General features: G+C 57.7%; 53 protein-coding genes and 5 pseudogenes (1 of these 58 only partly in view). 33 read left to right on the top strand and 25 right to left on the bottom strand.

Annotated features, from left to right (window positions below):
- Positions 1-1,038, bottom strand: the 5' portion of a protein-coding gene (locus tag ACUTJJ_RS02200; protein ID WP_445541144.1) for an NAD/NADP octopine/nopaline dehydrogenase family protein. Its footprint begins 45 nt before the window's first position; the window shows 1,038 of its 1,083 coding nt (coding positions 1-1,038); the start codon lies at positions 1,036-1,038; its stop codon lies beyond the left edge, outside the window.
- 387 nt (positions 1,039-1,425) lie between these two features.
- On the opposite strand from ACUTJJ_RS02200, the gene ACUTJJ_RS02195 reads away from it, so the two are divergent.
- The 10 genes from ACUTJJ_RS02195 to ACUTJJ_RS02150 all read left to right on the top strand — a co-directional run bounded on the left by ACUTJJ_RS02195 (position 1,426) and on the right by ACUTJJ_RS02150 (position 11,065).
- A complete protein-coding gene (locus ACUTJJ_RS02195) occupies positions 1,426-2,406 on the top strand; it encodes a LysR family transcriptional regulator (protein WP_445541143.1) in 981 nt (326 codons plus the stop codon).
- A gap of 50 nt (positions 2,407-2,456) precedes the next feature.
- Positions 2,457-3,557 (top strand): extracellular solute-binding protein, encoded by a 1,101-nt coding sequence (locus ACUTJJ_RS02190; protein WP_063947602.1) that lies wholly within the window; start codon positions 2,457-2,459, stop codon positions 3,555-3,557.
- Between the two features lie 79 nt (positions 3,558-3,636).
- Entirely contained in the window at positions 3,637-4,620 is a 984-nt protein-coding gene (locus tag ACUTJJ_RS02185; protein WP_445541142.1) for an ABC transporter permease, read from the top strand.
- Between the two features lie 9 nt (positions 4,621-4,629).
- Complete coding sequence (locus ACUTJJ_RS02180) at positions 4,630-5,421, top strand: ABC transporter permease (RefSeq protein WP_063947601.1); 792 nt, start codon at positions 4,630-4,632, stop codon at positions 5,419-5,421.
- Positions 5,422-5,424: 3 nt separating this feature from the next.
- Positions 5,425-6,495: an ABC transporter ATP-binding protein gene (locus tag ACUTJJ_RS02175; protein WP_296067447.1), complete on the top strand. Its 1,071-nt coding sequence runs from the start codon at positions 5,425-5,427 to the stop codon at positions 6,493-6,495.
- 53 nt (positions 6,496-6,548) lie between these two features.
- A complete protein-coding gene (locus ACUTJJ_RS02170; RefSeq protein ID WP_445541141.1) occupies positions 6,549-8,030 on the top strand; it encodes an NAD(P)-binding domain-containing protein in 1,482 nt (493 codons plus the stop codon).
- 10 nt (positions 8,031-8,040) lie between these two features.
- A complete protein-coding gene (locus ACUTJJ_RS02165; protein WP_209090763.1) occupies positions 8,041-8,634 on the top strand; it encodes a 2-hydroxychromene-2-carboxylate isomerase in 594 nt (197 codons plus the stop codon).
- A gap of 6 nt (positions 8,635-8,640) precedes the next feature.
- Entirely contained in the window at positions 8,641-9,147 is a 507-nt protein-coding gene (locus ACUTJJ_RS02160) for a CMD domain-containing protein (protein WP_296067456.1), read from the top strand.
- Position 9,148: 1 nt separating this feature from the next.
- Positions 9,149-9,727: a peroxidase-related enzyme gene (locus ACUTJJ_RS02155; RefSeq protein ID WP_063947596.1), complete on the top strand. Its 579-nt coding sequence runs from the start codon at positions 9,149-9,151 to the stop codon at positions 9,725-9,727.
- Positions 9,728-11,065 carry an MATE family efflux transporter gene (locus ACUTJJ_RS02150; RefSeq protein ID WP_445541140.1) on the top strand — a complete coding sequence of 446 codons (1,338 nt, stop codon included), beginning with the start codon at positions 9,728-9,730 and terminating at the stop codon, positions 11,063-11,065.
- A gap of 204 nt (positions 11,066-11,269) precedes the next feature.
- On the opposite strand, the gene ACUTJJ_RS02145 is transcribed toward ACUTJJ_RS02150, so the two are convergent.
- From ACUTJJ_RS02145 to ACUTJJ_RS02135, 3 genes are read right to left on the bottom strand one after another with little or no spacing between them, the layout of a single operon-like run.
- Complete coding sequence (locus ACUTJJ_RS02145; RefSeq protein ID WP_445541139.1) at positions 11,270-12,031, bottom strand: ABC transporter ATP-binding protein; 762 nt, start codon at positions 12,029-12,031, stop codon at positions 11,270-11,272.
- A complete protein-coding gene (locus ACUTJJ_RS02140) occupies positions 12,028-13,029 on the bottom strand; it encodes a FecCD family ABC transporter permease (RefSeq protein ID WP_063947593.1) in 1,002 nt (333 codons plus the stop codon). The genes ACUTJJ_RS02145 and ACUTJJ_RS02140 overlap by 4 nt, the downstream gene beginning before the upstream one ends.
- Positions 13,030-13,082: 53 nt before the next feature.
- On the bottom strand, positions 13,083-14,093 hold the full coding sequence (locus tag ACUTJJ_RS02135) for an ABC transporter substrate-binding protein (RefSeq protein WP_210180304.1): 1,011 nt from the start codon (positions 14,091-14,093) through the stop codon (positions 13,083-13,085).
- A 928-nt stretch (positions 14,094-15,021) separates the two neighbouring features.
- Here ACUTJJ_RS02135 and ACUTJJ_RS02130 point away from each other — a divergent pair.
- Together ACUTJJ_RS02130 and ACUTJJ_RS02125 are read left to right on the top strand one after the other, a co-directional pair.
- A complete protein-coding gene (locus ACUTJJ_RS02130; RefSeq protein ID WP_445541138.1) occupies positions 15,022-15,801 on the top strand; it encodes an AraC family transcriptional regulator in 780 nt (259 codons plus the stop codon).
- Positions 15,802-16,130: 329 nt separating this feature from the next.
- Positions 16,131-17,648, top strand: a complete 1,518-nt coding sequence (locus ACUTJJ_RS02125; RefSeq protein WP_445541137.1) for a ShlB/FhaC/HecB family hemolysin secretion/activation protein — start codon at positions 16,131-16,133, stop codon at positions 17,646-17,648.
- 83 nt (positions 17,649-17,731) lie between these two features.
- Here the strand turns inward: ACUTJJ_RS02125 and ACUTJJ_RS02120 are convergent.
- Positions 17,732-17,862, bottom strand: a pseudogene (locus ACUTJJ_RS02120) (IS6 family transposase); the annotation flags it as partial.
- A 422-nt stretch (positions 17,863-18,284) separates the two neighbouring features.
- Between ACUTJJ_RS02120 and ACUTJJ_RS02115 the strand changes: the two are divergent.
- Together ACUTJJ_RS02115 and ACUTJJ_RS02110 are read left to right on the top strand one after the other, a co-directional pair.
- On the top strand, positions 18,285-18,533 hold the full coding sequence (locus ACUTJJ_RS02115; protein ID WP_063947588.1) for a type II toxin-antitoxin system VapB family antitoxin: 249 nt from the start codon (positions 18,285-18,287) through the stop codon (positions 18,531-18,533).
- A complete protein-coding gene (locus ACUTJJ_RS02110) occupies positions 18,530-18,943 on the top strand; it encodes a type II toxin-antitoxin system VapC family toxin (RefSeq protein WP_445541136.1) in 414 nt (137 codons plus the stop codon). Before ACUTJJ_RS02115 ends, ACUTJJ_RS02110 begins: the two co-directional genes overlap by 4 nt.
- 15 nt (positions 18,944-18,958) lie before the next feature.
- On the opposite strand, the pseudogene ACUTJJ_RS02105 reads toward ACUTJJ_RS02110, so the two are convergent.
- Positions 18,959-19,916, bottom strand: a pseudogene (locus ACUTJJ_RS02105) (tyrosine-type recombinase/integrase).
- Positions 19,917-20,113: 197 nt separating this feature from the next.
- On the opposite strand from ACUTJJ_RS02105, the gene ACUTJJ_RS02100 reads away from it, so the two are divergent.
- The 3 genes from ACUTJJ_RS02100 to ACUTJJ_RS02090 all read left to right on the top strand — a co-directional run bounded on the left by ACUTJJ_RS02100 (position 20,114) and on the right by ACUTJJ_RS02090 (position 22,850).
- Entirely contained in the window at positions 20,114-21,244 is a 1,131-nt protein-coding gene (locus tag ACUTJJ_RS02100; RefSeq protein ID WP_445541135.1) for an RHE_PE00001 family protein, read from the top strand.
- A gap of 34 nt (positions 21,245-21,278) precedes the next feature.
- Positions 21,279-22,220: a DUF4238 domain-containing protein gene (locus ACUTJJ_RS02095; protein WP_445541134.1), complete on the top strand. Its 942-nt coding sequence runs from the start codon at positions 21,279-21,281 to the stop codon at positions 22,218-22,220.
- A 69-nt stretch (positions 22,221-22,289) separates the two neighbouring features.
- Positions 22,290-22,850: a hypothetical protein gene (locus tag ACUTJJ_RS02090; RefSeq protein ID WP_445541133.1), complete on the top strand. Its 561-nt coding sequence runs from the start codon at positions 22,290-22,292 to the stop codon at positions 22,848-22,850.
- A gap of 36 nt (positions 22,851-22,886) precedes the next feature.
- Here ACUTJJ_RS02090 and ACUTJJ_RS02085 read toward each other — a convergent pair whose 3' ends face one another.
- Together ACUTJJ_RS02085 and ACUTJJ_RS02080 are read right to left on the bottom strand one after the other, a co-directional pair.
- The gene (locus ACUTJJ_RS02085; RefSeq protein ID WP_445541132.1) at positions 22,887-24,611 is read right to left on the bottom strand and encodes a hypothetical protein; all 1,725 of its coding nucleotides are present in this window, start codon (positions 24,609-24,611) and stop codon (positions 22,887-22,889) included.
- Positions 24,612-25,079: 468 nt separating this feature from the next.
- Positions 25,080-26,126: a hypothetical protein gene (locus tag ACUTJJ_RS02080; protein ID WP_445541131.1), complete on the bottom strand. Its 1,047-nt coding sequence runs from the start codon at positions 26,124-26,126 to the stop codon at positions 25,080-25,082.
- A 183-nt stretch (positions 26,127-26,309) separates the two neighbouring features.
- On the opposite strand from ACUTJJ_RS02080, the gene ACUTJJ_RS02075 reads away from it, so the two are divergent.
- A complete protein-coding gene (locus ACUTJJ_RS02075; protein ID WP_445541130.1) occupies positions 26,310-27,521 on the top strand; it encodes a HEPN/Toprim-associated domain-containing protein in 1,212 nt (403 codons plus the stop codon).
- A 264-nt stretch (positions 27,522-27,785) separates the two neighbouring features.
- On the opposite strand, the gene ACUTJJ_RS02070 is transcribed toward ACUTJJ_RS02075, so the two are convergent.
- Positions 27,786-29,579 carry a UvrD-helicase domain-containing protein gene (locus ACUTJJ_RS02070; RefSeq protein ID WP_445541129.1) on the bottom strand — a complete coding sequence of 598 codons (1,794 nt, stop codon included), beginning with the start codon at positions 29,577-29,579 and terminating at the stop codon, positions 27,786-27,788.
- Positions 29,566-31,377 carry an ATP-dependent nuclease gene (locus ACUTJJ_RS02065; protein WP_445541128.1) on the bottom strand — a complete coding sequence of 604 codons (1,812 nt, stop codon included), beginning with the start codon at positions 31,375-31,377 and terminating at the stop codon, positions 29,566-29,568. The genes ACUTJJ_RS02070 and ACUTJJ_RS02065 overlap by 14 nt, the downstream gene beginning before the upstream one ends.
- 305 nt (positions 31,378-31,682) lie before the next feature.
- Here ACUTJJ_RS02065 and ACUTJJ_RS02060 point away from each other — a divergent pair, with 305 nt between their 5' ends.
- Positions 31,683-32,645, top strand: coding sequence for a hypothetical protein (locus tag ACUTJJ_RS02060; RefSeq protein ID WP_445541127.1), 963 nt, complete (start codon positions 31,683-31,685; stop codon positions 32,643-32,645).
- Between the two features lie 160 nt (positions 32,646-32,805).
- Here the strand turns inward: ACUTJJ_RS02060 and ACUTJJ_RS02055 are convergent, their stop codons facing one another.
- Positions 32,806-34,305 (bottom strand): hypothetical protein, encoded by a 1,500-nt coding sequence (locus tag ACUTJJ_RS02055; protein ID WP_445541126.1) that lies wholly within the window; start codon positions 34,303-34,305, stop codon positions 32,806-32,808.
- A gap of 440 nt (positions 34,306-34,745) precedes the next feature.
- Between ACUTJJ_RS02055 and ACUTJJ_RS02050 the strand changes: the two are divergent.
- Positions 34,746-35,282, top strand: a pseudogene (locus tag ACUTJJ_RS02050) (hypothetical protein); the annotation flags it as partial.
- A 180-nt stretch (positions 35,283-35,462) separates the two neighbouring features.
- On the opposite strand, the gene ACUTJJ_RS02045 reads toward ACUTJJ_RS02050, so the two are convergent.
- From ACUTJJ_RS02045 to ACUTJJ_RS02030, 4 genes are read right to left on the bottom strand one after another with little or no spacing between them, the layout of a single operon-like run.
- Complete coding sequence (locus ACUTJJ_RS02045; protein ID WP_445541125.1) at positions 35,463-36,452, bottom strand: saccharopine dehydrogenase NADP-binding domain-containing protein; 990 nt, start codon at positions 36,450-36,452, stop codon at positions 35,463-35,465.
- Positions 36,453-36,489: 37 nt separating this feature from the next.
- A complete protein-coding gene (locus ACUTJJ_RS02040) occupies positions 36,490-36,837 on the bottom strand; it encodes a YybH family protein (protein ID WP_445541124.1) in 348 nt (115 codons plus the stop codon).
- Positions 36,838-36,839: 2 nt separating this feature from the next.
- A complete protein-coding gene (locus ACUTJJ_RS02035) occupies positions 36,840-37,241 on the bottom strand; it encodes a VOC family protein (protein WP_445541123.1) in 402 nt (133 codons plus the stop codon).
- 12 nt (positions 37,242-37,253) lie between these two features.
- A complete protein-coding gene (locus ACUTJJ_RS02030) occupies positions 37,254-37,997 on the bottom strand; it encodes an SDR family NAD(P)-dependent oxidoreductase (RefSeq protein WP_445541122.1) in 744 nt (247 codons plus the stop codon).
- 138 nt (positions 37,998-38,135) lie between these two features.
- On the opposite strand from ACUTJJ_RS02030, the gene ACUTJJ_RS02025 reads away from it, so the two are divergent.
- Positions 38,136-39,017: an AraC family transcriptional regulator N-terminal domain-containing protein gene (locus ACUTJJ_RS02025; RefSeq protein ID WP_445541121.1), complete on the top strand. Its 882-nt coding sequence runs from the start codon at positions 38,136-38,138 to the stop codon at positions 39,015-39,017.
- Between the two features lie 14 nt (positions 39,018-39,031).
- On the opposite strand, the gene ACUTJJ_RS02020 is transcribed toward ACUTJJ_RS02025, so the two are convergent.
- On the bottom strand, positions 39,032-39,625 hold the full coding sequence (locus ACUTJJ_RS02020; protein WP_445541120.1) for a TetR/AcrR family transcriptional regulator: 594 nt from the start codon (positions 39,623-39,625) through the stop codon (positions 39,032-39,034).
- Positions 39,626-39,786: 161 nt separating this feature from the next.
- On the opposite strand from ACUTJJ_RS02020, the gene ACUTJJ_RS02015 reads away from it, so the two are divergent.
- From ACUTJJ_RS02015 to ACUTJJ_RS02000, 4 genes are read left to right on the top strand one after another with little or no spacing between them, the layout of a single operon-like run.
- Positions 39,787-40,257, top strand: a complete 471-nt coding sequence (locus tag ACUTJJ_RS02015) for a nuclear transport factor 2 family protein (protein WP_445541119.1) — start codon at positions 39,787-39,789, stop codon at positions 40,255-40,257.
- Positions 40,254-41,003: an SDR family oxidoreductase gene (locus ACUTJJ_RS02010; RefSeq protein WP_445541118.1), complete on the top strand. Its 750-nt coding sequence runs from the start codon at positions 40,254-40,256 to the stop codon at positions 41,001-41,003. Before ACUTJJ_RS02015 ends, ACUTJJ_RS02010 begins: the two co-directional genes overlap by 4 nt.
- A complete protein-coding gene (locus tag ACUTJJ_RS02005; RefSeq protein WP_445541117.1) occupies positions 40,997-41,770 on the top strand; it encodes an SDR family NAD(P)-dependent oxidoreductase in 774 nt (257 codons plus the stop codon). Before ACUTJJ_RS02010 ends, ACUTJJ_RS02005 begins: the two co-directional genes overlap by 7 nt.
- A 22-nt stretch (positions 41,771-41,792) precedes the next feature.
- Positions 41,793-42,179 (top strand): VOC family protein, encoded by a 387-nt coding sequence (locus ACUTJJ_RS02000; protein WP_445541182.1) that lies wholly within the window; start codon positions 41,793-41,795, stop codon positions 42,177-42,179.
- A 207-nt stretch (positions 42,180-42,386) separates the two neighbouring features.
- Here the strand turns inward: ACUTJJ_RS02000 and ACUTJJ_RS01995 are convergent, their stop codons facing one another.
- From ACUTJJ_RS01995 to ACUTJJ_RS01965, 7 genes are all read right to left on the bottom strand, one after another.
- Complete coding sequence (locus tag ACUTJJ_RS01995) at positions 42,387-43,493, bottom strand: nucleotidyl transferase AbiEii/AbiGii toxin family protein (RefSeq protein ID WP_445541181.1); 1,107 nt, start codon at positions 43,491-43,493, stop codon at positions 42,387-42,389.
- Complete coding sequence (locus ACUTJJ_RS01990; RefSeq protein WP_445541116.1) at positions 43,474-44,214, bottom strand: DUF6088 family protein; 741 nt, start codon at positions 44,212-44,214, stop codon at positions 43,474-43,476. Before ACUTJJ_RS01990 ends, ACUTJJ_RS01995 begins: the two co-directional genes overlap by 20 nt.
- Before the next feature lie 166 nt (positions 44,215-44,380).
- Positions 44,381-44,647: a hypothetical protein gene (locus tag ACUTJJ_RS01985; protein ID WP_445541115.1), complete on the bottom strand. Its 267-nt coding sequence runs from the start codon at positions 44,645-44,647 to the stop codon at positions 44,381-44,383.
- Positions 44,644-44,898 carry a hypothetical protein gene (locus tag ACUTJJ_RS01980; protein ID WP_445541114.1) on the bottom strand — a complete coding sequence of 85 codons (255 nt, stop codon included), beginning with the start codon at positions 44,896-44,898 and terminating at the stop codon, positions 44,644-44,646. Before ACUTJJ_RS01980 ends, ACUTJJ_RS01985 begins: the two co-directional genes overlap by 4 nt.
- Positions 44,899-44,913: 15 nt before the next feature.
- Positions 44,914-45,150 carry a hypothetical protein gene (locus tag ACUTJJ_RS01975; RefSeq protein WP_445541113.1) on the bottom strand — a complete coding sequence of 79 codons (237 nt, stop codon included), beginning with the start codon at positions 45,148-45,150 and terminating at the stop codon, positions 44,914-44,916.
- A gap of 81 nt (positions 45,151-45,231) precedes the next feature.
- Entirely contained in the window at positions 45,232-46,008 is a 777-nt protein-coding gene (xth, locus tag ACUTJJ_RS01970; protein WP_445541112.1) for an exodeoxyribonuclease III, read from the bottom strand.
- Positions 46,009-46,019: 11 nt separating this feature from the next.
- Positions 46,020-46,196, bottom strand: coding sequence for a hypothetical protein (locus ACUTJJ_RS01965; protein WP_445541111.1), 177 nt, complete (start codon positions 46,194-46,196; stop codon positions 46,020-46,022).
- Between the two features lie 199 nt (positions 46,197-46,395).
- On the opposite strand from ACUTJJ_RS01965, the gene ku (ACUTJJ_RS01960) reads away from it, so the two are divergent.
- The 6 genes from ku (ACUTJJ_RS01960) (at position 46,396) to ACUTJJ_RS01935 (ending at position 50,457) form a co-directional block, all read left to right on the top strand.
- Complete coding sequence (gene ku / locus ACUTJJ_RS01960; protein ID WP_445541110.1) at positions 46,396-47,295, top strand: non-homologous end joining protein Ku; 900 nt, start codon at positions 46,396-46,398, stop codon at positions 47,293-47,295.
- Positions 47,296-47,307: 12 nt separating this feature from the next.
- Positions 47,308-48,120, top strand: coding sequence for a non-homologous end joining protein Ku (gene ku, locus ACUTJJ_RS01955; protein WP_445541109.1), 813 nt, complete (start codon positions 47,308-47,310; stop codon positions 48,118-48,120).
- Positions 48,117-49,148, top strand: a complete 1,032-nt coding sequence (gene ligD / locus ACUTJJ_RS01950) for a non-homologous end-joining DNA ligase (RefSeq protein WP_445541108.1) — start codon at positions 48,117-48,119, stop codon at positions 49,146-49,148. Before ku (ACUTJJ_RS01955) ends, ligD (ACUTJJ_RS01950) begins: the two co-directional genes overlap by 4 nt.
- Before the next feature lie 173 nt (positions 49,149-49,321).
- Complete coding sequence (locus tag ACUTJJ_RS01945) at positions 49,322-49,798, top strand: Hsp20 family protein (protein ID WP_445541107.1); 477 nt, start codon at positions 49,322-49,324, stop codon at positions 49,796-49,798.
- Between the two features lie 73 nt (positions 49,799-49,871).
- A complete protein-coding gene (locus ACUTJJ_RS01940) occupies positions 49,872-50,171 on the top strand; it encodes a DUF982 domain-containing protein (RefSeq protein ID WP_445541106.1) in 300 nt (99 codons plus the stop codon).
- A gap of 10 nt (positions 50,172-50,181) precedes the next feature.
- Positions 50,182-50,457, top strand: a complete 276-nt coding sequence (locus tag ACUTJJ_RS01935; RefSeq protein ID WP_445541105.1) for a hypothetical protein — start codon at positions 50,182-50,184, stop codon at positions 50,455-50,457.
- An 11-nt stretch (positions 50,458-50,468) separates the two neighbouring features.
- Here ACUTJJ_RS01935 and ligD (ACUTJJ_RS01930) read toward each other — a convergent pair.
- A pseudogene (gene ligD / locus ACUTJJ_RS01930) lies at positions 50,469-53,113 on the bottom strand (DNA ligase D).
- Between the two features lie 272 nt (positions 53,114-53,385).
- On the opposite strand from ligD (ACUTJJ_RS01930), the pseudogene ACUTJJ_RS01925 reads away from it, so the two are divergent.
- Positions 53,386-54,252: pseudogene (locus ACUTJJ_RS01925) on the top strand (hypothetical protein).
- Positions 54,253-54,287: 35 nt separating this feature from the next.
- Complete coding sequence (locus ACUTJJ_RS01920; RefSeq protein WP_445541104.1) at positions 54,288-54,596, top strand: hypothetical protein; 309 nt, start codon at positions 54,288-54,290, stop codon at positions 54,594-54,596.
- 131 nt (positions 54,597-54,727) lie between these two features.
- On the opposite strand, the gene ACUTJJ_RS01915 is transcribed toward ACUTJJ_RS01920, so the two are convergent.
- Positions 54,728-55,360, bottom strand: coding sequence for a tetratricopeptide repeat protein (locus tag ACUTJJ_RS01915; protein ID WP_445541103.1), 633 nt, complete (start codon positions 55,358-55,360; stop codon positions 54,728-54,730).
- Positions 55,361-55,842: the final 482 nt, after the last annotated feature.

Genomic DNA, 55,842 nt, shown 5'->3' with positions numbered 1-55,842 from the left:
AGGAGCGAGATGATCAAGCGAAAGCTCCGGCAGCAGATCATTGTCGGCTTCCAGATTGCGCGCGACCGACGCGGTGAAGATGCGAATACCGGCTTCATGAAGGATGGCAGGACGGTTGACGATGCGGCCAAGAAGAACAGTCGGCAAAAGACCGAAGGGTACGTCCTCGTAGATATAGCGGCTGTCGATGGAGGAAGGTCCCATCCCGCCTCGTCCCTCGCGATGCATCTGTTGGTTCATTTCCGACACAGAGGCAAGGGGTACATGGAAGGAGAGAGAAAAGTGCTCTCGGACTGTCTTCACCCCGAGGCCAAAGCTCTCGGCGATTGACAATCGCTCGGCGTCGAGCGCTTCGATCAACTGCCCGACCGCCGGGGTCACATGTTCACCCTGTCCCCAGCTCTCTGCCTTTTCCATGCGTGTCAGATTGAGGAGTGCGATCCCGAGATGGTTTTGAGGATTGAGGTTTGAGAGCGCGATGGCGAGCAAACCGTCACGTTCGACGAAACGATCGCCGAAGAGTTCAGTGCACAGCCTTTGGCCCTGTGCTGCTGCCGACTTGGGCAAGGTGGCAAAGTCCACCTTCTGGCGAACGGTGTTCACGACGACGCTGCGTTCATCCGGCTGACGGCGCGCCGTCAGGAGCGTCGTTCCCCAGGCGATGATCGGCAGATGGAGCCGGCGCTCGGCGAGCCGCTTCGACAGATAAAGCGCTCCAAAGGAGCTATGGGAACTGATGATGACGGGCAGGTTCGACCGCAGGTGCGGCAGCGCTGCATCGATAGCCGCGCGATGACCGTTGGCTGGCATGGCAATGATAACCACATCCGCATCGGCAATGGCGCCCTCACAGCTTGCCGCAACCTCCACGGGGCCGACGAAATCAAAAGCTCCCTTGGCGTTGAGCTTTTCACCTTGCGCCAATGGATTGGCACTGCGACCGGAGGGTGACCATAGGAACGGGCGATGCCCCGCGGCGGCGAGAAATGCCGCCATGCCATAAGCAATCGATCCCGCACCAAGAATGGCTATCCGCATGTCATCTATCCTTTCGGTTGTAGGAGTTGGGATGGACCCGCCCTCTGGTCACTGATTTGCACGCCCATCAAAACCCCGGTTTTGAACTTTGTGGACCGACTGTTACGCAAATGCATCATCTTGTCCTGCCTGCTACAGCCATATTCACGCGTGCTTTGCCTGGTTAATTAGCATAACCTTGCCTAACCCCTCAGCACATATCACTGCGTCGAGCAAAAGCGTCTGCTACATTGGCAAAAGCTAAGGCATGTAGCCAAATTTTCTGCACAGCGCGGCGTCAGCAGCCGTTTTTTTTATCTTCTCCGGCTCATACGAAAAATTCTCTTTTGTCACTAGCAGATATCATGCGTTTAATGCACATTAAATTTGTCATAATGCAAAGGATGCATGATAGCCATGGAGATACGCGAACTGGAGGCGTTTCTGGCGGTAATGTCCGCAGGCAGCATTACCGGTGCTGCGCGCCTCCTTGATCGTTCCCAATCTCAGGTTACGCGCCTCATCCAAGATCTCGAAACGTCGCTTGGATTTGCGCTGTTCGATCGCAATGGCCCGCGTATCATGCCGAGTGACAAGGGAGTGGCCTTCCACGCCGAAGCCGAGCGCTTCATCAGCGGCATCGAGCATTTGCGCAACCGGGCCCAGCGGATCAGTCTCAAGGAGCCTGAGCCGGTCGAGATCGCCGCCACGCCTGCTTTTGCCACGGGAATGGTACCGCTCGCTCTTGCGGAGTTGCCCGAAGCACTTCTGCCTCACACTGTTTTTCTACGAAGCATGCCAGCCGAGGCTGCGGTCCAGGCGGTGCTCGGCCGTACCGCTGATTTCTGCGTGACGTCGCTTCCGGCCGAACAACCGGGCCTGGAGGCACATGGCTACTTCCAGGGGCGATGTGCCGCAGTTCTGTCCGTTAACGATCCGCTTGCCGCCAAGGATGTCGTTTCCATCACGGACCTCGCTGACCAGACGGTCATCACGCTCGCAAACCCATTCCGCCTGCGCCGCCGCGTGGACAAGGCCCTGCAGGATGCAAATGTCCGTGCGGGGCGGATCATCGCCACGAGCGCGGCGATGAGTGCGGTGCAGGTCGCGTCGACCGGCATGGGAATTGCGATTGTTGAACCGGCTACCGCTTACGGTCCCTTGACCGCGGGCGTGACTGTGCGACCGCTCGACGTCGACATTCCGTTTCTCTGGGGAATTTTCTCGGCGACAGCGCGCCCGCTGTCGGCAACCGCCCAGGAGTTGATACAGCTTATCATCCGCGTCGCCTCAGCCCGCATGCCGGATTTCATCGCCCACGATCCGCGCGCCTCGGGGCGTGTGGCTGACGTCACCTATGGGGAAAGCGTCGAAGGGGACGCTCCCTGATCAGAATTTTCTGCCCCGTCGACCCGATCAAAAAAACAAAGGAGAGTGCCATGAAAGAGTTTAAAGCGACCCGCCGTTCTACCCTCAAACTGCTCGCTGCCGGCTCCGGTATCCTGGCGGCCCCCAGCCTGATGCGCTCCGCCCACGCGCAGGGAAAGGTCGTCAATATCACGACCTATGACAAGTTCGTTCCGCAGTCTTTCATCGACCAGTTTCAGAAGGATACGGGAATCGAGATCCGCATCCGTCTGACGGACGATCAGGGCAAGCAATATAACATTCTGACGGCCGAAGGCGCCACGCCGTCGACCGATATCGTGACGGTAACCGGCCACCGGCTCTCCCAGTTCATCGGTTCCAACCTCCTTTCGCCGCTTGATACCAGCAGACTGAAGAATTGGGACAAGTTGGCGGCCGCCTACAAGGGCGCACCGCAGCTCACCATCAACGGCTCCACCTACGGCGTTCCGCTTCTGGCGGGCTTTGAAGGTCTGGCTCGTAACACGGAATACACCAAGCCTTCCGACAGCTGGGGCATGATGTTCGACGACGAATACAAGGGGCTGACATCTTACATCATCTCGGACTTCCTTTCGCTGACCATGCTCTATCAAGGCAATGACGGCGATTACGTCACCTACGAGGGCAAGGAAGCCATCGCCCAGGAAGCCACCAACAAGGCGCGTGACTTCCTGATCAGCCAAAAGGACAAGGTCCGCAAATACTATGATGCGGGCTCCGAGGTTCAGCAGATGTTCCTGAACGAGGACATCTACGTGGCGCAAGCCTGGTCCGGACCGACAGCCAAGCTGATCATGGACGGTCACCCCATCGAGCTGTCCGTTCCGAAGGAGGGCACCTACGGGTTCCTCTATTCCTTCAACGTGGTGAAGAACGGTCCGAATGCGGACGCTGCCTATGCTTTCCTGGACGCCATTCTCGCCTCGCCGGAAATCGGGGCTGCCATGGTTCGGCAGTCGGGCTTCGCCTCGGCCTTTGATGGCGTCGACAAGCTGCTCAACGATCGCGAACGGGCCGCCATGGCGCTTCCACAGGACCAGATGGAGCGCATCAAGTTCTTCAGCTCGGTCAACCGTGCCATGAAGAACGCGATGATCGACAAGGCAGCCGCCGAAATCAAGGCTGCCTGAATTATCGATGCGATGCGAACCCGACCAACGCCGGGTTCGCAACCCCCAATAAAAAGCTTGTCCAGAGCTGGGAACGATCATGGTGAACACGACAATGACTGAATTGCGAGAGGAAGGCGCGCCAGCCCCGGCGCATTATTCCGGATGGATTGGCAAGGTGACAGGATCAACCCTCTACCGAACCACCATAGGTCGGCTGGCAGACAGTCGCCCCGCGCGACTCGCACTCCTTGCCGGGATACCCGTGATATGGCTTCTCGTCCTGCATGTCGGGCCGATCCTGCAAATGGCCAATATCAGCTTCACGGACAACTATCCGCCCCAACCGAACGAGGCCACGCGCTATACGCTCGCCAACTATGTCCTGTTCTTCTCGGATTCGATTTATATGCTGCCCTTCATACGCAGCCTCGTATTTGCGGCCGTCGTTACCGTTTCGACCCTGGTGATCGTTTATCCGGTTGCCTATTACGTGGCAAAGGTGCTCCAGCCGAAACAGCGTACGCGCGCGCTGCTGCTCCTGCTCATCCCGTTCTGGGCCGGAGAACTGATCCGTACCTTCTCCGTCATCATGCTGCTGGCCAATCGCGGAGCCGTCAACGTTCTGTTGCGCGAGATTGGCCTCATCGATCGGCCCATCCCGATGCTCTACACGTCCTTCTCGCTGAGCTTTGGCGTCATCTACCTCCTCGCGCTCTACATGCTGCTCCCACTCTACTCAGCCATAGAAAAGATCCCGGTGCAGCTCGTGCACGCCGCTGCTGATCTCGGTGCAAGCCCTTTCCAACGTTTCCGGCGCGTTATCCTGCCGCTGTCGAAGGACGGTATCGTATCCGGATGCAGCCTGGTCTACCTCACGGCCGTCGGCGTCTTCGCCGCTCCGCTTCTGCTCGGCGGGCCGAACGCCGTCATCTTCCCGGAGGTAATCGCGACGCTTTTCCACTCTTCCAACGACAAATGGCCTGAAGGCGCTGCCTTCGCCATGCTGATGCTCGCCGTGTCGCTGACAACGGTAGGTCTCTTCATGCGCTTCGTTGGCGGTCGCTCTGTCCGGCTGATGTAGGAGATGACGATGCGGTCCCCCTTAAACGACCTTCCGAAGACGGCCCTTGGCGCCTGTTACGCCATTTTCGTTATCTACCTGCTTTTGCCGCTGGCCCTGATGATGGCCATGAGCTTTAAGGACGCAAACTTCATCGCCTTCCCGATCAGCAACTGGACCCTGGACTGGTATGGCAAGGTACTTCAGGACAAGCAGTTCATCGAAGCCTCGCTTTATTCGGTCGGAATAGCGTTTGCCACCACGATCGGAGCGACTGTCATCGGTGTGTGGATTGCCCTGCTGATTTCAACCGAAGGCATCCGCGGCAAGGCCATTCTCTTTGCGCTCGCCTGCCTGCCTGCCGTCGTTCCCGGCCTGATCAACGCCATCTCGATGCGGATATTCATCCGGATGGTTGATATCCCCACGGGCACCTTCGCGATTATCCTCTCCCATACCGTCCACGCGGTACCGTTTGTGGTAATCATGGTGCTGACGCGCCTGCGTTCCATGCCTGCCAATCTCGTTGATGCTGCACGAGATCTCGGTGCAGACGCGTTTATCGCCTTCATGCGCGTCACGGTCCCCTACATCCTGCCGGCCCTGATTGGCGGCATGATCTTCTGCGTTCTGACCAGTATCGACGATTTCGTGCGCACCTTCTTCCTGGGCGGATACAAGCCGACGCTACCGATGCTCATTTTCGCCAAGGTCCAGGGCGGCATGTCGCCAGAGATCAATGCGATGGCGACCATCGTCCTCATCGTCACCGCCGCCATCGGCCTTTATGCCGAGCACTTCACCCGCCGTTCGAGGAGCTGAGTTATGCAGCCGGTTGTTCATTTTAAAAACGTCAACAAGTCTTACGGCGCTTCCCTTGCTGTCGACGATCTGGACCTGGCGGTCGCGCCGGGCCAGTTCGTTACCCTGCTTGGCCCCTCCGGTTGCGGCAAATCCACGACACTGAGAATGCTGGGCGGGTTCGAAACGCCGTCCTCCGGCGAGATCTACCTCGACGGACAGCCGATCTCGCATCTGCCGCCCAATAGGCGCAACGTCAATATCGTCTTTCAGGACTATGCGCTGTTTCCGCACCTGTCAGTCCAGCGCAATATTGCTTTCGGACTTGAATTGAAGGGGCTGGATTCGGCGTCCATCCACCGGCGTGTCATGGAACTCCTCGGTCTCGTCAAGCTGCAGGATTTTGCCGGGCGTATGCCTGAGCAACTGTCGGGCGGTCAGCGCCAGCGCGTGGCCCTTATGCGAGCGCTGGCACCGGACCCGAATGTCTTGTTGCTCGACGAGCCGCTATCGGCACTCGACGCCAAGCTGCGTCATGAGATGCAGATCGAGTTGAAGTCGATCCAGCAGACAACCGGCAAAACCTTCATCTTCGTCACCCATGACCAGGAGGAGGCGCTGACCATGTCCGACGTCGTGGTGGTGATGAACAAGGGGCGGATCGAGCAGATGGGAGCGCCTGATGATCTCTATGCACGCCCCCGTAGCCGCTTCGTCGCCGACTTCATCGGGCAGAGCAATTTTCTCGAAGGCCGATTGGTGTCTGCCGAGGGCGGTGTTGCAACAATTGAATGGCAGGGCAGTCTGATCCGGGCCGATCTTAACGGCCACCACCACGCCATTGGTAGCCACGTCACGATTGCGCTGCGTCCGGAAGCTCTGTTCTGTCTGCCCGAGCAGCCCAGTGATCGTCTTGCCCTCAAGGGCCAGATCGAGCGGCGTGTGTTCAAGGGCGCGCACACGACGTTGACTGTTCGTCTGGATAACGGCGCCCTCCTGTCGGCCCAGCTCGATCCGGTGGCGCTCTCGCATCTCGAAGACGAGACGGTCTGGGTGGGTTGGCGCGATCGCGATGCCGTGGTGCTGGCCGATTAATCCTCATGCCCGTCGGTGCCGATGGGCAACACTATATTTCAGGAGACCACCTGATGACTTTCGAACAGCAAGACCAGACCGGGCAGCAGAGACTAGCTGCGCTCAACGCGCGGGTGAGACAGGATCTGTCCTACCTCAACTATCCCGCAGCAAACTGGTCGAAACCTGTCTCTACCTCAGAGGGCCAGCGCGCCAGTGACGTCGTGATCATCGGCGGCGGCATGTGCGGCCTCGTTGCCTGGCATGCCCTGACACGGGCGGGGATTGCCAATATCCGGATCGTGGACCGGGCCGCAAAAGGCGAGGAGGGGCCCTGGGTGACATATGCACGCATGGAAACCCTGCGCTCGCCCAAGAACTTGCTCGGGCCAGCGCTCGGTATGGCGTCGCTCACCTTCCGGGCGTGGTACACGGCCCGCTTTGGCGAAGAGGCCTGGGAAGAACTCTTCCGCATTCCGCGACCGATGTGGATGGAATATCTGAGCTGGTACCGGCAGGTGATGGAAATCCCGGTTGAAAACAATATCCACGTCACCCGCGTCGTCCCACGGCCCGATGGGCTTCTGGAACTGGAGATCGAGGGTGGAAAGGCTGACCCGATCGTCACCCGGAAACTGGTGATGGCAACGGGGCGCGATGGCCTTGGAGAACCGACGATCCCGGATTTTGTGAAGGGCATGCAGCGCCACGTCAGCTGGGCGCATTCCGCCGACATGATTGATTTTCAGCGTCTGAAAGGGAAACGCGTCGTTGTCATCGGCGTAGGGGCGTCCGCGGTGGACAATGCCGCCGAAGCGCTCGAGCAGGGGGCCGGTGAGGTGCGTCTCCTTGCCAGACGCAAGACAATGCCGACCATCAACAAGTTGATGGGCATCGGATCGTACGGGGTCACCGCCGGCTTCGCGAAAATTGACCCTGAGTGGCGCTGGCGTCTCATGGATTATTCCGTCAAGCAGCAGACCCCCGCGCCCCACAATTCAACGCTGAGGGTAAGCCGGCATCCCAACGCCTATTTCCATTTCGACTGCGGTATCCAATCGATGAAGGAAGAGGGCGGCGAGGTCGTCATCACGACAATCAACGGCCGCGTCTTCCGGACCGACTTCGTGATTTTGGGAACGGGATTCTCAATCGACCCCGTCAGTCGTCCCGAACTCGACATGTTCAACGGGCAGATCGCCTGCTGGGAGGACCGCTATACACCGCCAGCAGGTGAGGAAAACCCGGGTCTTGGCAGGTTTCCCTGGCTGCAAGACGACTTCTCCTTCACCGAGAAAGAGCCGGGTGCCGCCCCTTGGTTGCGGCACATCCATTGTTTCAATTACGGTTCATCGGTCAGTCTGGGCAAAGTCAGCGGCGATATTCCGGCCATCAGCGAAGGTGCGCTCTGGCTCGCGCGGGGTATCGCCGCTTCGCTGTTCATTGCCGACATCGATCATCACTGGGAAGCGCTGAAGGCTTACGAAAAGCCCGAACTTGATGGGTCCGAATGGACCGATGCGGATGCCGACCCCACCATGCAGAAAACAGCCTGAGGTTAAGGCGATGAGCAAAAGAACCGTTTATTATTACCACGCGCTCAGTTCGCCCTGGGCCTATCTGGGCTGGCCGCAGTTCAAGGCGCTGATCGAAAAGTACGATCTTGATGTCGTCACCCGCCCCACCCGCATCGTCACCGAAAACGGTGGCGTTCCACTTCGTTCCAGACCGCAGCCGCGGCAGGACTACCACGCCGTCGAACTGGACCGCTGGCGCAAGCGTCTGGGTATGCCGCTGGTGCTGAAGCCCAGATATTATCCGACTAACAACGAGTTTTCCGCGCGTATGGTGATTGCGGCTGACAGACAGGGCCTGCCTGCACTGGAACTCAGTCACGCGCTTCTGCGCGCCCTATGGGCGGAAGAAAAGGACGTCACTGATCCGGACGTTCGTATCGAGGTTGCAAACAGTCTTGGTCTTGACGGCCGCTCACTTCAAGCGCTCGAAGACATGCCGGAAATCATGGCTGCCTGGCATGACAGCCACGCCGAAGCACAGTCTCGTGGGGTCTTTGGGACCCCCACCTGGGTTTATCGTGACACGCTCTATTGGGGGCAGGACCGCCTGACCTTTCTGGATGACGCTCTTTCCGAGGATTGAAAAACAATGACAGCAGCACCTTCAGAAGACGTGATCGATCGCGTCCTCGGCCTTGATGAAAGCTCCGATCTGGTGAAACTCCGCGAGCGACGTTCGAAGCTCAAACACCTGACGCAGACCAGCTATCTTGCAGCTTTGCGGCCGGCAGAGCCGCGCAACTTTTCCTACGCCTTGCGGGCGGCACTTGCCGCGCGTATGTCCGCTTTATGGAAGGCGAAAGAACTCCATGCGCACTACATTGAGCGGCTTGCCGAGGAGGAGGGAGGCTCCGACCACGCATCAGTCGCCGATCCGTCATCGGTCCTTCAGCAAGCGGATTCCCGTTTGCAAGCGATCCTGAACCACGTTGATCTCGTGACCCTTACGCCGAAGAATGCGACCCGGGAAAATATAGAGAAACTCTACGCCGTCGGTCTCGACGACCGCGATATTGTCACGCTCGCCGGCCTTATTGCCTATGTGAATTATCAGGTGCTGGTCGTCGCCGGCCTCAAGATGATGAGGGACAATTGATATGTCACAGCCTGTCCATGAATTCACCCTCGATGCGCTTGACTGGCATCCCTACGTCAAGCCTGTCGATCTCGCGACGGCGACGCCCGAGCAATTGTCGGCCCTGAAAGTGACCCCTTCCAATACGAAGGTATCCGCCTATGTTCTGGTGCTCGCCAATGAGGCGGAGGCGCTAAACGAGCGCACCCCGCTCTTCAACGATATCATGTATAGTGAAGGCGGATTATCACGCGGTGGGCGCGAGATCGGCGCGCTGGCGGCGTCCTTCGTCAATCACTGCATCTACTGCGCCGCGGTTCACGCCAACCGTTATATTCAGCTTGAGAAACGGCCAGAGGTCGTTGACGAGATATACGAGAACGGGCTGGATGCGGACCTTCCTGATTTCGAGCAGGCGCTGTTCAATTTCGGTGTCGATCTGACCGCACATCCAGACAATGTAGGGGTCTATCAATTTTATCACTTGCGGGAAATGGGCCTGGATGATCTTGAAATTCTCGACCTTATCCATTCCATCGCCATCTTCGGCTGGGCGAACCGGCTGATGCATACGCTGGGTGAACCACATCGGAAAGAATAAGTGAAGGCAACGGCAATTACGGGGACCGAGGCAGCCGTCCGCCCGTTCAGCGTCGCGCATCGCGATGTCCTCAAGATCGCGATACCGATGATGATCGCCTATCTGTCGACACCGCTAGTCGGTCTGGTGGCGACGGGTGTCATCGCGCATATGCGAAATGAGGCGCTGGTGGGGGGGGTGGCCCTGGCCTCCGTGATCTTCGACGTCATCTTCGTGACCTTCAATTTCCTGCGTGGTGCCACAACCGGCTTTACGGCACAGGCAATGGGCGCCGGCGACCGGGTGGCTGAACAGCGCATGTTGCTGAGTGGCCTTATCATCGCACTGGTAGCCGGTCTCTTGCTGCTGCTGCTCCAGGGTCCGATCGGCGTGCTCGGCATGAGCGTTATGGGCGCAGATGGGATTGTCGCCGAAGCCGCCACGACCTACTTCCACTGGCGGATCTGGTCGGCCCCCTTCGTTCTTTTCAATTTTGTCGCCTTCGGTTGGCTCATTGGCCGCGGTGAGGCCATGTGGAGCATGATCCTCCAGACACTGCTGAATGGCCTGAATGCCGCCCTCAGCATGCACTGGGTCATAGGGCTCGGTTGGGGAGTGGAAGGTGTCGCGATCGCTACACTGGTTGCAGAAGCCGTGACCGCTGTGGCCGGCGCAGTTTTGATCCTCGCCAAGACCGATCGCTCGGCCTGGCGGCTCCCGGACATACCGGCGATCAGACGATCTTTCGCGGTCAATGGCGATATGATGATCCGCTCTTTCGCGTTGCTGATCGGCCTGTCTTTTTTTACACGCCAGAGCGGCTTTCTCGGGATCGACGTCCTTGCTGCCAACACTATTCTGTTGCGGTTCTATTTCTTCGGCGTCGCCTTCCTCGATGGTGTCGCTACAGCGGCAGAACAACTTGCCGGCCGCGCCGTCGGCGCACGTTATCGACCCGCCTTCGATCGCACGATCAAACTGACGACACTTTGGGGTGTCATTTTCGCAGCGCTTGTTTCCTTGGCATTCCTGGCTGGCGGGGATTGGGTCATCACGCTGACTGCGCCTACCGATTCCGTCGCGAGGCTGGCCGACAGCTATCTGATCTACGTTGTGGTTCTGCCTGTCGTCGGCATCATCGCCTTTCAGATGGACGGCGTCTATATCGGTTCCACATGGTCCCGCCAGATGCGCAACCTCATGGTGGCATCCCTGATCATCTATTTCGCCGCCTGGGCGGTCCTTCAGCCGCTTTATGGCAACGATGGCCTATGGATTTCCCTGCTGTTGTTCCAGGGCGCTCGAAGCATCGCCTTTCGTTTCATGCTTCCGAAGCTAGCGGCGGCGACGTTCCGGTAAAGATGTGGCGGAAGGCTTTCAATTGGCAATCAGCCTTTAGCCAATGATCACAATAGAGGTATCGCCCACGACATCTGAGGATATTGCTCAGGGTGATCTGCGCAGGCGCGACGGCCCGGGATCATAAAGCAATCCTGTCTCGTCATCGTGATAGAGTGTTACGATTCCTACGATGGAACCTTCCCGTCACATCGAAGGCGACGATCACCGTACAAAATGAATGTGTGGCTTTCCATGGTAGGGGGAGGGAGAGACGTGGGCGTCTACGGAGAAGACGTCTCGAAGCATCTCGCGGGTCAGCACATCTTCGGGGGTGCCCGCAGCGACGACTTTTCCAGCCTGCATGACGAGCAACCGGTCGCAAAACATTGCCGCATGGTTCAGGTCGTGCAGCGCAATGATGCTGGTGACGGCGAGCTCGGAGACGAGGCGCAGAAGGCTGATCTGGTGATGAACGTCGAGATGGTTGGTGGGTTCATCAAGGATGAGTTCTGTCGGCGCCTGGGCAAGCGCTCGGGCAAGGTGGGTGCGCTGTTTCTCGCCGCCGGACAGGCTCTGCCAGGTGTCGTTCCGTTTGCCGGTCAGTTCCGTGCGATCGAGCGCACGGTTGACTGCCGCCTCGTCGTCGCTGGTCCAGCCGGAAAACATTGATCGATGCGGGAAGCGGCCAAGCTTGACGACATCCACGACCTTGAGATTGGCGTTGGTGGTGGCGTGCTGCTCTATGAACGCCACACGTTGCGCGATCGATTTTCTCCGGATCCTGCCGAGATCCTGTCCGTCAAGTGTGATCTGTCCCGAGAAAGGGCGATTGAGCCCGGCAAGGAGGCGAAGCAGGGATGTCTTGCCCGAGCCGTTTGGCCCGAGCAGTCCTAGCATTTCGCTAGGCCTGGCAATGAGCGACACGTCGTCGACGATCGTCTTGGAACCGACCTTCCAGACCAGATTGTTGGCCTTGATGCTCATGATGCTCGCTGCAGCTTGTAGAGAATGACCGAGAAGAAGGGGACGCCCACCAGGGCTGTGACCACACCGATAGGCAGAACCTGCTGCGGGACCAGGGTGCGCGAAGCAATGTCCGCCAGAACCATGAAAACTGCGCCTGTAACCGCACAGGCCGGCAGGAGCCTTGCGTGAAGGGGGCCTACAACGAAGCGGGCAGCATGCGGAACGACAAGACCGACAAAGCCGATCGTGCCAACCATGCTGACGATCGTGGCCGTCATGATCGCGGTCAGCGCAAAAAGAATGACCCGGGTGCGCCCAACATCGATACCAAGGGACGAAGCGGCCTCATCACCAAAGGCGAAGGCATCAAGAACGCGGGAGTAAAAGATGCACACAACCAGACCCAAGCCGACCACGACCGAAACAAGGGCAAATTCCGGCCAGCGGACACCGCCGAAACTGCCCAGAAGCCAGAACATGACGTCGCGTGCCTGCTGGGCATTTCCAGAGGTGGTCACAATATAGGAGGTTGCCGCGTTGAAAAGTTGCGACGTGGCGACACCCGCGAGGATCGTTCGGTCTGCTCCGCCGCGCGCGCCGTTCGACAGCAGCGCGACAAACACAAATGCCGCAAAAGCGCCAGCGAAAGCCCCGGCTGAAAGCGAGAAGGCACCGGCGCCAATGCCGAGGATGACGACTGCGACGGCGCCGGTCGATGCGCCGGCGGAAATGCCAAGCACGTATGGCTCGGCCAGCGGGTTGCGCAACAGCGCCTGCATGATGGCGCCACACAGCGCCAACCCCGCGCCGCAGAAGACCGCGACCAAAGCCCGGCTCAGCCGATACTCCCAGATCACGGTCTCATGAATCCGGTTGAGCTCGACCGTCGTCCAGCCCAGCTTGTTGGTGATGGCCGAATATGTCGTCGACAGGGGGATTGGCATGTCGCCAATTCCCACGCTGATGCCGACCGCAAGCGCGATGGCAGCAAGCGAACCAAGAGCGATCCCCACCATGGCGGGGAGCCGTTTCGCGTGGTTGCCTGACGATGTGAGGCCGGTGGGCGTTGTCACTTCAGACCAAGCGTCTTAAGTTGCTGAGCGATCTGCTCGGCGCCATAGATCGTGCGCACCGTCGGGTTCATGGCCTGACCATCCATGACGACGATCGCATTGTTCTTCACCGCCTGCATCTGGCTCGTGCCCGGATCGCTCTTCAGGAATTTGATCTTGGCCTCGGACTTATCAAGGTCCCATCGGTTGCGATCAACCTGTGCGACAACTATGACGTCCGGATTGCTGGCGATGATGCTCTCCCATCCAAGAGCAGGCGACTCGGCCTCGGACGTAATGGCGTTCGTTCCACCGAGCACATCGGCGATAAAGCCGGATGCACTGTTCTTGCCGCCAAGATAAGCATCGGCGGACGGAGAGGGGCTGGAGAACCAGAAGACGTAGGACAGCTTCTTCCCGTCCTTTGGTGCATCGGCACGCAGCGCAGCCTCGCGCTTCTTCAGGTCGGCGATCAGCGCGTTCCCGCGGTCGGCCACGTTGAATATCTGTGCGAGTTCGTTGATTTCCTGATACAGGCCGTCCATGGTCCAGAGTTTCGACCTGTCGCCGTAACCGAATTTGTCCTTGGCGGCGCCATCCGCAACGCAGGTGCTTGGCGAAATGTAGCTCGGCACGCCGATCTTGTCGAAATCTTCCCGCTTGGCGACCTTGCTCGAGGGGCCGAGCAGGCTCGGCAGCGCGGCCGCCACGAAATCCGGATTTTGTGACAGAATGGCCTCGAACGTTGGGAACTCGACGGTCAGAACCTTGACCTTCGCATTGGCTTCAGCAAGTTGCGGAAGAACCTTGTTCGGCCAAAAAGCTGTGCCGACCATTTTGTCCTCGAGACCGAGAAGCAGCATGATCTCCGCGCTGTTCTGCCCGAGCCCGACGGCGCGCTCCGGGGCCTTTTCGAACGTAACCTTCGCGCCGCAATTTTCAATCGTCAGTGGATAGGTTGTAGACGCAGCTAAAGTAGGCGCAGCCAGCATGCCAAAAATTGCGCAAATACCAGCACGTGTAAGCATCCTGTTCATCGTCTCGCTCATCCTTCCGCGGCCTCGACCAAGTTTCGGCATTCTGTAATCGTCGGCAATGATAAAAACAAGATTATAATCCTCATCTTTTTCGTTTCAGAAAAGCCAAATATTCTTGGCGATAGCCGCGCGAGCGATAACGATCATTCGGCGGTGAACCGACTTTCTCGTTGTCCATGGCGGGCGCATCGCAAGCAGAAGCGGCGGGCGGTTTGCTGGTTGCGCTGAATTCACCGTCAATGCCGCCGCCAGCACGGACCTAGGCTCAGGACTCGTTTTCTGCGTGGAAACCAACTGTTCTTTCGCCCTCGATCTCGGCGAATGGTTGGAGAAACACTGGATCGTCCGAGTTCACCGGACTCGCGGCCATGCGCAAACGCAGGATCAAGCGCTGGCATCAGATGCTGCAGAATCGCACTGTCGCAAGATTATGTCGTTCAGGATGACCTAGAAGCACAGATCGCTTGCGGTCTCCAAGTGAGCCTCGACAATCCCACCCCGGCCGACATCCATTTCGGACGCGGCCACGGCATCCTGTTCGGACGCGAAAGGATTAAGCCCGACACTATCAAACAGCGCCGCTTGAACCGTCAAACCAAAGCAGCTTAAATCAAACCTGCAAACAGCCGAATACTCCACTTTTTCCACCCCAAAAAATTTTTAATCATTCGACGACGGATAATAGCCTTATGTCTTTGCTTTCATCTCATTTTGACTCCCGACTTTTTCCGGCACCCATTGCGCTCAGCTTGTGGCACGATCAGATTTCCGTGATTTTCGACTCGCGCCCGCGCAATCGGTCGAAGAAGGTTATTTCGCATCCGTAGATGCTTACCTCGTCGGCGAGGTCGCCGTTGGCTTCATGAGAAGCCGGGCACAGCTCTTTGATCGATCTCGCCGAAAAATTGCACGCGACGGCATGGATGGCTATATCCTGCAGTTTTACACCAACGGGACGAGTGAAGATCGCCAGGGCCGGCATGCCGCCCGTCCTGGCGATCTTTACGTTCTTGACATGGCTCAGCCGATTGCCACAAGCGTCACGGATCATTCCCATCTCAGTCTCATCGTTGCACGCCGCATGCTGGCTCCCTTGCTAAAGGCACCTGACGAATGCCATGAACGCGTAGTGCCGGCTGGGTTGCCGATCGTGGCGCTGTTGCGCGACACGATGGCGAGCTATTTCCAGAATCTGGTAGACATGCCTGTGGAGACCGCAGAAGCCGTTCTTCGCCCCTTGCTCGATCTGGTTGCGGTCGCGGTAAGCGGCCAAGTCGATGAGGAAAAGACGGCATCGCTCAATTTTGCGCTTTTCGCCAGTGTGCGCCGGTATGTCGAAGCCAATCTTCTTGACTCTGATCTGGACGCACAGGTTGTCGCCGCCACTTTTGGATTATCTCGTCGTAGCCTTTATAGGATGTTCGAGTCGACGGGAGGCTTTGTCCATTATGTGCAAGAGCGACGACTCCGCAGAGCGCATGCTGCCTTGCGGGCGCTTGAGACCCGCCATGTACCTATCGCGACGATCGCCGACAAGCACGGCTTTCCGAATCCGGAAAACTTCAGTCGTGCTTTTCGCCGTCTGTTCGGGATGACGCCGAGGGAGGCAAGGGGGCTGGCTCTCGCTCTTTCACAAGGGCCACGTGTCGGAGAACCGCAAACGGCCTGGAGCCACTGGATCGGTCAGATCGGAAGGTGACGCCCCGAGCGCTTGGACCGCTGTCCGCATCGTGCCGCAAACTATGAATCTCAAACAAGAACTATGAATGCCGGCCGGATGCATTGCTGTATGCATTCGGTCCGTGTCAGCGGATGGGCAACGTCGATCTTTGAAAGGCCTGTCTCGTGTCACGCGCCGTACTTCCCGGACTAGCACTCGCCGCCCAACTTTGTGCTCCCGCGCTTGCCCAAGATGCCGGTGCACTCTTGCGCGACCGTGAGGTCCAGTCTGTGCAAACGCTGCCGAAGGCATTGCCCCTAAAGGCGAAAGACAATCGATCCGAGGCCGGCACGGTCGCGTCGGGAGGCATGACCGTAAAAGTCAGCCACCTGATCTTCTCAGGCAAGACAAGTCTGCTTTCTCCGGACGAGCGAACGCGGCTTGTCGATGCCGCCGCCGGAAAGGTCTTCGATCTTGCCGGTCTGCGCGACCTCACCTCGCAGGTGACGAGGCTTGCACAATCGAAAGGGCGCATGTTTGCGCGGGCGTTTCTACCGCCACAGGACGTCACCGAAGGCGTGGTCGAAATCGCCTTGATGGAAGCCCGTGTCGAGGACGTCGGACTGGTCCGGGTGGGATCTGTCCGGGTGAGGGACGAGATCCTGCGAGGGGTCGAGCATCGTTACCTGCAAGATCGTTCTTCAATGACGGAGCAGCAACTAGAGGCAGCGTTGCTGCAGATGAACAGTCTGCCGGGCTTGAAGGTCCGCGCAAGCGTGGAAGCAGGGGACAGCCCGGGCACCTCGAAAGTTTTGATCGGCATCGAAGAAGGCCCCCTGTTTTCCGGACATATCTGGACAGACAGTTTCGGTTCGGCAAGCACCGGAAGAGCCGAAGGCAATGCGCTTGTAAGTCTTAGCGACCCTTGGGGTTATGGCGAGCAATTCCGCTTCCAAAGCGTCGCCTCCCAGGGGATGGCCTACGGCCGGTTTTCAGGCAGTGCTCCCCTCGGCAGCGCAGGCACTTTCCTGAATGGGGCTTACAGCTATCTGACCTATCGCGACGTGACCGATACCGGGCGCGCGGCGGGTCTTGAGGGGGACGGGCATCAGCTGGCTTTCGGGCTTACCCATCCTATCCTTCGTGACCGGGCCACGGAAGTGACGTTTGGTGGGGTCGTGACGGGAAAGGCCCTCCGGAACGGTTCTGCGGCCGGGGATATTGATGACAAACGTCTTCTCACCGGCACGCTGTCTCTGAGCGGAGTCCAAAGGGATTTCGTCGGGACAACGAACTGGGGGCTGGACGTCACCTACGGTGCCCTTGATCTCTCTCGCGTGGCAAGCTCGGCCGCCGCCGCCGGCCTCCGTACGGAAGGCGGGTTCTCTCGTCTGAACGCCCGTATCGAACGCCAGCAGCGCCTGGCGGACCGCTGGCCCTTGATTGCGCGCGTGAGCGGCCAGTGGCCTTCGACGAACCTAGACTCCTCAGAGGAAATCGCCCTCGGCGGTCCCTACGCCGTACGCGGTTGGCCCATTGGCGAGGCTTCCGCCGACACGGGTGCGATCGGAACGCTGGAACTGCGTCACGACCTGGCCGTCCCGGAGGAGTGGGGACAGTTTCGACTGGGCGGTTTCCTTGATGGCGGCTATGCGAAGATCAATGCGCGTCCGCGCAGCACCGCACTCTCCACAGCCACGAAGGAGAACGAATACGCACTCTTTGCCACGGGGCTCACCCTCGGCTGGCAGCGCGAGAACCTTTCGCTGACTGCCGGCTGGGGCATGGGTCTCGGTGACAATCCGGGTCGCAGTGCGAACGGTGCCAACGTGGACGGCGGCACGGGCCGCCATCAGTTCTGGTTGTCCGGACGTGTAAGCTTTTAGGAGGAACGAGCATGAGGAAACGTTATGCATGCGTGCTGATGGCGCTGATGGCAGGCACGGCGCTTTCGGGGCCCGTCTTCGCCGACTCCACGGGTAGCTAGCAAATCCTCGACCATCCGCAGGCTGAGGGGGAAGCGGAAATAGAGCCACACCGCGTGGGTATGATTTCAGCGGGAAAGCGATGGCGGCGATAGAGCGGATCACGGTGTGCCATGGCCTAGCATCGCACAGCCATAGGACGTTTTGGGACTGGTGATGGATTGGCGACTTGCCGCTTTGCCATGGTCTTCTCGCGCGCCTTTCGGGTCCTTTGTGCAAAAGGAGTCCATGAGAAGATGACCCGTTGCAAGTAGGTCTATAACCCAAGTTCAAGGTCATGAGGTTCGAAACGCGGCGGTCGATGGAGTAACAACCTAATGTGGATATGAACCGTTATGGTCGCCGTCTACGTCGGGAATTACTTAGAGTAGGGCGTTGTGAAGAAGAGATGTGACGGTCGGCACGCGGAAGGTACCATGCAGTATGGCAAAACATACGACACCAAGGGTGAAACACTAGATAGCCATCAAGATGGCATGTGCTATCATGATGGCGAGAAGGTTTGAGGGTATAGTGGGTCTTGAAAAGGAGTATTCCATGGTAACCCCGCAACTATCTGTCCGCAGTTCCAAAGCTCGCGACCTTGCTCATAAGCTCGCCCGCCGAGAAAATCGCACGATCGCCGATATCGTTGAGCGCGCCCTCGAAACCTATGAGGCTCGTGAGGCAGGGCGTGAACCCGCTGCGAAATTTTACAGCCGTCTTTCATCGCAGTCGGGTACGGATATCGATCTCGATAGCATCATCGATGAGAACAGACGTCCTCACAAAGGCGTCGAGCTTTGATTTTTCTCAACACGAATGTGATGTCGGAGACTTTGAAGAAAGCTCCCGATTCAGCGGTCATAGCATGGCTGGTTCGTCACGATGCCGAATTGGCATTGCCGACGATTGCAGTTGCTGAAATCGCTTTTGGTATCCAAAAGATCAGGCCGGATCAGCGCGCCGATCGCTTGGACGAGGGACTTTTGAGTTGGCGCCGCCGTTTCTCTGACAAGATGTTTGCCTTTACTGAAGAAGCTGCATTGGCCTATGGCGATATCATGGGAGACGCTGCGCGGCAGGGGAGGGGGATGTCGGTTCCGGACGGCATGATCGCGGCGATAGCGCGGATCAATGGTGGCCGGTTGGCAACCCGAAACCTTAAAGATTTCGAGACAACGGGGCTCGAATTGATCTCGCCCTGGCAATTCTGACAGTGAGACCCGCTCCTACAACAATCGTGCCGCTCGCCCGCTTCTGCGGGTGGCGCTGTTGTAATAGCAATACGCGTGCTGAACCGACCGATGCCGTGATTGCTCCAGCGCTTAGGGAGGGGAGTGCCTCGGTTTACCGCTTCCGTGAGATAGCCAGACCGTAGTCCATGCGCCGAAAACTCTCCCGCTTCCAATCCAGCCATTTCCGCCCGCTGCTTGATGATGGCATTGACAGACTGCGGATCGAGCGCCCGTCTCGAAACGGTGCCCCATTTCCCGATCCCACGAAACTCGCTTCCCTTGCCGATTTTTGCGACCATCATCCAGACTTTCAGCGCCTCCACAGGCCGCCCGGCCAGATAGACGGTGTTGTCCTGCTCGCCAGTCGCGGTTTTCGTCCGCCCAAGATGAATTGCAAGAGAGGGGAGGGGAGGACCGCCTGGCATCTCGATCGGCGGCTCGATAGTCAATTGCTCCACGCGAAGCCCGAGGATTTCGCTGCGCCGGCGGCCGCCAGAGGCAGAGGTGACCATCAGGATTGCCTTCGCGTAGGTCGCGCAAGCTGTCGGAGGCGCAGGTCGCCAGCAGCTTCGTCAGAACATCGGCTGTAACTGCTTTTGCGCTCCTGCGCGCTCGGGCTCGCGGAACGGCGCGCACGGCCAGACGAATGGCGGATTTGAGGGCAGGGGTCGATCGCTCGCTTCTCCGGATCCCAGAGATGATGCGCCACGAATTTTAGGAGCAGCGCTTCGGTCGCCGGCCACGGCTTCGAGATAGGCCAGATCGGACGTCAGTGCCCGAAGCGTGTTGGCCCGATACCGGCGTTGACCAGGTGGTGTAGCGTTTCGATGTCCTAGTTGGTCAAAAGTTCGGCCAGTTCGTCCCGACGTTCGAGTGGAAGCACGGACGCAATCGTGTAGAGCTCTTCGGCACGCCGCTCGACGGATGTCTGTGATTTTGAAGGTGCGGCCACGGAGGCTCCAAGTTGACTGGTTTTGCGGCCGTTCTGGCCCTACTTTGCTGCGATCCTGTCTGATTTGCGGCTTCAGATCAGCAACCGTCGATAAGGGATACTTATCGATGGTTATAATATCACCCCGCAGTCATACCATGTGAGGAACTGCAATATTTATATAAAGTTACTTTAGCAAATAGTTTACCATAATTTCAATGACTTATGATCTCGCGAAAATCAGCATGACAGCCCTGATGCGGCCGGCTTTCGACGCCGGTGTCGCCTTGACGCGTCTCGATGAGCGGATTGCGCGCTCGCCGGTCGGCGCCGGCTTCCTTGAGCGGCTAAATTTCGCCGACGCCTGCGCATCCCTTTGGATCGATGGCGAACTCGTTCATCTCGAAGACCTCGTCCTCCACGACGCCACCCGCGATATCCGCACCCCCACCCATGAACTGACAATCGCCCGCGATGTGCTGCGCACGCGTCGGCGGATCGCTGGCCAATCCCTGGATTGGGCGCTCTCTGCGGACGGTATCCGCTCGTTGCGTACAACCTCGGAGATCGGGTCTGGCGGCGGGGACGTGGCGACGACGGCCGAAGTTATTTGGCCAGCGGCCGCGATCCACGCGGAAGGGGATGGAGAGAAAGGTGACGGTGGCAAAGATCTTCCCGGCGTCGACTATGCTGCCATCGATGCGGTACTTGCCCGATCGGAGGCCGCGATCGAAAACGCAACGCGGCCTAGCCGCACTGATACCGGCGAACGAGACCCTCTCGTCTATGATCTTGATTGGGACGAAGACGCGCGGCTCGACGAATGGCGCGACGTGTTACGCCAGGCCGAAAAATTGCCGGCGGTGCTGCATGCCATCGTTGCCCTCGATGCCTGGAACGAACTCTCCGTCCTTCAGCACGCGCCTTGGCTCGGCCGGTTGCTGGCCGCTTCGATCCTGCGCCAGGCGGGCATCACGTCAGGTGCCCATCTCGCGGCCTTCAACCTTGGCCTAAAAACCATTCCGGTCGATCGGCGCCGGCATCGTGATCGCGAGACGCGGCTGCTTGCCATCGCCCACGGTTTGCTGGCGACCGCCGAGATTGGCATGAAGGAACATGACCGGCTGGTACTGGCGCGAAACATGATGGATCGGAAGCTGGAAGGGCGGCGGACGTCTTCAAAACTGCCGGAGCTGGTCGAGTTGGTGATGGCAAAGCCGCTGGTGTCGGCCGGAATGGTGGCGAAAACGCTCGAGGTCACGCCGCAGGCGGCGCGGCGGATTGTTTTGAAGCTGGGGTTGAGGGAGATGACGGGGAGGGGGAGGTTTCGCGCTTGGGGTACTTTATAGCAGGATATTGTGACGCAATAATCTTGGGGACATTATGAGCGAGCGGACGAAAAGACAGCATGTGGTGCCCAGGTTCTATTTGCGGCATTTCACGCAGCCCGACGGCGAGCTTTGGACGCATGACTGTGTCAACGGATCTGTTCGCAAGACGACGCCCGAGAAAACAGCATACGAAACCAACATCTACACCCCGATCGGCGAGGACGGGGAGCGGATCGAGTTGATCGAAGATACGCTGGCCAAGATCGAGTCGCAGGCGGCGACCATCTATCCTGATCTGCTAGCATTCAGGGCCCTCGATCCTGTTGCAAAGCTCGACTTCGCAGCGTTTCTTGCCACCATGTTTGCGCGCAGTCCCGCACAGCTTCGTCAGTTTGCTCAGACCATGGGTCAGATGGCGCTACGGGGTGGCAGGCATTCAATGGAACGTGAGTTTCGCGAGAAGGAGGAGCGGGGCGACGTATCGGCCGCGGACAGAGCCATCCAGAAGATACTTCTCGACAATGAGATGTTCACTATGGATGTCGATCGCCGGGTTGGGTTGCTCGCCTTTCAACAGGCCGAGACCTTGATGCATTTGATGGCTCAGATGAACTGGAGCTATGAAATCAGCGAAAGACAGCAGCTGGTCACCAGTGACAACCCGGTTTTCTGGGTAAAGGGTGGCGGCCCGCCGCCTCCCCCGGGCTATGGATTCGGGTTGGGAAACTCCTTTGCGGTCATACCATTCCCACTTGGGCCGGGGGTGATACTCCGGCTTGACTGGCGCCGGGAGGGAGCTTGGAAAAAGTCCAAGCTAGAACGCCAGCGAGCGAAGCTCGCAAATCAATATCAGGCTAAGCACAAGGAAAGACTGCTGTTCTTTCGAGATAGCGAGCAGGGGCTCAGCGCGCTGGCTATGAAGTACAAGGCTCCTGTGAATCAGATCAACCTGGGAGTACCCACCCCAAACATTGATGTTGTCCGCAAGCTCTAGGGTGCAGTGAACAAAGGGGTACCGCCTTGATGGGAAAACTTCTTGGCGGCGAACGAGAGGCGGTGAGGCATGCGAATAGCAGTTCTAGGTTGGGGGTCGCTGATATGGAAACCAGAGAAGCTCGCGGTTAAACTCCCGTTCGAGCCTGGCGGCCCGCCGCTTCCTATTGAGTTTAGCAGGATTTCCAAAGACGGGCGTCTGACACTGGTTATCGATGAGCAGTGCGGGACGTCGTGCCCGGCACTCTATGCCGTCAGCACCCTCGAGGATCTTGCTGACGCTCGCGAAAGTCTCCGCGTCCGCGAGGGGATGACCCATGTCAACGGCGTGGGCTTCGTTGATCTGAAAAGCGGAGAGATAAGTGCCCGTGCAAGGGAACGCCATCCCGGTACTATCCTAGGAATTGCCGATTGGGGCCGCCGGATGGATTTTGGCGCTGTGGTCTGGACCGCTTTGGCGCCGAACTTCACTGAAGTCACGAAGCATCCTTACTCAACAGAAGAGGCGATCGCTTATCTCGGCACTTTGTCAGCTGAGAAGTTCACCGTCGCGGCCGAGTACATCAGGAAAGCGCCGTCTCCAGTCCTGACACCTGTCCGCACCGCATTCTCAAAAAGATGGCCCGCATGACAGATGGCGGCAACTATGGTTGCCCCCGAGGCCGAGTCAGGCTTTGCCTCCCATGAGGTTCAGTTTGTCGAAGAACACGCGATTTCGCTTTTTTGCGTCCGTCAGCAGCTTCGTATAATCAATCACTTCGAAATAGACCGAATGGTTCTTATGGAACCCGTAATAGCTCAGGCCATCGGGTGTGCCAGTCGCATCCCGATCAACAAGAACTTCACGCAGTGAGGGCGTGATATCGCAAATGATGTACGCGAATGTAGGCACCTTATCGTAGGCCAAAGCAATGGGTCGACCTTTTTCGTCTTTGACCTGGCCCTTACGAATGTCGCGGATCTGATCTAGCACCTGTTGAAGAGGGTTTTCCTGATCAGAGTAATCGTCTCTTTGCGGTCGCTTGAACTCGACGACGACCAGACTGTTAACCGGCTGCTGGCCCTCTTCACCTTCGGAAAAGGTGATTTTTCGGTCAAATATGAAAAGATCGGGCCTGAGCGATGACGTTGACTGAAACTCGTCTAGTTTCTTCAGCGGTTTATCGGATGACAAGAACCAATGATAAGTCAGGCGCTCGTCGATCATCCAGAGATTATGCTGGGAGTAGAGCGTATCTCTGTCCGTTGTGCGCATCGGAAAGAGAATGTTATGAACCGCCTCTTCCAGCGGATATTTTTCCGTCTTTCGGTCCGCAGAAAGCGCCTTGTCGAATAGCTCGATGACGATCTTTCGGTGCATAACGTATTGCGCCAGAGCGCTCGCACCCAACTCGTTAGACTGCTCCAAAAAATGTGCCAGCCTGTCCCGATACCCGTCGTAGTCTTTGAGCTTCGCAGCCTCTACCAAAATCTTGCCGCTTTCTCGCTTGAGCGCGACCTCTCGTCTATGAAGCTCACGATGCAGCGCTAGCTCGATATCTGTTTTGCTCGCGTTAGGTGCTATGTCTCTGATGAAGGAGGGCAAATAGCGCAAGAGCGGTTTATACTGCGGTGCATCTGTCTGGACGAATGTCATGACGCGTTGCGTCTTTATCTCGTTCAGCGTGGCGATGAGGGTTGCAAGGTCATTTTCAATAAATTCGATCGAGGCATCCCGGATCTCGGAACGACGGATCTCGCTCGTCACCACACCCAATAATTCCTCCTCGGTGTCTTCGCTCATTTCGAAGTCGGTGCGGAAATTATTGACCTTATCGTTTAGGTAGTCCCCTTGGACAACTGCGAGATATGCGAAGCTTTTCCCATCCACGTTCTGCAATTTCGTGGCGAGGTTTGGGACGAATTTATCGAGCATCTCGGATAACACGCCACGAGAATTTGCAGCGTAGATCAACTTATGCTTCGTCGCTCGCGGTGCGGTTAATCGGAATCCGTGAATTGTGAAGCTCTTGTCCCGGATCGTGAAGGAGCTATCCGCGGCATATTTCTCGAAGTGATCGCGAAAGACCTTGTTCAATGATGTCTTGATGCCGCCGTCGATGATGTCAATCGAGGGGCAATCCGGGCTCATCAAAACGATGATAAAATGCTCCGCAAGGCGCAGCGCCAGTTGGTCCACGTCGCGCGGGCACTCATCGTTGTAGGGGCGCTTAAAATTTTCGAGCCGAATAACGGTCCGCGACACCTGGTCTTTTGCTGGGGACAGTGATGCGAATTCTGGATCATAGTTGAAATCAAATGTGAAGCCTCGCCTCCAACGAGTAAGTTCACCGCTGTCGTTCGCTTCGAATATGCTATCCACCTCGACCCGTTCAAAAGCCTTGAGCCACATAAAACGCCAAGGCCCTTACCGCCCCGATCATATTTATGGTCCGAATAAGCCGTGTTGAACGATTCGAAATTGTCGTCGTCGAAACCGACACCTGTATCGGTAATGACGAACCCTTTTATAGCTGGCGTCTCTTCGGCAAAAAGACCAGGTTCTTCCCGTTCGATCTCGATTGTAATGCAGTGGTCGCGGTCAGCCGTACAATCTTGGATCGCTTGAAACGCATTCATTACGGCTTCGAAAAGCGGGAGCAGTGACTTCCACTTCGGAAGAGGCGTTTGCCTAATTTGATTGCGAAGATTCGTGCGGAGCATACCCGCTTGCGTTGGCTTTATTTGGTCCACTGTCGATACCCGCGAATATGTCGCGGGTTTGTAGCAGATATGCCTTCAGTTCGCTACTTCTACCCTGAGTCAAACAGTAACCAGGAGAGCTTTGCATCCGAGCTCGGCAAACAAGCGCGCACCTTGCTCACTCGGAGAAGTGCTTGGCGAAGTAGTCGATCATTTCGGATGATCGCGAGCCCTTGCGGAATCGACGGTTTTCTTCGAAATCGATCATCGGGCTCATGTGAATGAACTGTCCATCAGCGTAGATTTTGGAGATTCCGTCTGGATCCAAGCCGGCGGAGCGCAACCCAGCCATTCTATTGGCACCCTCAATTGCAGCGCCGATCATAACATCGGCAAGCTGCACGGCTGGGCTGACTTTAGAGTCCACCTGCATCACCTCTCTCAGTTTCAGCGGGAACTTAAGGCTGGCGATTTCCGTGGTCTGAAATTCGATCTCTTCGGAATGGTCGATGAATTTCTTGATCAGTGCGTTATAGGTGGTGAGGTTTTTGGACTGGTCGTGCTCGACCCTGTACGGCCCACAAGCCATCGCTTCCATCCTCGATATGAGAGATTGAAGTACGACCCACGCGGCATCGGTATTAACTCCTGGGGTCGCGATGGCTTCCCAGCAATCCGGGCATGCTTCTGCCACCGGTCCAAGAATTTCCTCGAGCTGCCGCCAATCAACGTTTCTGGCGGCGGAAACCAGCCTAATACGGGATAGGGGCGATTTTTCCTTCACCGCCAGCTGAAATGCCGTCAAAAGTTCGTCAAATCCTTCAGGGCCCAAAAACGTAGGTCCGACAGTATATAGTAGAGACGCCATCGCGTAGGTGCGGCCATCGACATAGAGGTCGTGGCCTCGCTTGTAGTAGAATGGCTCGACAGCGTAATCGACGAACATAAGTGTAAGCAGGTAGCGTTTGTCACAGACATAGGTGACGCATTCAAAATGTGCGTGAATATCGCGCAGCAACGCAAGAAGACGCTCGTGGTTTCCAGGTCGTCGCGACAAAGACCGGTATTTCAACTCGCCTGCCTGCAGGCGAGGGAAGTGGTCTCGGATAAGCCTGACAGCCTCATCATTCTCGATTGCGATCGCGGATGCACCTTGAAAACGCTGATCCGGATTCAACAAATCAAATCCAGTGTAACCGCTTTCGTCGATCCGGTAGCACTTCATCGAGCACCTATCTTTGATAATATTGTTACTGCACCCAAACCGAGCCGGTACGGAAACGCGCGTTAGAGCAGAATTTCGGCATTAAATCGTCTCGGTCTGGTCTACGTTCAGCCTTTGATCAGCAGCGTCAAGCAGTCTTCGGCACATTTTAGTCACTGGGAAATAGAACCACAGGGGTGGAGCTTGGGAACGATAATTAGCCTCGACATAGGTGCAATCGAGCTGACTTGGAGCAAAAACCATCCTGGCATCAATCACGGTCCATTGTTTCACGCCGTGGACCCGAAGGATATTAAGCACGCCGATCATTGGGATGCTCAGGAAAGTCCGGGCTACCGCGCTCCATTGCGGTCGATTTTCCCCCGTCTGGAGCTTATGGGTCATACGCTAACTAGAGCGAAGGCCGAATACGAAGCCGCCATCTCATTTGGCATCCAAGAGCGACGTGACAGAGCCGAATGGGATCCTTCGCCTATCGAATGGCCCGAGATGTTCACCTTCGATGAGATTTTCCTTCATATCCTAGCGGTCAGGCCTCAAAAGCTCTCGACGTCGATCGACGAGGAGGAGCAGAATCCGCGACGCGTCCTAACGCAGGCAGAAATGCAGCGGCTGCCTTGGTATGACATCGACAGCTATCAAGGTCAGAGCTTCGAAGCAGACACAGTTTTTTCAGAGTCGACCAGCGCTGGCTATCTTCTAGGTGGGTTCGATCCGTACACCGCCCTTCGTCTCCTCGCCGAGGCGCCAGAAAACCTTGATTGCGACGTGACGTGGCATTTCGGGCCACTGGTTGAGGGTGGTTACGCTGAGGCAGATGAATTCGAGCACGGTCTTCAAGATGCCGCAACGTTTCTAATCGTCACCGAGGGAAGCTCAGACGCAAAAATCCTTCGCCATGCGATATCGCTTCACTGCCCGGAGATCGCGGATTTTTTTCGGTATATCGACATGGAAGAAGGCTACCCATTCAGCGGAACCGGCAATCTGCTAAAATTTGTTCAGGGCCTCATCGCTCTTCGCACTCCAATTAATGTCGTCGCGATTTTCGACAACGACGCCGAAGGTGTGGCGGCATACCTGAAGACGCAACAGCTGAACCTTCGCGACAGTTATAGAGTTTGCCGATTACCGGATCTTGTCGAGTTCGAGCAATTCCCGACGAGAGGGCCGACCGGCGACGCAGCGGCCAACATCAATGGACGGGCCGCAGCAATTGAATGTTATCTTGACCTGACGCGCATCCCCGACAAGCGCTTGTCGAATGGGGTGGGTTTAGCCGTGATGCAGGTCAATATCAGGGAAGTTTGCTGGGGAAGACAGCTTATATGGAGGATTTTCTCTCCTTCAAAGGACGCAAGGACCGGCGGGGTGGATATGACATGTCCAAAATAGTCTCAGCGGTCGCTGTCATGGTTGCCGCATGTGTCAGCGTTGCCGAAGCTCAGGGGCTTGCCATGATATCTCGCCGACGACGGAGGTAGCAGCGTTTACCGCTAGTGTACCGCGTATTCTGAGGAATGCTTGTCTGGCCCTCCAGTGCAACCAGTATGAATGGGCAGTTCGCCGCACGGGGACACAACTCGATTTCGATTGTCTCTTCGCCGACCACTAGGGTGGGGCGGCCGCTCCGTCGGTATCAAGGGGAGACGACTACGGTCATACGAGAAGGACACAAGGATCAATTCGGGGCGTCATCACGGTGACGCGTCGTTTCCCGCGGGTGACGCTCACTCTCAGGTTCTGTCGAACCTGATCGTCCACCTCGTCCTTCGAATTGAAACGGACGATCCGGTCGCCATTGAAGATGATCTTTCCCTTTTGTTTAATCGGCCAACCCTCGAACACGATTACTTCATCGAATTGTTTTCCCTTTGCCTTGTGCATGTTCATCACGACTACGCCTCGCTCCGGTTTCCCGCCGGTGGCCAAGTGATCCCGAACGAACGCTTGGCGGGTTATCTCGAGGCTTTTGCGGTAAGATCCGTTTTGCCTCCAGTCTTCCGACAGGCCGTGGCGAAGTTCCGTGCCGCGTTCAAGGATACGTACGCTGCGGACCTCCGCAGCGATTTCGTTCAGTCTGCTACAGGCACAATTTGCCAGCGCGCTTCTCACGAGCTGCCAATCTGTATCCGGGTTTCCCGTCAATACCAATCCACGCGCACTCTCAAACGCGGCAAGGGTCGCGTTGATAACACTGGTCTTCCTAGGCGGCTTCTGAGCGCGCAAGCTATCCATTAGCTCCTGGTGCGCCTTACGCAGTTTAGCTGCCATCTCTAGCGCGCTTTTTGTGGGTTCGTTGCCGCCTTTGCCCTGGTAGTAATTGCACACGAGTTCGACGAAGTCGCCGAACTGGTGGGAACCCGGGTGCTGCATCAAAAAGGCAACGACTTCCGCGCCAAGAACAGCAGCTTCCATGTCGATGACAGGCGTGTGTCGGATGGCCGTCATGCCACCCGGCGGTTCGCGCAGCATGTCAGAAACCAACCGGGTCATCTTTTTCGTCGGCACCAGGATCGCCAGTGACCAGTCCTTCACGCCAGCAAGTATGAGTCTCTGGCGCGCGCCATATATGGTCGTCACCAGCTTCGACATTGCCAAGTTCGAGAACGCTTCGAATACTTCGAATTCAACCGCTGTATAAGACTGTTGGAAGACCCCTTTCAGGATGTCATTGCCGAACTTAGCGATTTCAGTGCCCGAACTTCGGTGGTTGTCGGTGCTGAGATCGACTTCCGTGGGCGAGAATTCGCCACGGAAATCATCAAGCCGCTTAGGATCGGCTCCGATGAAATCAAAAATGCGCTGCTCTGGATCGGCCAGCGCGATCAGGCGGCAATGACGTCCAAGGGCTTGCACGACTCTCCATTGCCCTGCGTTCGTGTCCTGAAATTCGTCGAGGATGACGCACGGGTACATCGTGGATACCAGCTGCTGCACGCGACTGCTCTGATGAAGCAGGTTTCCAACCAGATCAGCATACAAGTCAAAGCAAACGCGACCTTCCACTCTTGCCAACCGCCACCGTTCCGTCTCCTCGGCTGCCTCACGGGCCGCCTTTTCGCTCTCGGAGGAACCCGGATGGGTATGCCTAACTTCCGAGAGGGCGATCACCTCGGCGGGAGGGGTTAGGATCGTGAGCCGCCGAGGCAAGCCGAGCAGATATCCGTGCGCTTTCAATATCCGCCAGAAAAACGAATGGTATGTCTCGACATCGATACGCCGCTTGATTTCCGGGGCGACATCCTTCTCTGCGTCGATGGCCTCCATCACCCGTGATACTGTCGCCCGAGCGAAACTCAGAAAAAGCACCTTGTGGCCCGATGGCAGTGCGTTGATGATCTGACCGGCCTTCAATATCGATATCGTGGTTTTCCCGGAGCCAGGCCCCCCGGTTACGAGGAGGTGGCCTTTCGAGGCCATGATATCAAGCTGTCCTTTACTCAGCTGCATCTTCAGACACCTCGGGAAGTGGCTGTCCCCAAACTAAGTCGAACAGATCGGGGTCCATGCAGAAGTCTTTGAGCTTAGAGCAGGCGGTCTTCAGCCATTCGGGCATTTCGGCTTCAGAACACTGAGCCAGGAAGTCCGCGATGCTTCCGTCGCCTTTTCCCCAGATGAAGTATTCTTCTAAGGCGGCCTTGGCATCGTCCTCGGGATTGCTGTATTTCTGCTTTAGATGTTGTGGCCAGTCTAACGACACCGCGAAGCGCTTCATGGCCGCGTCCTTCGCTCCGTTAAGGACCATTGCCTCGAAACCCTTTTCATTATGCATCAGTAGGAGTTGCACGTCTTCTACGATGAGCGAAAGGTTTGTGTCATTTTGCTTGTCACAGATCGCATATGTCGCCTTGCCAAGGCCACGGTAAAGCTTCGCCATTCCAGGAATAGCAGTTTCCCCTCCGGCATCAACGATGCAGATGCCAAGCGCTTCCACGGTCGAATATCGTTTCGGGTTTAGCTCCGACAGCCGACGGCATGCCGCAGGAAACGCTGTCGTCTCTGTCGCGCCTTCGGCGATGAGTATCCGACGGGCAAGCAGGCCCTCGCAGAACCGCGTCCTAAATTCCTGCCTGTAGCGCTTCGGCTTGACGTTGTCGGGTAGGGCGACGGTGTTCCTGATCAGTTCCCCCGTTTTCGATCGGCTGAGCACGATTGTCTCTTCAAGTGGAAACTCCTCGAGGACGTAAGGCGAGTGTGAAGTGAAAAGCGCCTGTGACGCCAGCTTTCGGACCTCATGCACGATCCTCTTCTGCGCATAGGGTGGGATAGCCGTCTCCGGTTCCTCCATCGCAAAGATGACATTCTGCTTGCCTTCGGCAATCTGCGATAGCATCGCGAGGACGAGCATATTTATCGTCCCGGTTCCCTGCCGATAAAAAGGGGCGGCATGGTTTCCGTCTCCCGTCGCTATGAAGGCGGTTATGACCTTTCTGAGGTGCTCGCGTGTCAGTGTCGAAACCTTAAGGTGAGGCTCGACGCCCCACTCTTTGGGAACGTATTTCTTCAGAGCATTGTTGATGCTCTCGAGGACCGGCGAAATGCCCAACGTCGGATCGCTCGCGACGGGCAGGTCAGCGAGGGTCGAAAGGGTGTCTTCCCACATCCGAGGACGCACCTCTTTCAATCTTAGAATGATGTCGAGCAGGCTACCACGCTCTAGGCTGAGTGCCCTTGCGCCCGTGCGGAGGGTTCTCAGGTACAGGAAGCCACAGAGTTGCTTGTCTTTCTTTGAGAACGGGACGCCTCGATCAGACTCTTCGAGGCTCCGCGAAAAAAAGGTCTTGCCCTCGAAGTCGTCTTCTTCAGGATCATAATATCCAAGGAACGTTACGCGGATCGCCTCGATGATCGACGAGGTGTCGACCCCTTGGGGATTGGGGACGGCGTAGAAGGTGTTGCTGGCGTTATCCCAGAATTCGACGTAGTCGCCGAAGCGGGCCTTCTGCTCGGGAGAAAGGTCGGCGATCGAGACTTCGATCTCGATCCGCGGAGGCGCTTCCTCGGGATCGCTGGGCGTATCTGGCCCGGGTGCCGCCTTTGGAGCAAGATAGATTCCTCGATAGAAATCGTGCTCGTCGATTGGTGGCTGTCTATTAAGCCGGTCCGGCCCCAGTACGAGGTCCAGCGCTTCCAATATCGTGGTCTTCCCCGTGTTGTTGTCGCCGATGAAAACACCGTGCCGGGGCAGGAGGAGCGTTGCTTCTCGCACCCCTCGAAAATTGCGAATGGATAGACGAGTGACTCGCATATTGAACCTCTTCGATACATCCGCTTATCACGCGACGGTTGAACCTCCGAGCCCCAATGCAGCTTTCGAAGACAAGAATTGAGGATTAGCAGGTGATATCAACATCAATGTTTGCCGCAGGGTCGAAGTTGACGACTTTTTACTACGGCGGCTCATGTGACTTTCTTGACTAGCGGTTCACCGGAAATCTCGGACTTTAGGGAACGTGCCCCATAGTATCGGCTCGCGATAAATACCGGTCATTTACCGCGATACCCTGAAGGTTAATAGCCGCGATTTCTCCTGAGCGCTGTGACGTCCGACAGATGTCTGTTTTTACCATCCACGGTAAATCAATATTTACGGTGTCGCGAGTTTACTTGGTTAAATTCAAACTGGCAAAAACTAGGCTTCAAATGACGATAACTATTGCGTGGGAACGTAAACTCCCCGGTGGGTCAGAGCTCGTGTTCTGCTCCGATAGCCGCTTGTCTGGTGGCGGAAATATAGACGTTTGCCAGAAAGTTTTTCCGCTACCGCGGGAGGATGCCGCAGTCGGCTTTTGTGGAAGTACGCTTTTGGCTTACCCGGTCATTCACCAATTTATCAGCTATGTAAGGCAATACAAAAAAAATATGGATCGCGCCATCGATGGGTCCGAGCTACCACGACGCTTCGCCGCGCTAATAAACAGATTTCTGGAAGCATATATAAACCCAGTTGATTTGAAATCTGAGTTGATGGAAACCTCATTTATTGTCGGAGCTCATTCCTGGATATTGAAGCGACCAGTGATTAGCCGCATCAGGTATGAGAACAGCACAAAGCGCTTTGTCGCCGCTTCAACGCGGTTTCCAAGGAAGCGGAGCGCGACGCTTTACAAAGCTGGCGATTTCGCAGTCATTGGCGACCTGAGACCACAATTTTACCAGCGGCTTGCGCAGCTAATCGACTACGAGAATGCGAGCAAATTTGACATGCAACCATTCAGCGCGCTCACCAGCATGTTGGGTGATACTAATTTGACTGATCGGCATGGTGAATTCAAAGGCCCGATCGGTGGCGCACCTCAACTCATAAAAATTTATCCATTTTTCAGAACATTGGAATTTGGCGTCTACTGGCCCAACAGAGCAACAGGTACCCTGCATTTGAATGGCAGGACATTGTTCGATTACGAAAAGCTCACATTGCCGCAGATCGACGGAACGACCCTCGAGACGTTCTATCCCATGGCTGAGCTGAATAATGCTGACACATGGCCACCTGTGGCTGTCCTCAAGCCTTGACCACATTGAGTGCAAACTGCAGCCAGAGTAATTGGTCGAACCAAATGGGGCCTGTTCTCGCCTATTCCTGGCGGCAACGCGCCGCGTTCTAGATTTCGTAAAGAGCCGTCCTCTCTGATCCGCTCGGGTTTATTGCCCTTGCATGGGCAAATGCCTCAATCTAAAAAATACCTACCATGTGGAGTCCGGCGTTCTTATCGACCTGCACCGGATGGAACGGCCAGAAGTCACGAAGAACAGCGGCGTGTGGGTGGCCATAGCTTTTGTGATCGGGATCCGACGAAAATATACTCGCTTCGGGGTTCAGAAGCGATGCCAAACCCTCGTGCCAATTGCCCTCGGCGCCATGATGCATGACCTGTAGAATGCCCGCACGGTCGAGCCGGCTATAGGGACGATAATGGCTTTCGAAATCGAGCAATTGCTTGCCTGCGCCGATGCTCCCATCACCCGTGTACATCTGCGCGAACCTGATGTTCCCGCCAAATAGCCCGACCGGTTGCGAGGAGCCCAGCCATTTCAACGTCGCCGCAGGATCAACGGGACCTGAATAAACGAAGAGAGAAATCAGGTTACGATCCACCGAACCTCGAAAGACGCTCTCGTAGAGGGCCTTGAGCTTCGCCAGCGTTTTACCGCGGGTAGCCGGCATGTTCAGCATGTCCTGGACGAGCCTCGATGCCCGAGATCTGAATGTCTTCGTGATCTTGGGCAGCATCGAAGCATCGTTGTAAGGTAGGAACTCCCAGAAGAAAGGAACAGATATAGTCCCGCCTCGCTTGAGGTAGCGAACTCTAGCGTGGGCTTGTGCTTGGAACAGTTCGTCTCCTGCATCTTCAGGAGGCTCATCGGGCTCGTATTTTACCCGAAGTTCCTCCGGTCCGTCAGGATCCGGCCGCGGATCCATAGGTGGAGGCGGTGCGCCATCGTCCGGGCCTGAAGGCAATACGAAGATGATTTCACCGATATCGCCTCCATCCAGCCCTTGAAGATAACCTACGGGATCGACGTAGAAAGCAAACTCGGCGTCGTCGGCGGAAAGTCCTTGTTGAAGTGCCAGGACAAGCCGCTGGAGAGGCGAAAGGTAGGGGAGGAGGATCACTCGGATTGGGGACGATCGCACGAGACGCGAAAAGCCGCTAATATGGTCCTTGTCGAAATGCGATAGTACGGCGAGGTCGACTACTGAGACGCCGAGCGACGAGCGTTGCCGATGGGTGTGTGCTATAGCATCCGTGAGCAAACGATCAGCTGACGTGGTGCCGCAATCATAGATCCAGTTGAAGCGCGGACCATTCTCGGTCACGATTGCACCTGTCGAAAACAGGCCCTGACCAACGGGCCACCAGTCGAGGTGCAGGTATCGTGTGCCGTACTGTGCCGATGCAGAAGGTCCAGGATGAGGCACGAACACTGCGGCATCTAGATGCGGCTGGTATCGGCTGACACGCATGTAGGACTGAACGGCCGCTCCAGATGCAGCGGATACCGCCGCGTGAAGGTAGCCGTCACGAATCTGAGCTATCAATCGATGGTTTAGATCACGATCTGGGCGCGTGAAATACGCAAGGATTGCCTGGTTCGTGGGCCGTGGGGTGAGGTTCAACATCCCCTTGATGATGGCGACCTCTGAGATCGATAATGTGTTTGCGGATGCCAATTTTACCCCCGAGTTTCAAGTTTCGCTCTAGCCGATATTGAGTGGTCGATCGGCAGCGCTCCAAAATCGCATAAGCATACTTATGGAGCTAAGTAATTGAATAAAAAGTAAAAATATCCTGGAGACGTCGATAATATCATGAAGCTAACTCTCGATGCCATGATCCCATCGGTTTATCTCGATGACAGCCTTATTGATCGGGTTGTGGTTCAAAGGTTCGGGCCGGATGCAAACGCAGCTTTCGCCAAACCCGTCCAACAAGTTGGTGGAGGCGATAGGATCGGAAGGCCCGATCCTCTATATTCGAGTAGATGCAATCCTTGGGGAACCAAGCTTCTAATGATTGACTTTGCCGCAGTCGAAAGAAACGCGCTGGATGTTTATCTGCCCGCCTCGGTGCGCAGGGTTACAGGGTCGTTTGGAGTCCTACCAGATCAGATCTTCCGGCGTTTCTGGCCGACTATGAAGCTGACGCTGTTGCGATTGGTCCCAAGGGCAACATCGTTGTGGAAGTTGTGGCAAAAGGCAGCCCGACGGCACAAGCAAAGATTCGAAGATTGCGGGAAATTCTGGCGGATCATCCCGACTGGAGGCTTGAGGTCGTTTATGATGGGCAAGCTGAACGGCAGGTCCCGATTGCAAGCGTGCCGGCCATTGAACGTACTGTTGAAGCGTTGAGCAAACTGACTGATCCGCGAGCCTCAATTTTGTTCGCATGGGCATCTCTCGGAGGCATCGCTCGACACTTGGAGCCTAGCGAAACCCTAAAACCACAAACCCCTGGACTTGTGGTTGAACTGCTGGCTACTGGTGGGTTTGTGACGCCAAGCCAAGCAGAAACATTGCGAAATCTCGCTACGATACGCAATCAAGTCATCCATGGGAATGTGGATCTTGAGCCCTCAGTTGATCAACTGCAGAGCCTCATAACGATTACACATGAGCTAGTCTCATTCTTGACGGGTCGGAAGGCCTAGATTCGAGGCGTTGCAAAGACTTAGCACACTTGCGGCGCGGGGTTATCGGTTCGAATCCAATCAAGGCGAAGACGCTGCTCAAGCTGGGCTTCGCGGCCAGCGGCCCGCGGATGCCGTCGTCAGTCAATAGCTGGCTCCTCGACTGAAGACGTATCGTGCTTCAGTCGAAACAGTCAGGAGCTACAAGACTGAGACAGATGTTTGTCCGATGGTGAGTGCGAAATCATCACCAAACACCTCGACAGGCGTCCGGAAGCCAGGGCAAACATCGCCCGCCAGAACTCGGCGCGCCGCCTCTGCTGCCGCAATGGCTGTAAATGTGTAGCCGTTAACCGTGTCCAGTGCCATCCTGACTATCGAACCGTTGTCGGCTTCCACCTCGACACTTGCGTGGTAGCGGTTCGCTTCGCGCTCTGCCACCGTCGGCCCGCTCGTGTTTATCTCGGCGTCTGAAGGAGGGAATGCTCCTTCTGAGATATGTACGTAGGTCTCGATGTCGCTCACGCCTGTCGCATGCTGAATCGTCAGCAGGTCCGGCAATGTCGCGGGAAAGCACGACAGTGGCCCACTCCCAAAATCAAAACTACGGGTTTCCTTAGCGCTTCTTTCAACAAGATGCCCATCGGCCAGCCGAAGCGTCTCCGCGACGATGCTGCGGCTCGCGCTGGCGACCGAGCCCCGGGACATGCCGCCGGCAACATCCAGGGCTATCGCGATCCTTTTCGGGTTGCGAGTGCGCGAGACTGCAAGCGATGCTAGGGTGCCCAGCATGGCCACGCTTCCTCCGCTTCCGGGCATCAGCATCACCCCGGCAGTTCGCGCGGGAGCATCGAGCGCCATCGCTTCCCTGTACGTGTCAAGCTCCGCTGAAAAATCCAGATAATGAACCTTGGCGCGGATCGCAGCGGACATGAGTGGCTCGGCAGAATCCGCGAAGGGTCCTGCGGCATTCAGCAGAACTGCAGTCCCGGCGAGATGGTTCGCCGGATCCGTGCCGTCGTTGAGCGAGAAAAACCTCGTCTCAGCACGAAGCTCGTCGGCCATCTCCTCGATAGCCAACCGGCTACCGGGTCGTCCTGCGAGAATGAGTTCGAGGCCGAGCGCGGCGGCATGCTCTGCCACCATGCGCCCCGTGTATCCGGCCGCGCCGTAAATCATCAGTCTTGTCATCTACATTTCTTTCGTCTTGCTGAGCTATGATGGCGGGCTATTCGAGGTCGGCGTCGATGCGCTCGATCAGTCCCTCGCTGGTTAACTTGATATCGAGCCGCCCGACCTCGTGACCGAAGTCGCCTGTGAAATCGACTCGAAGGCGCGCTGTGAGTGGGCCGAACGCCTCCACCGTCAGGAGACGTGTCACGGTCTTGTATCCCACGAAGAACCGCTCGACGTAGTCGCGAATGCCGTCGTACCCGTCGAAACGTTCTCCGGTGGACGGGTCGTCGATCACCGCGTCCGGTGTGAACAAAACCGTCACCGCGTCGGCATCGAAAGCGTTCGTCGCCTTGATCAGACGTGCGGCCACGGCGTGGAAGTCAGCCTGTCCCTCCATCATCGTCACCTTTCGTGCTGCCAGCTCTTGAAGACGAACTCCAGAGTGTAGCCATCAAGATCGCGGACCTGCGCCGCGAAGTAGCGCGGGTCATAGTGAAGCTGCGGTCCGGGCGCATGGACCGACGTGGCGCCCGCGGCAATCGCCGCGTCGTAGGCAGCGGCGACCGCCGCTTCTGAGCTCGCGACGAAGCCGACATGCACCGCCCCAGGCGAGGGTTCGCCTTGCCGCAGCCAAAAGAACATCCGTCCGCTTGCGCCGAAGCCTTTAAGGTCGGGATGGCCGACGGGGCCGTCCTTTCCATCGTAGTCGTGTCGCTGGGTGATCCCGAGGGGGCGAAGGGTTCTGCTGTAGAACTCGATGGAGCGTTCCGTATCCAGAACCGTCAGAAAGATATGATCAAGCATCGCTGTTCTCCTTCAAATCACGTAGCCGCCGGAAACTTCGATGTCCTGTGCGTTGATCCAGCGGTTCTCGTCAGCCAGGAGACAGGCGACCACACTCCCAACCTCGTCTGGCTCGCCGACGCGTCCCAGCGACGCCATAGCCGCAAGCTTCGCTTCGAATTCCTCGTTCAACCCGCCACCGAGTTCTGTTCGGATCGGCCCTGGAGAAACGGAGTTCGACCGGATCTGTCGTCCACCGAGTTCCTTGGCCAGGTATCGGGTCATTACCGCGAGGCCGCCTTTGAAGGACGCGTATGGAGCCACTCCGGCGAAAGCGACGCGGGTGGTCGCGCTCGTCATGTTCACGATATGCCCGCCATCGGCCATCAGAGGCAGAAGGGTCTGCGTGAGAAAGAACGGTCCCTTGAGGTGCACATTGAACAGACCATCGAACTGATCCTCGGTCACGTCCGCGAGCGGCGTGAACAGCCCATATCCGGCATTGTTGACCAGGAAGTCAAAGTCGCCGCGGCCGAACGTTGCTTGGAGCACTTTCTCTACTTCCTTGCGGAAGGCCGCGAACGAATGGATCTGCGAGACATCCAAGTTTAGGGCGACCGCAGCGCCGCCGGTCTCATTTACAGAAGCGACGACGTCGTTCGCGGCCTCAGGATTGCTGTTGTAGGTCAGGATGACGCCCATGCCCTTCGCTGCGCACATTCGCGCCGTGGCGGCGCCGATCCCACGGCTCCCGCCGGTGACAATAACGATCTTCATGACAACTCTCCAATGTCCGATGCGGATGATGATTTGATAACCGCGGCAGCCACCCACCGCTCACCCGATCCTCTTCGATCATTGCCTATTTCTGCTTTCCACTTGCTCCAACGTTCTGCGCGTGCAATCGTCCCTCCCATGGAACAACAGCTTGAAGAACTCCGACATCTGGCTGCGCGAGCTGAGAACCGCCGAACCGACACCGGGATACCCCGTGTGGCGATGGTGCAAGGAGAGATCCCGGAGCATCAGTTAGCTGCCGTCTACGAACCGATGGTCAATCTGATCCTGACGGGATCGAAGTCCATGACGGTCGGCGACCGGACATTTCACTATGATCCGGCCACCTATTTCGTAATGTCGGTCGACCTGCCGGCCGTGGGCTCGGTCCATCCGGATGAACGTGGCCGACCATACCTCGCGATCAGTCTCACGCTCGATCCGGCAATCGTTGCGAACCTTATCGCTGACCTGCCAAAGCCTGCCGGCGGAACCCTCTACGACTCGGGATTTTCGGTGGCTCCAATAACTCCTGAGCTGCTCGATGCCTGGGTGCGCATGCTTCGTTTGATGGACCGTCCTGACGAGGTCGCCGCCCTGGCACCTGCCTACGAGCGCGAGATCCTGTTCCGTGTTCTGCGGGGGCCGCTCGGCTGGATGCTTCGCGACATTGCGATGCCGGAGACGCCTCTTGCACGCGTCGGCGATGCCATTCGGTGGATCCGGGAAAACTTCGCGAAGCCTCTCCGCGTCGAGGAACTGGCGGAGATGACCGCACTTAGCGTGTCAGCGTTCCATCGCCACTTCAAAGCGGTAACAGCGCTCAGTCCTATCCAGTACCAGAAGCACGTTCGTCTCCTGCATGCGCGTTCCCTGCTGCTCTCCGGGGAAGGCACGGCGACATCGGTGGCATTCGGCGTAGGGTATGAAAGTCCCAATCAGTTCAGTCGGGAGTATGCCCGGCAGTTTGGCCTGCCGCCGCTCAAGGACGCAGCAAGACTGCGGCTGCGGGCAGCCTGACACCTGTCCCCGATCTAGGCGGCGAGAGAAGCTTCGAATTCCTGCTCCAGCGACCGCCCGGCCAACCTAGCGCTGGCGACGAGGCGCTCTGCCGATTGACCAAGGCAGGCGAAGGACGACAGCCCTCGCAGGGTTAGTAGAACATAGTCGGTGATCCGGTCCGCGCCGTCTGGGTTATGCCGGGCGACGTACTCCCGAATGATCGTGCTGGCGGGAGCGGCAAGGGCCGTCGCCATGGCCCTGGCGGTCGGATCGTTCGCGCGCATCCCTTCAGTGATCATGCACCCTCGGCAGGTCTCGTGACGAGAATAGTGCCGAGCGGCCATAACAAGAAGCTCCGTCAGCGCCGCGGCTGGATCGGAGTGTGCCGAAAGGATTTCCTCGACAGGCAGTGAGTGCTGCGAAGCGTAAAGTCGCATCGCTCTGTCGAAGAGCTCTGCCTTGCTTCCGTACGCGGCATAGAGGCTGGGTGGGACAATGCCTAAAGCTGCCGTGAGGTCGGCGACGCCCACCGCGTCGTAACCGCGCTCGTGAAAGAGCCTCTGGGCAATCTGAACGCCATTTTCACGATCAAATGCCGGCCGGCGCTTTCGTGTCCTCTGTTCCATCGACGTCTCCATGTCTGGCTGAAAGACATACACCACCCGTCCTGGCGTGTCGAGATTATAGTGAGCGCTATAAAGTTCTTGCATCGCGCGCCTGATCGAGTTAGGACTTTATATAGCGGTCGCTATAAAATGCCGTTCTCATCACAGGAAAAGGATATCTCATGTCGAAGGGACCTGAAGCCCTCGTTACTCGGCTCGCAGCGGAGTCATCGATCCGCAAGCTCATCGCCTCCTATGTCCACTATCTCGACGAGGGAAATTTCGCGGCCGTCGCGGAACTGCTCCAGCACGCGGAGTTCGACATCGTCGGCAAAGTCGTGTCATCGAAGGAAGGCATCCGAGCATTCCTCGATGCAGGGATCCGCAGGCACTCGGACGGAACCCCTCGCACCTGGCACACCGTCACAAACATACTTGTCGACGTCGATCATTCCGGCCATACGGCTCGGGCGTCCAGCTACTATACAGTCCATCAGCAGCTCGATGGATTTCCGCTGCAGCCGATCGTGACGGGAAAGTATCTCGACCGCTTCGAGCTACATGAGGGGGAATGGAGATTCGTTCACCGCTCCCTGACAGCCCATTCTATCGGCGACATCAGCAACCACGTGATGGGCGAGAACGCGGCATGACGGTGGTTACCCCAGTTGGCCGTCGGCGAACGGCACTCGTTACGGGAGCGAACAAGGGCATCGGCTTCTCGATCGCTCGTGGTCTCGGCCGGCTCGGCTATGAGGTCTGGTTGGGTTCGCGCGACAAGGACAGGGGAGCGGCTGCGGTCGCCGCCCTCCGGGACGAGGGGCTGGCGGTGCACCTCCTCTTGATCGACGTCGCGGAACCGGCAAGTGTCGCGGACGCCGCGGTGGCGTTCGGGCGCCAGTCTGGTCATCTCGATGGCCTTGTCAACAACGCCGGTGTCATTCTGGAACCCGGACATCCGCCCAGCGGTCAGTCGCTCGAGGCTCTGCGAAAGACCTATGACGTTAACGTCTTCGGCCCAGTTCTCGTGACGCAGGCCTTTCTCCCTCTGCTCAAGGCCGCCGAGGGAGCCCGCGTCGTGATGATGAGCAGCGGACTGGGTTCGATCGGGCTCGTGACCAATCCCTCCTCGATCTACTCGACAGCCAATCTTCTCGCGTACAACTCATCCAAGACAGCTTTGAATGCTGTGACAGTCGCCTTCGCGAAGGAGCTCGAATCCTTTGGCATCAAGGTGAACGCGGTCGAGCCGGGGAACGTCGCGACCGACCTCAACGGCCACTCAGGAACACTTTCGCCCGACGAGGGAGCCGCCAGCGCTATCAGGCTGGCAACGATCGACAGCACCGGCCCGACGGCGGGCTTTTTCGGTATCGACGGAGGCGTACAGCCATGGTGAACTCTACCTTTGATATGCGGGACGATGGCGTCGCGGCACGCAAGGTCGCGCTCGTGACCGGGGGGAGCAGCGGTATCGGATTCGCTATCGCGCGAAGGCTGCAGCTCGATGGGATGCAGGTCGTCATCACTGGAAGACGCAGAGACGTCCTTGAAGAGGCTGTCGACAGACTTGGAGGCGACGTCTCGGCCTTCGCGGCTGACGTTTCGAACCTCGCCAGTCTTCAAAGTCTGTTCGACGAAGTCAGATCCCGCTTCGGACGCATCGACGTTCTCGTGGCGAATGCCGGCGGGGGCGTTCATGCACCGCTCGGGCAGATCAAGGAAGCGGACTACGACCAGCAGTTCGACATCAACGTAAAGGGCGTGGTGTTCACGGTCCAGGGAGCTCTTCCACTTCTTGGCAACGGTTCCTCGATCGTAATCGTCGGTTCGACGGCTTCGATCGACCCCGGCCCGACCATGAGCATCTATGGCGCAACGAAGGCGGCGGTCCGAAATCTCGTTCGGAGCTGGATTAGCGATCTGAAGGGTAGCGGCATCCGCATCAACATTGTCAGTCCCGGTCCGACAAACACCCAGTCCCTGCGGGACGGTTTCGGAGAAAACCATGACGCGGGACTTGCGTATCTCCGAGACAGAAGCCCGATCGGCAGGATTGGAGAACCGGAAGAAATTGCGGAGGTGGCGGCGTTTCTCGCAAGCGACAAAGCAAGCTACGTCAATGGGATCGAGCTGTTCGCCGACGGCGGCGCATCGCAGGCATAGGAGCATTGGAATGAGTGACATCATCATCGACCACGTCGAATTTCCCGTGTCGGACGCAAAGCGTTCACTCCACTTTTACAAGGCCGCGCTCGCTCCACTTGGGTTCGATCTCGTCTTAAGTGTCGATCCAGGGCGGACCGTACACGGCGGCCCGCGTCACGGGCTTGGCCCGCATGGCTATCCCAGGTTGTGGATCCACCAGAAGGCCGGAGACAGATCGCCGGTTCACATAGCATTCGCTGCTGCAAGCCGGGAAGTTGTCGATGGCTTCTATAACGCGGCATTGGCAAACGGCGGTGCCGACAACGGACCTCCGGCGATCCGGGATCGGTATCATGCAAACTACTATGCGGCATACGTGCTCGACCCCGACGGAAACAACATCGAAGCAGTCTGCCAATCTCATTGACCGTTCGGGGACCGCCCCACCCACGGCGAACCCAGTGGTGGGGCGGAGGTTTTGATTGTGAGTTGCACCTGTTACGGCCTCAAAAGCAATCGTGACGTTAAATCAAGCCCTTGCTTAGGCTGCCGATCTCGTGCTGAGGGAGTTTGTAATAACACGGTCGGTGGTTCTGATCTGTTCAGGCGACACGATCGGCTCTCGCATTTGCTTTTAAAACGAGGGTTTGTCTGCGATAGAGTTGAGAAAGGACTCCAACTCTTCAATACTGGCCATGACAGAACCAAATTCGGGCGGCGTCCCAAATATCATGGCGGACATTCTCTCATAGTCTGATGCGAGTTTTTTGCGCATCTCAGGCGTGGGGACCAGCCGAAAACTACCGGGAACGGCTCGATCATATCGATGGTCTGGTGCGCGAAACATTAGCTCTTTATGCCGGCGGCAAGCCTCAGCAAGGTCAAGCATCGACGCAGTGGCCTTGCCGTAGTCGGGATTCGTCCAGATTTGATGAACATCGTAATAGTGGCGCGAGTATCGATTGAGGTCGGGAACTTTCAGCGCAGGACTATCCTGCAGGCTTCGCTTTTCGGTCATCTCGGTCATAGCGTGAAGGATCAGAGCTTTCTCCCAGAAAGTGCGCTCTGGCTTGACGGTCGTTACATTCTGGGCCGTCAGGTCAGTGCCCTTTGGCATTTCCGAGGCAACGTATGGAATGATCTCTCGCGTCTCGGCCGGAACCGGATCCGGGCGTGCCCCGCCTTCGATGCGCACTGCCGCTTCGACATAACCGCCGCTCGTGTCGAAGACGCTTTTGTATCCCAGAACCAGCACGTCGAGCGCCTCCTTCTTTCGGTAGAGATCATATCCGAAATCGAGCGAAAAATGTCCCGATTGGGTCTTTTCCTCGACCGCAGCGATTTCCTCACCAAGCAAACGCTTGAGCGGTCCAGACATGTAATGGCGTGCTGCCTCGTCCACCTGCTCGGCCAGAGCCTTCTGCTGTTGATTGACGGAGGGGAGGGCTGCGATATCGGCTTCGAGCGGAACTTTCAGATCTGCCTTATAGATGCCGATATCGATATCTTCAGAAAAACGCTTTATCAGGCCATATGCCTTGCTGAGGCTGGTGCCGCCCTTAAAATAAAGGCCGATAGCATCGTCCCCGCGCCGGTTGAACAGGAAGTCCAGTATCCAGCAGACGTACAGATCCTTCTCGATATTTTCGGCCCGCGTCTCCAGGTCGGACGCAGGGGCGGAAAACAGTGCTCGCTGCTCGTCAGCGGTTGAGCGAAGGATATCAATGAAACTCTGGCGCATGTTCATCCAATCCCCCGCGGCCCGGCGGAGTGTTTCCGTCTTCCTGGAGTGGCGGGTCGGCGGTTATCGTCTCCACAGCCTGGTACATCCAGGCTGGGATGGCGTGAATGTTTTCGCGCAGATCTTCGACGATCGGCTGCCTGTATGGGCTTCGTGCCAGGTAGCGGACGATACCATCGACAACAGTTTCCAGATTGGATCGCTCGTCACGAAACCAATGGAGAGCTTGGATCACTCGCATTGCCGGCCGGCCCGCCCAAAAAGCGGTCTTTGCCGAGATACGCTTGAAGTCCAAGATGTAGATCACGGGCTTCGTGGCGTCCGCATCCCCGGCATTGGCCTCGATCTCGATGGTTCGGGGATATGTGTCCGCATAGATTATTGACCTGGCGGGGACGGCGGTTGTCAGGCCAAGATCATTGGCAGCCGTCATGCCATCGACGCAAACACGAAGCTTGTCACGTCGCGCGATTGCATCGATGAATGAGGCCCGTGGCGGAAACACCATCTTCCCTGTCAGTTGGCTGACAGCTGGCTTGTCGTAAAGACCACGATGAGGGCGGCGGATGTCGCCGCGATTGGTCAGCCTCTGCAGCGCCTTTTCGACGGCGTTCGGTGTTGCGATATCCAAGAAGTCGGAGCGCGACCAAACCCCGGAAGGCGCCGCGTCAGCGATTCTTTGGTGAATGCGTTCCAAAGTGTCAGATGTGGGATCCGGCATGGGTGCCCTCATTGTGTCCAAAAATTATATACAAAAATTGGTCAATAATGGCAACTCGCGCACTACTGACCAATTTTTATATCAAAACATTGGTCAGTCAGCCGGCTAGGCTTTTATATTGTGAGGTGGATGTCTTTCCAACGGATGCAAAGCCGGCGCAGACAGATTACTGAAGCAGCTGCGCCTTGATCGCCTGTCCGACAATGGTCAACTGCAGCACCGGTTCGCCGCGGATGAAGCTCTCCTCGACCAGTTCCATCTTTTCCAGTCGCTCGACAAGCCTCTCCGACAGCCGCTTGTCACCCACCAGCCAGCCCCTGCCCACCTTCCGCTGTCGCCGGAAGAAAGCAATTGCTCGAAGCGCTTCTTCTTGCGTCCGGGTCAGATTGCCTATTGCCGCGACGGCGGCGGGATGGTCTGCCGTATTGTTCATGGTCTCCGCCCCCCGGTTTCGTTTGACGGGTTATCGGCTGCGGGCCACTCGTTGGCCGGTTCTTCTATCGGTTCATCCGCGGGATCAGGGTCGTGATCATAGGCGAGCTGTCGCTTTGCCAGAACGTCCTGAAGCGTCTCTACGACACGCGCTGTTCCGTGTCCCTCATTTGCGAAACGATCGATGATCTCAGCGACGGCATCATCCAACTGCTGAAACAGTCGTTCCTGATTTTCAGATCTATCACTCATGAAAAATCCTCCTGATCAGCCACCGACACGGCGCTGCTGCCAATCCTTGTATGGCGCCATAAGCTGGCCCGGAAACCGTTCCTCGATCGCCGTCTCCACCAAAGCGATCTGAGCGAATACATCGCTGTCATCACGATCTTCAGGACGAACACCCTCGCTTGCTTCTTCAAGCGTCTTCATCAGCCCAAACACCTCCTCGTCCGTCATCGCCGCCAGACGGTCCGCGAACTCCACGGCGTCGAAATCTTGCATACCGACACTCCTTTGTTTCTCTATCGGACATCGCCAGTGGTGGGCCTGGAAACGACCGCACCAACATGTCCTCGAGATATGCTAATCATCATCCAGTTCAATCCAGACCGGCGCGTGATCGCTGGTGTGCTCCCAGGCCCGCGCGAACTTGTCGACGCTGCAGGTCTGCAGTCTTTCCCGTAGCGATGGGCTCAGCAGGAAGTGGTCGATGCGCAGCCCGGCATCGCGTGCGAAGGCGTTGCGGAAATACTTCCAGAACGTGTAGATCCGCTCCTCCGGATGCAACAGCCGGATGGCGTCCGTCCAGCCCATGGCAATGAGTTCGGCATAAGCTGCGCGCACCTCAGGCCGAAACAGGGCGTCATCCCGCCAGCGCTCCGGTTTATAGACGTCGAGATCGGTTGGCATCACATTGAAATCGCCGACCAGAGCCACAGGAACATCGAGTTCGAAGAGCTCCGCGGCGTAGGAATGCAGTCGCTCAAACCAGCGGAGTTTGTAGTCGAATTTCGGCCCAGGTGCTGGGTTGCCGTTCGGAAGATACAGACAGCCAATGACGATGCCATCAATAGCAGCCTCGATATAGCGGCTGTGGCTGTCGTCGGGATCTCCCGGCAGTCCGCGTCGTATCTCGAGCGGCTCCTGATCCCTGGCAAGGATTGCCACGCCATTCCAGGATTTCTGGCCGTGCCAGATCGCACCGTAGCCTGCGCGCTCGATCTCGCGGCGCGGGAATTTGTCGTTTGGCGCCTTCAATTCCTGCAGGCAGACGACATCAGGCTTTGCCTCGGCGAGCCAGCGGAGCAAAACCTCCAGCCGGCCATTGATCCCATTGACATTGTAGGTAGCGAGCTTCACCGGCGTTTCCGTCAGTGCTTGCGATCACCCTTGTCGCCCTGACCCGGTTTCGCATCATGCTTCGCGTCGTGGCGAGCATCGGCCGACAGCGAGCGGGAGACGTCGACATTCTCCTTGAATTTCCCCTCCTTGTCACGGCGGACATAACGCTTGTCAGTTCCCGTATCGATAAGTTCGCGTTTGCTCATAGCAGTGCTCCTTCAGGTTCGCTCCATGAAGAAACGCGTGTGACCAGGAAAAGATGCACGGGGATCAAGAGACTAGCGCAGACTCGCAAAACGAGTGGGCATTATCGCGCTAAGTCCTTGAAAATTGATTCGTTTCGACTCGGAACAATTACATGCTGATTCGCTTGAATCGCATTGGTTGTGTCAGGAGTTCTGCGTCATGGTTGCCCCGAGAGCGAATTGGAAAGGCTTCATCAAATACGGAGAGGTCGCTTGTCCGGTGGCGCTGTACACCGCAGCGTCATCTTCGGAACGGATCGCTTTCAACACGCTGAACCGCAAGACCGGAAACCGGGTCAAGCGCGAGTTCGTTGACAGCGAGACCGGCGATCCGGTCGAACGTGACGAGCAGGTCAAAGGATACGAGGTCGAAAACGGCCAATACATCATCCTTGAGCCCGAGGAGGTCGCGGCCGCCGTGCCTGACAGCGACAAAACGCTCAAGATCGATGCCTTCATCCCCTGCCACGAGATCGACGACGTCTATTTCGACAAGCCATACTACCTGGCGCCGGACAAGATGGGCACGGATGCTTTTCTGCTTTTGCGCGACGGCATGAAGAAAGCCAAGGTGGCCGCGATTGCCCGGACCGTTCTCTTTCGCCGCGTTCGAACCGTCCTCATTCGTCCGCATGGCGAAGGGCTGATCGCCACAACGCTGAACTTCGATTACGAGGTGCGCTCCTCTCAGGAGGCGTTCGAGGAACTACCCGATCTGAAGATCGAAGGCGAAATGCTGGATTTGGCCGAGCACATCATTGGCACCAAGAAAGGAAGCTTTGATGCCAGTGCATTCGATGATCGCTACGAAGCTGCCGTCGCCGAGCTGGTGAAGGCGAAGATCGAGGGTAGGGCGCTTCCGAAGAAAAAGGCGCCGGCGGCGTCGAAACCCAGCGATCTTCTGCAGGCACTCAGAGAAAGTGCCGGCATTGGTGGAAAAAAGGCGGAGCCGAAACGGAGTGCGGCCAATGCCAACAAGGGCACGGCGCGCCAGAAGGCCGCCAAACCTGCCGCTGCCAAAACCAAGTCCGCGGCGTCGCAGACCCGCCGCGCCGGTTGATCGGAGGAGAACATGGCTGTCCGTCCCTATTGGAAAGGCTACCTCAAGCTATCGCTCGTCACGTGCCCGGTGCAGATGATGCCGGCGACCTCCGAAAGCGAGAAGGTTCGTTTCCACACCCTCAATCGCGAGACCCAGAACCGTGTCGTCAGCCACTATGTCGACAGCGTCACCGGCAAAGAGGTCAAAGACGAAGATGAGGTCAAAGGCTACCAGCGTGGCGAGGACGAATACATTATGCTGGAGGACGAGGAGCTGGAGAACGTTGCGCTCGACAGCACCAAGACGATCGACATCTACACATTCACCCCGCGCGACAGCGTGGAATGGATTTGGCTCGACACGCCGTATTACCTATCGCCCAACGATCCGGTCGGACAGGAGGCGTTCTCCGTCATTCGCGATGCGATGGAAGCGCAGGACATGGTTGGCATCTCGCGGCTGGTGATCTCGCGCCGGGAACGCGCGGTCATGCTGGAGCCACGCGGCAAGGGTATTGTCCTTTGGACTTTGCGCTACGGGGATGAAGTCCGAGATGAAGACTCCTATTTTGCGGGCATCGACGACGACGAGACGGCGGACAGCGAGATGATGCCCCTGGTACAGCAACTGATCAAGAAGCAGACGCAGCACTGGGACCCGAAGATGGTCATTGACCCGGTGCAGGACCGGCTTCTCGACATCATTGCCGCCAAGAAGAAGGCGCTGAAAAAGCCGGCCAGGGCGAAACTGTCCGCGCCGGCAAAGTCGACGCCGAGCAACGTCATCAACATCATGGACGCTCTGAAAAAGTCGGTCGCCGCTGAGACCCGGTCGAGCAAATGAAGCGACGCGCGAAACCGCTCCTACAGGACGACGGGCTTTCTGCAAAATCGCAGCCGCGCCGCAAGCGCGATCCGGCGCAGCCGAACCTTCCATTCGATGCGATGCCCGATCGGGTTGAGCCATGCCTGGCCTTGCTCAAGCCAGCTCCACCGAGCGGTCCCGATTGGACTTTTGAGATCAAGTGGGATGGCTATCGGCTGGCCGTGCACATCGAGCCGAAAGGCGTGCGAATTATTACCCGCGGCGGCCATGACTGGACACACCGGTTTCCTGCGATCGCGGCAGCTGCCAAAGAGCTCGGAGTCGGGACTGCCATTCTGGATGGCGAAGCTGTTGTGCTCGGTGCGCAGGGCAGGTCCGACTTCGGAGCGCTGCAACGCTCGCTTGGCGGACGCGGCGGCAAACGAGCTTCGAGCGAAGCCGTGCTCTTCGCCTTCGACCTGTTATACTTCGACGGGCACGATCTGACGAAGACCGAGCTGTCAGCCCGCCGACATCTTTTGACAGATCTGTTGGATGGTGCGGTTGGAGCGATCCAGCTTTCCGAGGAGGTGGAGGGTGACGGCGGCGAACTCCTCGAAACCGCCTGTTCTCTCGGGCTGGAGGGAATCATCGCCAAACACCGGGATCGTCCATACCGATCCGGCCGGACGGGCGACTGGCTGAAGATCAAGTGTGTGCAGAGTGAGAGCTTCATGATCGTCGGCTACGAGCAGTCCGCGGTCGCGCGCGGCGGGATTGGCAGTCTGCTGCTGGCTGCGAGACGTGGACAGGACTGGGTTTATGTTGGCGCGGTAGGAACCGGGTTCAAGGAAAAGGACGCGGCGTACCTGAAGAAGACCCTGGATACGCTGAAGACCAGAACACCGGTCGTGCCGCTCAAGGGCAAGAACTATGTCTTCGCGCAGCCGACGCTGATTGCCAAGATCGAGTTCCGTGGCTGGACCGACGACGGCAATCTGCGGCACGCATCTTACAAAGGACTGCGTGAGATCCAGGACAATGCCGCTGTTTATGAACTCGACTGAGCAGGAAATTCAGCGCGTCGGCGAGGCCTTAAATTTTTTCGGCTGGTGCTCTTGAACCCTAAATCCTCAAAAAGCAAATCGATTGCCGCCAGCCGCTGATAAAGGGCTGGCCTTGCTGGAAGCACCGAGTTTCGGCGCTTCTGTACCCATGTTGCTTCAAGGAGGATATGGCTATGGCAACATCTTACGACTACCCACCTCTCTTCCGCTCGAGCGTCGGCTTCGACCGGGTCTTCAATCTCCTCGAAAATGCCCAGCGTGCCCGCTCGATTAGTGATTGGCCGCCCTATGACATCGTCAAGACCGCCGATGACAGCTACCGGATTTCGGTCGCGGTCGCAGGTTTCGCCCGAGATGATCTCGACATCACCTTCCAGTCCAATCTGCCGACAGTCACCGGCAAAAAGCAGGAGACGGCATCCGAAGGCTACCTGCATCGCGGCATTGCCGGACGTCCATTTGAACACCGGTTCGAGCTTGCCGACCATGTCAGGGTAAATGGCGCCGACTTAAACAACGGTCTTTTGTCGATCGATCTCGTTCGTGAGATCCCGGAGGCGTTGAAGCCGCGCAAGATCGACATCCATACGGATCCGGCCCTCGTGCAGTCGACCGCCCCGGTGCAGATCGAGGCGCAAAAGGCCGCTTGACTGAAACTTTGGAGAAGGGCGCCGCTAGCCGCGGCGCCCTATCGCACATTCCGGGTTGGGAAGGAGAGAGACAATGAAACCCGATATGTTCAGAGAACCTGTAATCATCCTGATCGGTCTTGGCTTTCCCGCTAAGGTCCGCACGGTTATGGACGCCTACCGGCATCTCGTCGAATGGCCAGCATCAATGCGCGACACGGCTTTTTCGGTGGCGCTGAAGGCCTGTGGCGCAGCCCTGCGCGGCGAGATCGAAGCGGAGACCGCACGCGGCCTGTTCGCAGCTTTCGCTGAGAAGCACGATCTACTGGCACCGGAGACCGATGTCATCGCCGCTTCCAGTCGCCGGCACGACAAAGATCCGCACGTTCGCTAGGGAGGCGGACATGCACCAGATTTTGCAGCAGGCCGCGAGCAATGCCGCGGCGGTGGGTCCGACGATCCTGCTACAGGGCATGCAGATTGAGCGGCCGCTTGACGTGGTGAAAGCGACTGGTCTCACTGTGGACGACAAACGGACCATACTGGCGGCATGGGCTTCAGATTACTATGCGTTGGATTCCACGCCGGCGTTCCGCCGTATTCCTGGAACGCCGAAGCCGGTTTCCATCGATGAGCTTCAGGCTGCCCTTCGAGCGCTTGACCGGCGCTATGGCTTCTGACGACAGCGATCTTAGGCAGCCTGTTTCATCGACTTCGCCAATCGTTTGATGGCCTGCTCCAACGAACGCTGGCCATCGCAATAATCCTGCCAGGCGCTGGTCTTCTGGAGGAGCGCTGGCACGGTGCGGATGGTGAAGCGTTTCGGGTCGAGATCGGCCTTCACCTGGCTCCACGTGAGAGGCATCGACACGGTGGCGCCGGGCCTTGCGCGTGGTGACAAGGGTGCAACCGCCGTCGCCATCCGGTCATTGCGCAGGTAGTCGAGGAAGATGCGGCCAATGCGTTGGTTCTTGGCCATCTTGATAAGGTAGAGGTCCGGGTTCTCGCGTGCCATCTGTTGAGAGACATCGTGTGCAAAACCCTTCGCCTCGGGCCAAGAGAGCTTCTTGCCCTTCGCTACCGCGAGCGGCGTGACGACATGCAGGCCCTTGCCGCCGGTGGTCTTGCAGAAGCTGACGAGGCCGAGTTCCTCTAGCCGGTCGCGCATTTCCCTTGCGGCTTCGACGACCGTGGAGAAGGGGACGTCCGGACCCGGATCAAGGTCGAACACGAGCCGGCCCGGCACTTCCGGCTGGTGCGGTTCGCAATTCCAGGGATGCAGTTCGACGCCGCCGATCTGGGCAATGGCGGCAAGGCCCTCGACGCGATCGATCTGCAGATAAGGTTTCTTGTCTCCGAACACGTTGACCAGTTCCAGCAGGTTCGACGTTCCCGGCATTGCGTGCCGCTGGAAGAATTGCTCACCGCCAATGCCGTCAGGCGTCCGGATGATCGAGCATGGCCTCCCCCTGATGTGGTCGATCAGCCACGGTCCGACGGTCTCGTAATAGCGGGCCAAATCTTCCTTGGTCACCGGCTCTCCGTCATTGGCATCGGGCCAGAGGGGCTTGTCCGGGCTGGAGATCATCACGCCCATCACCTCGGCCTTGGCGTTTTTGCCGCGTGCCGGCCTTGATGGCTTTGACTTGGCCGGCGTCGGGGTGTCGGTCTTTGCCGGCGATGCCGGCTTTTCTGCCTCGACTTCGTGTGCAGGCTTGTCCTCGCGCAATCCCTTGAACGCCGCCTGGCGGACGAGACCATCCGCAGTCCAGCCGGCGAACTGGATCTCGGCGACCAGTTCGGGTTTGACCCAGACCACGTTGGGATCCTTCTTTGGGGCGCCGATCCCGGTAAAGGGCGACTCTGATGTTTCCAGTTCCTTGAGCCTCGGCAAGATCGTATCGACCGTTTCGGCGCCGTAGCCGGTTCCAACCCGGCCGACATAAACGAAGTGACCACCCCTGAAGACGCCGACCAAAAGTGAGCGAAACTTGCCGTTGGTCTTGGCATAGGCGCCGATCACGACTTCATGGCCAGCACGGCATTTGGACTTCGCCCAAGTCTCGGTGCGGCCCGATTGATAGAGCGCGTCTGCCTGTTTCGAGACAATGCCTTCTAGTGAGAGCTTGCATGCCGATTTGAGGACCGCATCGCCTCCGGTTTCGAAATGTTCGACGAACCGCAAGCGTGGATCCTCACCGACATCATCAAGCAGTGTCTGCAGGCGTTCCTTCCGCTCGGTGAGCGGCAGTTGCCGCAGGTCTTCACCGTCCTCGAACAGCAAGTCGAAGGCGAAATAGACCAGTTGGTCGGTCTTGCCTTCCGACAGCGCCGCCTGAAGTCCGGCGCGCCGTTTTCGTCGAGGGCGCAGATCTCCCCGTCGATGATGGCATCAGGCAAGCTTGCGGCCGATGTCGCAATCGCCGGATATTTTCCCGTCCAGTCCAGCCCTTTGCGGGTCTTCAGCGTCACCTCGCCGTTTTCGACGCGCGCCTGAATGCGATAGCCGTCGAACTTGATCTCGTGGATCCAGCCATCGGCCGAAGGCGGGCGTTCCAGCGTTTCGCAAAGCTGCGGCGGTATGAACTCCGGCATCGCGGACTTTGCCGGCTTTTTCGGCGCCGGCTTCCGCTTTGCCTTTGTGTCCGCGGCACGTTCGTCTGCCGCCAGTCCATGATTGCTGTCCCAAACGGCATCCGCCTGAACGTCGCCGCTCTGCACCATGAACGGTTTTGGCTTCCTGCCCTTGCCGGCGGCGATCGCCTCCAAGGTTCGGCCGGAGGCGACGGACGTCGCGTTGTCCTCAAGCACCGCACCACCATCCTCCTCGACTGAGAAGTCGTCATGATGCTTGATCAGCAGCCAATTCGTCCGCTTGCCGCCGTCGCGGTTATTGCGCATCCGCACCAGCACAAAGCTGCCATGCAGCCGCTCTCCCTCTAGTGTGAACTTGAAATCCCCTTTGGCGAGGGCCTGCTCCGGCGTCTTGTTGCCTTCCGGCTCCCAATAGCCCCGATCCCAGAGCATGACAGTCCCGCCGCCATACTGGCCTTTCGGAATAGTCCCCTCGAAGTCGCCGTAGTCCAACGGATGGTCTTCGACCTCGACTGCCAAGCGCTTGTCGTGCGGATCAAGAGACGGTCCCTTGGTGACAGCCCAGGACTTGAAGACGCCATCGAGTTCGAGCCGCAAGTCGTAATGCAGCCGCGTTGCGTCATGTTTCTGAATAACGAAGCGCCTGCGGTTCGACGCCTTCAGCTTCGCTGCGCCGCTCGGCTCCTGCGTCTTTTGAAAATCGCGCTTCTGCTTGTAGGTCGAGAGCTTGTCGCTGGCCATGGCAGTCCCCGGTACAAATCCGCCTCCCGCCTCCGATGAGGGCGGGATGAGGCCCGGCCGGACAGGTTGGACGCTCGACTGCCGTTTCGTTGGCCGCGATGAGAAACCGGAAAAACCATCGCGTTCGTCATCCCTGCCACGTCCGGTTGACACGGCCTGGAACCTCGACAGTGAAAAGCGTCCAGGCGTGATTTAGTTCCAACCAACACCGTAAGCGGCTCAGCTTTTCGCGGAGGGTTGAAACTGTCGGTCAACATAGCCGTTTCCTCAGCATGAGCGACAAGCAATCAACGGAGAATGTCGAAGCTACGCCAGGAGAGACGGTGTCCTTTCCGTTCGACCGCATGACTGTCGAGCAATTTCGGACGCGTTTCCCCAGGGCGCGGTGGAGCGACACCCGGAAGGCATGGTTCGTGCCAGGCAAGACTGCCGCACGACGTGTTGGGCGCTGGCTTGCCGAACTCGAAGCAGAGGCTGATGCGTTCGCCGACGCAAAGGGCAGGGATGCATTCGAGTTCGACCCGATCGAGAGCTGCTATCTTGCACTCGGAAAAGCGGGCTTCCTGATCAGGACGCCCTATTCGCGCACGGTCGTCGACGAACTGCGCGAAATCCCCTATTCGCGGTGGGATGGTGGCCAGAAGACCTGGCACGTCCCCTACCGTTCATATGAAGAGCTTCGCAGCCACTGGCCGGCAATCGAGGAGGCGGCGAGAAGGAATGAGCCTGAGGAACGGCGGCGTCGAGCTGAAGCCCGGAAAGGCTAGGAAGAGGAGGCGAAGTCGAAACGACGCTCGGCTGAGCGGAAAAGGCGGCGATACCCTCTGGCAAGCGACGACCTTCCTCCTTTGGACCGTGTCGTCGGCATTCAATATGGCCTGGTAATCTTCACTGAGATCACCGGGGAACTTGTCGATCCAGAGGCGATGGCAGAATTCTATCCGGGCGTCACGGAAGATCACGTCTGGGGGCTGTGGCGCAAGCCGAGGTTGGACAAACTCGTACGCACATGGCCTGCGAAGGTAGCACACGCGGAAGGCGCCGAGTGGTGGCACCCGACCATAGAAGAGCTTCGACCAGTCCGGCGGGCCGCTCGCCGGGGAGAAGACAGAAAACTTCGCAACAACGGCGCACCTTGAGAGTGTCACGTTCACTGAAGCGAAAGGAGATTATAATGGCAGACGACAGCACCGTTACCATCCGCGCGAGTTTCTCAACGCGTGAGGCGGCCGACCTGGCGGTCGAACATCTCGTTCAACAGCAGGGCGTGTCGCGGCCCGACATCTTCGTACAGTCGGCCACGAGTGAAAACACATCCGGTTCGCGCGCATCCGGTGGAGACGCCTCGCACGCCGATGGGACCCGCCATGACGGCGCACTCGACGGCGACATTGAGGTCTCGGTCGACATCACTGCTGATCAAATCGCGGCCGTTCAACGCATTTTCGGCGATGTCGGAGCGATGAGGGTTTCGAAGGGGTGAGAAGGACGGGGAGACTCCGGGCAGCGCACCGTCCGCGCGACCGTCATCGTCATTGATCTGGCAGTTACGTGATTTTTTCGATGTCACAGGTGATAATAAAGGCGGGCGGCAAGAGCCGGCCGGACTTGTCCTTACTGAGCTTGTTTAAACATCAGCTCGGTCATCTTCGCATCATCCGCCTTCGCCCCCGTGTCGTCGCCGGACGCCCGCCGGGCTGCGGCGCGAAAGCCATAGAGTCCTGAATCATTCGGAGAAAGTTTTATGGCGGCGTCGAAGTCAACAAGAGCCTTAGCGGTGTCGCCATTGTTGAAGTGAGCAAGGCCGCGGTTGGTCAACGCATGTACAGAATGAGGATCGTGCCCAAGCGCTTGATTGAGGTCGGCCAGGGCCCGTGCCGGCTCCCCAAGCCAGCTCAGGATCGAGGCACGGGTGACAAGGAACTCCGCGTGGGAGGGGGCGATGCGAATGGCCTCATCGAGATCCTTTAAGGCAGCCGGGAGATTACGCGCATAGAGAAGGTTTGCCTTTCCACGGCGCCAGTAAGCATCAGCGGAGCCGGGGGACAGCTCGATTGCGCGGGCATAGTCGGCCAAGGCCCGTTCGTATTTGTCGTCTTGCCCTGGCGCTTCAAAGTCCGCGCGGTCGAGAAGCGCGTCAACCAGCGCGTCGCCCTGAAGGCCTGAGGCCTCCACCAGCCGGTCGCAGGCCGCCCGTGACTGCTCATAATCTTGAAGGATCGAATTTGCGTCGGCTTCAGGCAGCACGGACGCTTCTGCACTTCCCGCACGGCAGAGCCGCCGAAGCTCCGGCGTGGACACGGTCGCAACTGGCGGCATTGGCTGCGAACGAAGACCGCTTGCGACGGTCACGAGGCAAACTGCGGCGATGGCAAATGCGGCAAAGGATCGAAAGAGCATTATGATCCGACGTTAATTCAAAGGGGTACCGGGCCGATCATCACACCGTAAAAACAATTGCGAAAGTCAAAATAGTTAGAGTCTTGATTCGTCTCGGCATTTTTTCCGGTGTGTAAGTTTTGGCGAAATTGCCATTTTGAATCTCTCGACTCTTTGGGGTCAGAACAAGAGCAGTCCGAAATCGTACGCTAAGGCCGAACGAAGCATGAACAATGCCGTAGATTAGATCTTGGGCATTGGATCTCTGTGGATTGCCATCGATATTCGCTGGTTTTGATTTCTGTGTCCGGCCCGACTCGACAACGCTAAGCGCAGATTAGTTATGAATC

It is taken from the genome of Agrobacterium sp. DKPNP3, from assembly GCF_052686535.1.
Note: the sequence above shows the minus strand (reverse complement) of the source record. Positions and strands in the feature narration are given on the sequence as shown.

Coding starts and splice junctions, on each gene's coding strand:
- ACUTJJ_RS02195 (WP_445541143.1), top strand. CDS start 1,426: ATGATAGCCATGGAGATACGCGAACTGGAGGCGTTTCTGGCGGTAATG.
- ACUTJJ_RS02190 (WP_063947602.1), top strand. CDS start 2,457: ATGAAAGAGTTTAAAGCGACCCGCCGTTCTACCCTCAAACTGCTCGCT.
- ACUTJJ_RS02185 (WP_445541142.1), top strand. CDS start 3,637: ATGGTGAACACGACAATGACTGAATTGCGAGAGGAAGGCGCGCCAGCC.
- ACUTJJ_RS02180 (WP_063947601.1), top strand. CDS start 4,630: ATGCGGTCCCCCTTAAACGACCTTCCGAAGACGGCCCTTGGCGCCTGT.
- ACUTJJ_RS02175 (WP_296067447.1), top strand. CDS start 5,425: ATGCAGCCGGTTGTTCATTTTAAAAACGTCAACAAGTCTTACGGCGCT.
- ACUTJJ_RS02170 (WP_445541141.1), top strand. CDS start 6,549: ATGACTTTCGAACAGCAAGACCAGACCGGGCAGCAGAGACTAGCTGCG.
- ACUTJJ_RS02165 (WP_209090763.1), top strand. CDS start 8,041: ATGAGCAAAAGAACCGTTTATTATTACCACGCGCTCAGTTCGCCCTGG.
- ACUTJJ_RS02160 (WP_296067456.1), top strand. CDS start 8,641: ATGACAGCAGCACCTTCAGAAGACGTGATCGATCGCGTCCTCGGCCTT.
- ACUTJJ_RS02155 (WP_063947596.1), top strand. CDS start 9,149: ATGTCACAGCCTGTCCATGAATTCACCCTCGATGCGCTTGACTGGCAT.
- ACUTJJ_RS02145 (WP_445541139.1), bottom strand. CDS start 12,031: ATGAGCATCAAGGCCAACAATCTGGTCTGGAAGGTCGGTTCCAAGACG.
- ACUTJJ_RS02140 (WP_063947593.1), bottom strand. CDS start 13,029: ATGGTGGGGATCGCTCTTGGTTCGCTTGCTGCCATCGCGCTTGCGGTC.
- ACUTJJ_RS02135 (WP_210180304.1), bottom strand. CDS start 14,093: ATGCTTACACGTGCTGGTATTTGCGCAATTTTTGGCATGCTGGCTGCG.
- ACUTJJ_RS02130 (WP_445541138.1), top strand. CDS start 15,022: ATGGATGGCTATATCCTGCAGTTTTACACCAACGGGACGAGTGAAGAT.
- ACUTJJ_RS02125 (WP_445541137.1), top strand. CDS start 16,131: ATGACCGTAAAAGTCAGCCACCTGATCTTCTCAGGCAAGACAAGTCTG.
- ACUTJJ_RS02115 (WP_063947588.1), top strand. CDS start 18,285: ATGGTAACCCCGCAACTATCTGTCCGCAGTTCCAAAGCTCGCGACCTT.
- ACUTJJ_RS02100 (WP_445541135.1), top strand. CDS start 20,114: ATGACTTATGATCTCGCGAAAATCAGCATGACAGCCCTGATGCGGCCG.
- ACUTJJ_RS02095 (WP_445541134.1), top strand. CDS start 21,279: ATGAGCGAGCGGACGAAAAGACAGCATGTGGTGCCCAGGTTCTATTTG.
- ACUTJJ_RS02090 (WP_445541133.1), top strand. CDS start 22,290: ATGCGAATAGCAGTTCTAGGTTGGGGGTCGCTGATATGGAAACCAGAG.
- ACUTJJ_RS02085 (WP_445541132.1), bottom strand. CDS start 24,611: ATGTGGCTCAAGGCTTTTGAACGGGTCGAGGTGGATAGCATATTCGAA.
- ACUTJJ_RS02080 (WP_445541131.1), bottom strand. CDS start 26,126: ATGAAGTGCTACCGGATCGACGAAAGCGGTTACACTGGATTTGATTTG.
- ACUTJJ_RS02070 (WP_445541129.1), bottom strand. CDS start 29,579: ATGCAGCTGAGTAAAGGACAGCTTGATATCATGGCCTCGAAAGGCCAC.
- ACUTJJ_RS02065 (WP_445541128.1), bottom strand. CDS start 31,377: ATGCGAGTCACTCGTCTATCCATTCGCAATTTTCGAGGGGTGCGAGAA.
- ACUTJJ_RS02060 (WP_445541127.1), top strand. CDS start 31,683: ATGTCTGTTTTTACCATCCACGGTAAATCAATATTTACGGTGTCGCGA.
- ACUTJJ_RS02045 (WP_445541125.1), bottom strand. CDS start 36,452: ATGACAAGACTGATGATTTACGGCGCGGCCGGATACACGGGGCGCATG.
- ACUTJJ_RS02040 (WP_445541124.1), bottom strand. CDS start 36,837: ATGATGGAGGGACAGGCTGACTTCCACGCCGTGGCCGCACGTCTGATC.
- ACUTJJ_RS02035 (WP_445541123.1), bottom strand. CDS start 37,241: ATGCTTGATCATATCTTTCTGACGGTTCTGGATACGGAACGCTCCATC.
- ACUTJJ_RS02030 (WP_445541122.1), bottom strand. CDS start 37,997: ATGAAGATCGTTATTGTCACCGGCGGGAGCCGTGGGATCGGCGCCGCC.
- ACUTJJ_RS02025 (WP_445541121.1), top strand. CDS start 38,136: ATGGAACAACAGCTTGAAGAACTCCGACATCTGGCTGCGCGAGCTGAG.
- ACUTJJ_RS02020 (WP_445541120.1), bottom strand. CDS start 39,625: ATGGAACAGAGGACACGAAAGCGCCGGCCGGCATTTGATCGTGAAAAT.
- ACUTJJ_RS02015 (WP_445541119.1), top strand. CDS start 39,787: ATGTCGAAGGGACCTGAAGCCCTCGTTACTCGGCTCGCAGCGGAGTCA.
- ACUTJJ_RS02010 (WP_445541118.1), top strand. CDS start 40,254: ATGACGGTGGTTACCCCAGTTGGCCGTCGGCGAACGGCACTCGTTACG.
- ACUTJJ_RS02005 (WP_445541117.1), top strand. CDS start 40,997: ATGGTGAACTCTACCTTTGATATGCGGGACGATGGCGTCGCGGCACGC.
- ACUTJJ_RS01995 (WP_445541181.1), bottom strand. CDS start 43,493: ATGCGCCAGAGTTTCATTGATATCCTTCGCTCAACCGCTGACGAGCAG.
- ACUTJJ_RS01990 (WP_445541116.1), bottom strand. CDS start 44,214: ATGCCGGATCCCACATCTGACACTTTGGAACGCATTCACCAAAGAATC.
- ACUTJJ_RS01985 (WP_445541115.1), bottom strand. CDS start 44,647: ATGAACAATACGGCAGACCATCCCGCCGCCGTCGCGGCAATAGGCAAT.
- ACUTJJ_RS01980 (WP_445541114.1), bottom strand. CDS start 44,898: ATGAGTGATAGATCTGAAAATCAGGAACGACTGTTTCAGCAGTTGGAT.
- ACUTJJ_RS01975 (WP_445541113.1), bottom strand. CDS start 45,150: ATGCAAGATTTCGACGCCGTGGAGTTCGCGGACCGTCTGGCGGCGATG.
- ACUTJJ_RS01965 (WP_445541111.1), bottom strand. CDS start 46,196: ATGAGCAAACGCGAACTTATCGATACGGGAACTGACAAGCGTTATGTC.
- ku (WP_445541110.1), top strand. CDS start 46,396: ATGGTTGCCCCGAGAGCGAATTGGAAAGGCTTCATCAAATACGGAGAG.
- ku (WP_445541109.1), top strand. CDS start 47,308: ATGGCTGTCCGTCCCTATTGGAAAGGCTACCTCAAGCTATCGCTCGTC.
- ligD (WP_445541108.1), top strand. CDS start 48,117: ATGAAGCGACGCGCGAAACCGCTCCTACAGGACGACGGGCTTTCTGCA.
- ACUTJJ_RS01945 (WP_445541107.1), top strand. CDS start 49,322: ATGGCAACATCTTACGACTACCCACCTCTCTTCCGCTCGAGCGTCGGC.
- ACUTJJ_RS01940 (WP_445541106.1), top strand. CDS start 49,872: ATGAAACCCGATATGTTCAGAGAACCTGTAATCATCCTGATCGGTCTT.
- ACUTJJ_RS01935 (WP_445541105.1), top strand. CDS start 50,182: ATGCACCAGATTTTGCAGCAGGCCGCGAGCAATGCCGCGGCGGTGGGT.
- ACUTJJ_RS01920 (WP_445541104.1), top strand. CDS start 54,288: ATGGCAGACGACAGCACCGTTACCATCCGCGCGAGTTTCTCAACGCGT.